Raw genomic sequence first — 56,651 nt, 5'->3', positions numbered from 1 at the left:
ATAGCGGTCGTAGCAATAGTTCGGGCCGTCGTCCTGATACTGCGCCTGCTGATAGGTGGGATACGCAGGCTGCTGGTACGCCGGCGCCTGGTAGTACGTCGGCGGCTGATAGGCCGGTGCCTGGTACACGGGCGCCTGATACGCGACGGGCGGATTCATCGCGGACGTCACGATCGCGCCCAGCACCGCGCCGCCGATCAAGGCGCCGATGACGGCGCCGCCGTCGCGGCCATGCGCGGACGCCGGGCCCGCGACGGCGAGCGAACCGGCGAGGACACACACTGCGGCAATCTTTTTCATGATGGACTCCCACGCGAAGTGGTACTGGATGCAATGCATTGTGGCGGCACGCGGCCGTAATAGATGCAGCAAGTGGTAACGCGCGATTACCGGCATCACGCCCACCGGAACGCCGTGCCGCCGTGCTACGATTTTCGGCATACAGGAGACGCCTTCATGCAGCCCGAAACCGCCCGCCGTTTCGATACCGAATTCGCGCCGCGCATCGCGCAGGCCATCGCCGCCTTCTTCGCCGAGCACGTGCTGACCGACGTCGTCCCGTACGGCGGCCACGGGCATCCGACGCGCGTGCAGATCCGCAGCGCGCCGCACGAACATGTGAGCGGCTTCGAGCATCCGCTGAATCTCGAGCTGACCTGGGACACCGACGAAATCGAGCGGCTGATGTCGCAGGACGGCCCGCAGCGCTTCGAGCACTACCTCGCCGCGCTGCCGAAGAAGCTGGGTGCATGGCAGGGCGCACGCGACATCGATCTCGCGTCGCGCACGCAGGCCGAACCGCTCGTGCGGCTCGGCGGTCTCGACTTCGAAGGCTGAGTGCGCGCGTCGGCGTCACGTCACGCGGCCCGGTGATACACTCGACCGGCCCCGATCCGGTGCAGCCGCGCCGGCCGGGCCGTTCATCGCCGCCTCCACCCTTTTCGCATGGTTGCGCACGCAACCGGCAAGCGGGCGCGCGGACAACCACGCTCTGGCTCCCGTCATGAACGCCGATACCGGCCTGCCGCTTCCGCAACGCTACTGGGCGATCGTCTGCGTCGCACTGGGCATCACGCTCGCCGTGCTCGACGGCGCGATCGCGAACGTCGCACTGCCGACGATCGCGCACGACCTGCATGCATCCGACGCCGCGTCGATCTGGATCGTCAACGCGTACCAGCTCGCAGTCACGATCACGCTGCTGCCGCTCGCGTCGCTCGGCGAGCGCATCGGCTATCGCCGCATCTACATCGCCGGGCTCGCGCTGTTCACCGCGGCCTCGCTCGGCTGCGCCCTTGCCGGCTCGCTGCCGATGCTGGCCGTGATGCGCGTGATCCAGGGGTTCGGCGCGGCCGGCATCATGAGCGTCAACGCGGCGCTCGTGCGGATGATCTATCCGTCGTCGATGCTCGGGCGCGGGCTATCGATCAATGCGATGGTCGTCGCGCTGTCGTCGGCGATCGGGCCGACGGTCGCGTCCGCGATCCTGTCGTTCGCATCGTGGCCGTGGCTGTTCGCGGTCAACGTGCCGATCGGCATCGCCGCGGTTCTCGGCAGCGTGCGCGCACTGCCGGCCAACCCGCTGCACGACGCGCCGTACGATTTCCCGAGCGCGCTGATGAACGCGTGCGTGTTCGGCCTGCTGATCACGGCCGTCGACGGGCTCGGCCACGGCGAGGGTCACGCGTACGTCGCGGCCGAGCTGGCGGTCGCGGTCGTCGTCGGCTACTTCTTCGTGAAGCGTCAATTGTCGCAGCCGGCGCCGCTCCTGCCCGTCGACCTGATGCGCATCCCGATGTTTGCGTTGTCGGTCTACACGTCGACGGCGTCGTTCACGTCGCAGATGCTCGCGTTCGTCGCGCTGCCGTTCTGGCTGCAGAATTCGCTCGGCTTCTCGCAGGTCGAGACGGGGCTCTACATGACGCCGTGGCCGCTCGTGATCGTGTTCGCCGCGCCGCTCGCGGGCGTGCTGTCGGACCGCTATTCGGCCGGCATCCTCGGCGGGATCGGGCTTGCGCTGTTTGCGGCCGGTCTGCTGTCGCTCGCGACGATCGGCCCGCATCCGGGTACCGTCGACATCGTGTGGCGGATGGCGCTGTGCGGTGCGGGCTTCGGGCTGTTCCAGTCGCCGAACAACCGCGCGATGCTGTCGTCGGCGCCGCGCGAGCGCAGCGGCGGCGCGGGCGGCATGCTGAGCACCGCGCGCCTGACCGGCCAGACGCTCGGCGCGGCACTGGTCGCCCTGATTTTCGGCCTGTCGCCCGATCGCGGGCCGACGATCGCGCTCTATGTCGCGACGGCATTCGCTGCGGTGGCGGCCGTCGTGAGCATGCTGCGCATCACGTCGCCACGGCCGGACGCGGCGACCTGACGCGGCCATGCGCCACGCACCGCACGCACGACGAGCGTCACGCGGCGTCGAGCGCGTCCATCACGAAGCGCACGCGCGCCTTTACGCCGACGCGCGGCAACTCGATCAGCCGGTAACCATATGACGTGTAGCAATCGACCATCGCGTCGTAGGTCCGCTCGGCTTCCGCGAAATCCTGCCGGCGCTCGGTGTCCTGCGCATAGATCTCGGGCCACGGCGGCGCGATGAACACGCGGCGGTGATAGCGGAAACGGCGGGCCGCCGCTTCCGCATGCGCGGGAACCGGCAGGCCAGTCAGCCGCAGGTAGCCGACCACGTCCGGCACGCCGCGATCGAAGAACACGGGCCCGCGCGCCTGCCGCGCGAGGTGATACGAACGCAACTCCCAGCTCAGCATCAATTCGGCGAACGCCGCCGGGTCGCGCCACGGCAGCGCGAGGCCGTCGATGGCCATCTGGTCGCGGATCACGCCGCGCCCGGCTTCCTGCGAGCGCGCAAAGCCGGCACGCTCCAGCGCATCGAGCAGCGTGCTCTTGCCCGAACCCGGGCCGCCCGTCACGACGAAGAAGCGGCCGACGGCAGCGTCCGTCGCCTCGTCCTCGGCACCGGCGCCCGGTGCGAACTCACGCATGCGCAACCCGCCGGCCCGCACGCTGCGTGACCGACGCAGCCGCCGCGACACTGCGCAGGTCGGCGACGAACGTGTCGCGCCAGACCGACAGGTCGTTGTCACGGAGCCGCGCGAGATTCTCCTCATGACGCGCCTGCCGCTCCGCGAGCGGCATCGACAGCGCACGTTCCAGCGCCTCGGCCATCTGCGACAGATCGTACGGATTGACGAGCAGCGCGCCGGTCAACTCGGCCGCCGCACCGGCGAACTCCGACAGCACGAGCACGCCCGGATCGGCCGGGTCCTGCGATGCGACGTACTCCTTCGCGACGAGATTCATCCCGTCGCGCAGCGGCGTCACGTAGCCGACCTGCGACATCCGGAAGAACGCCATCAGCAGGTTGCGCTCGTACTTGCGGTTCAGGTACTGGATCGGCGTCCAGTCGAGTTGCGAGAAACGGCCGTTGATGCGGCCGGCTTCGCCTTCGAGCGTCTCGCGAATGTCCTGGTAGGTCTGCACGTCGGAACGCGTCGGCGGCGCGATCTGCAACAGCGACACGCGCCCCTGCCAGCCCGGCGCGTTCGCGAGCATCCGCTCGAACGACTGGAAGCGCTCGACGAGCCCCTTCGAGTAGTCGAGACGGTCGACGCTCATCACGAGCTTGCGGCCGTCGAGCGCCTCGCGCAGCATCTTCACGGGTTTGCGCGTGCCGTACTGGACGGCCGCCTGCGCGATCGCGTCGGGATGCACGCCGATCGGATAAGCCGCGACCTTCACGACCCGGCCGTGCGCGTGCAGCATCCCGTCGTCGCTTGCCGCGCCGATCCCGCGCCGTTCGATGTAGTCGGTAAATGCCTGCTTGTCGGCCTCGGTCTGGAAGCCTGCGACGTCGTACGCGCACATGAACTTCACGAGTTCCTCGTGCGGCGGCACGAGGCGCAGCATGTCGGACGACGGAAAAGGGATGTGCAGGAAGAAACCGATCGGGTTCCTCACGCCGAGCTCGCGCAGGTAATGCGCGAACGGCAGCAAATGATAGTCGTGTACCCAGATCAGGTCGTCGGGCCGCAGCAGCGCGGCTAGCTGCTTCGCGAGCATCGCGTTCACGCGCAGATAACCGGCGTACTCCTGACGATCGAAGCGCGCGAGATCGCCGCGGTAGTGGAACACCGGCCACAGCGTCGCGTTCGAGAAACCGCGGTAGTACTGATCGTAATCGCGCCGGGTCAGCCCGACCGTCGCATACGTGACGTTGCCATCCCGCTGGATCGCGGGTTCGGCGTCGGGCGCACCGACGATCTCGCCGTTCCAGCCGAACCAGACGCCGCCGCTTTCCTTCAGCGCATCCATCACGCCGACGGCCAGGCCGCCCGCGCTCGGGCGCGTGTCCTCGCCGGCGGCGACACGGTTCGATACCACGATCAATCTGCTCATGCGGCTTCCCCTCCTCGATTCGATTGGCTGGCGCGCGACGCGCGCCCAAGCGGGCACGACTGCCCGAAGGCGGCCGTGCGGCGATTCAGTTCCGAGAAATGCAATGAAATACGGCGATGGAATGCGGCGACGACAGCATCAGGCGTCCTGCTCCTGGCCGAGATCGCGTTGGTAGTCGAGCCCTTCCGGGCGAGCGCCGCCCTGGTTGTGATCGCCGTCGGACGGCGTCTCGTCGGGCGCGCCGGCAGGCGGTGCCGACGGCGCGTCGGTCTGCGGACGCGGGCGGTCTGCCCCCGTGTCAGGTGGCCGGTGTGACAACCGTTTTGAACGACGCATGGCTGGGTGTCTCATGTGCGGCGCGGCTCGAAGCCGTCGTAGAAACATTCCATAACAAAACAGTCTAGGTCGGATCCTTGCACGCCAAGGTAACAATTACCTTCAATTTGTAACGTTTCGACCCCGGGCCAACCATCTATCCGACAATAGCGCCGCGCGTGCGCACGCGACATGCCGGCCGGCGATTTGTCAAAGCTTTGCAGTTTTCCTATGACAATTGCGAAACAATGATGCGGCATCAGGGCGTGCATGCGCCGCCGCTCACCCAGACAGGACTTGCACTCAGGGATGAACATTCGTTTCGAATCGTCGCGTCGGGCCATGCCGGCGCGCGTCGTGCTGGCCGTCATCGCCACGGCCGCACTGCTGTCGGGCTGCAACTCGCTGTACAGCGAAGGCGCGACAGCCGGCGCCGGTATCGCGGGCGCCGCGATCGCTTCCAAGGTCACGAACAACGCCGCCGTCGCGACGGGCATCGGCCTCGGCGCCGTGGCCGGCGCGCGGGCCGGCGTCCAGTACTCGCAGCGCGTCGCACACCGTTACACCCAGGAACAGATCGCGAAGGCGGCCGGGCCGCTCGACGTCGGCGGCGTCGCGCCGTGGTCGACGCACCACTCCTTCCCGATCGAGGACGACGAACAGGGCCGCGTGACGGTGAGCCGGATGATCAGCGTCGGCCCGCTCGACTGCAAGGAAATCGTGTTCGCAGTCGACACGCCCGCGAAACCCGACAAGCCCGCGCAATCCGCGTTCTACGTCGCGACCCTCTGCCGCGACGGCGCCGTATGGAAATGGGCCTCGGCCGAGCCGGCGACCGAACGCTGGGGTGCGCTGCAATGAGCGTCGCGATCCGTCTCGCGGCCATCGGCGCACTGTGCGCGGCGACGGCCGCGCTGTCGGGCTGCGGCTCGGTCGGCGCCGCGAGCGGCGCACTGGCCGGCGCGGCGACGGGCCTCGTCACCGCGAACCCGGCGGTCGGCGTCGGCGTCGGGATCGCCGTGCAGGCCGCGACCGACGAGGCCGTCAACCGCACGATGAAGCAGCTCCATCAGAACCAGCAGGATGCGATCGCGAAGGTGGCCGGCAGCCTGGCCGTCGGCGAGGTGAAGCCGTGGAAGGTGAAGAACACGCTGCCGCTGGAAAACGGCGAAGGCGAAGTGCGCGTCGCGCGCGCTTATTCGACGCCGCTCGCGCTGTGCAAGGAATTCACGTTCTCGGTGAAGGACGGCGACAAGGCCAGCTGGTATTTCGCGAATGCGTGCCAGCAAGGCACGCACTGGAAGTGGGCGTCGGCGGAACCGGCGGTCGACCGGTGGGGGAATTTGCAGTAACGGCGCGATGCGCGGCGCGCTCGCCTCGCCGGAAACCGCGGGGCCCCGCCTAGGCCCCGCCTATTTCAGGACTCGACGTCCTCGAGACTGAAGATCTCGGTCTGGTCGTTGTACGAGAAGATCTCGCCGTAACGGCCCCAGTCGATCACCGCGTCGAGCGTTTCCTCGGCCGCACCGTCGGACAGGAAATCCTCGAGCTCCTGCTCGAAGCGCACGCGCGGCGCGCGATGGCCCGGACGCTCGTTCAGCACCTTCTTGATCCGTGCAGCCAGCGGCACGTGCTTCAGCAGGTGATCCGCGAACATCAGCTTGCGCTCCTGCGTGCCGAATTCCGCGAACACGCGCCCCGGCGGCGTCAGGAATACGTCGCCTTCGCGCACGTCCGCGAAGCCGAGGTACTGCAGCACTTCGGCGATCGGGAACAGGTCGTCGACTTCCAGATGCAGCGTGCGCGCGATTTCCGGCATGTCCGCACGGCCGTGGTACGGCGCCATCGCGAGCGTTTCGATCAGGCCGGCCATCAGGTTGGTCGACACCTGCGGCAGCCAGCTGCCGAGTTCGAGCCCCTTCTTCGTCGCTTCGCCGGTCTGGCGCGCGGTCATCTTCGCGTAGATGTCGTCGACGAGCTTGCGGAACGCCGGGTCGAGCCGGTTGCGCGGATGCTTGAACGGCACCTTGATCTCGGCGATCACGCGGCCGGGGTTCGACGACAGCACGAGGATCCGGTCGCACATGAACACGGCTTCCTCGATGTTGTGCGTGACGATCAGTACCGACTTGATCGGCATGCGGCCCTGCGTCCACAGGTCGAGCAGGTCGGTACGCAGCGTCTCGGCGGTCAGCACGTCGAGCGCCGAGAACGGCTCGTCCATCAGCAGGATCGTCGGATCGACGACGAGCGCGCGCGCAAAGCCCACGCGCTGGCGCATGCCGCCCGACAGCTCGCGCGGGTACGCGTTCTCGAAACCGTCGAGGCCGATCAGGTCGATCGCGGCCAGCGCGCGCTCGCGCCGCTCGCGTGCGCCGACGCCGAGCGCCTCCAGCCCGGCTTCCACGTTCTGCAGCACGGTGAGCCACGGGAACAGCGCGAAGGTCTGGAACACCATCGCGACACCTTCGGCCGGGCCGCTCAGCGGCTTGCCGAGGTAGGTCACTTCGCCGCCGGTCGGCTCGATCAGGCCGGCGATGATGCGCAGCAGCGTCGACTTGCCCGAGCCGGACCGGCCGAGCAGCCCGACGATCTCGCCTTCACGCAGCGACAGGTTCGCGTCGTCGAGCACGAGCAGTTCGCCCTGCGTCTTGTTGAAGCCGCGGCAGACGTGATCGACCCGCAGGATTTCCTCACCGAGGCGCGGCGGCTGGGACGTCTGGACGGGGGCGTTTACAGCATTCGGATTGTGCATCGCGTTTCGCTCTCAATCGGACTCAGTCGAGCCGCAGCTTCGCTTCGGCGAAGGCATACAGCGGGCGCCACAGCAGGCGGTTGAACAGGGTGACGAACAGGGACATCACGGCGATGCCCAGGATGATCTTCGGGAAATCGCCGGCGGCCGTGGTCTGCGCGATGTACGCGCCGAGGCCATGCGCCTCGATCCTGGTGTTGCCCCACTGCACGGCTTCCGACACGATGCTCGCGTTCCACGCGCCGCCCGACGCGGTGATCGCGCCCGTCACGTAGTACGGGAAGATGCCGGGCAGGATCGCCTGCCGCCACCACTGCCAGCCACGGATGCGGAAGTTCGTCGCCGCTTCGCGATAGTCGTTCGGGTAGGAGGTTGCACCGGCGATCACGTTGAACAGGATATACCACTGCGTGCCGAGCACGATCAGCGGCGACAGCCAGATGTCGGCGTTCAGGTGGAAGCGCGCGATCACGATCACGAACACCGGGAACAGCAGGTTCGCCGGGAACGCGGCGAGGAACTGCGCGAGCGGCTGCAGCTTCTCGGCCAGCTTCGGACGCAGCCCGACCCACACGCCGATCGGCACCCAGATCAAGGAAGCAATCGTGATCAGCACGACCACGCGAAGCAGCGTGATGAGCCCGAGCACGATCACGTGGCCGACCTCGGCCATCGTCACGCCGGTCGACACGAAGCTGACGACGCGCCACACGATATAGGCCGTGCCGAGCAGCACGAGGATCGCCCACGTGATGTCGACGGTGCGCGACGCCTTCTTCTCGACTTTCGGCAGCGAGAAGCGCATCGCGCCCGACAGCGGCAGGCGCAGCGGAATCCGCGCGGCCTTCGCGAAGAACCAGCCGGCCGGCACGAGCAGTTGATGAATCAGGCGCGTGCGGCGCACGAGGTCGAGCAGCCAGGACTGCGGCGCATCGCCCGACGCGGTGTTCTCCATCCGGAACTTGTCGGCCCACGCGATGAGCGGGCGGAACAGGAACTGGTCATAGGCCAGGATCACGACCGTCATCGTGACGATCACCCAGCCGATCGCGCCGAGGTTCTTGTCCGAGATCGCCTGCGCGAGATACGCACCGATGCCCGGCAGCGTGATGGTCTGGTTGCCGACGGTGATCGCCTCCGACGCGACGACGAAGAACCAGCCGCCCGACATCGACATCATCATGTTCCAGATCAGGCCCGGCATCGAGAACGGCACCTCGAGCTTCCAGAAGCGCTGCCACGACGTCAGGTGGAAACTCCGCGCCACTTCGTCGAGGTCGCGCGGCACCGTGCGCAGCGACTGGTAGAAGCTGAACGTCATGTTCCACGCCTGGCTCGTGAAGATCGCGAAGATCGCCGCGAGCTCGGCGCCGAGCACGCGGCTCGGGAACAGCGCGAGGAAGAACGTGACGGTAAACGAGATGAAGCCGAGCACCGGCACCGACTGCAGGATGTCGAGGATCGGGATCAGGACCATGCCCGCGCGACGGCTCTTGGCCGCGAGCGTGCCGTAGACGAGCGTGAACGCGAGCGACGCGACCATCGCGGCGAGCATCCGCAGCGTGGTGCGCAACGCGTATTCGGGCAGGTTCGACGGATCGAGCGAGATCTTCTGCGTCTGCAGCGTCGCGATCGGCGCCATCGTTTCGTGGAAACCGACGACCGCCATCGCGATCAGGCAGATGATCAGCGGAAACGCGATGAAGTCCCACCGGTTCGGCAGCACGCGCCACGCGGACGCGTTGGCGGTCCGGTTCGGATTGAAGAATCCGACGTTCATCAGGCGCCCTCCCCGGTAAGGCCGAACGAAGCCGGCAGTCGATGTTGATTCATGGCAAAGCGCACGGGCGCGGTAATTCGATTGACTGACGATCTCGCGCACGCGCGATGCGCCGTGCGTGCAAGCTGCGCCCGCGATCCCGGGCGCGTCGGCCCGCGACGGCACGACACTACACCAACCTGTATTTCAGGTACAACCGTCCGGGGCCGGCGCACGGACCGTGCCCGACGTGCGGGCGGACGGCCGGTGCGCGGCATGGCGCAACCCGGCCTGAGACCTTCGGCCGGCAGCAGGCCCGAATTATGCCGTGATCCGGCCCGGTCGGGAACCCGCCAGCCGCACGCGGGCGCAAACCGTGTCGGGCGTCACGAGCCGGATGCAGCGAAGCGGGTATGATCGGGGCTAGCCCCCTTGGGGATCGATCGACGAGCGGGAGGAAAGGGAATGGCAGGAAACTTGGTGATCGTCTGCCGCGATCAGGATGCCGACGCGTTCTACGAACTGATGCAGGAGTACGGGTCGTTCCAGACGCGGCTGTCGTCGACGGCGTGGTACCTGAACATGAACGTCGTACCGGAATCGCTGCAGGAGGAAATCCTGGAGCGCCTCGGCCGGTATACGACCGTCTACATCTTCGAGGCCACGACCGTGACCTACAACACGATCGACAGCAACGCGGCCGAGACGCTCGGCACGCTGTTCGGCGAATGATGCCGCGCGGCGCCCGCCCGGCCGGGCAGGCGCCGCAGCCGCTTACGCGGCCTGTGCGTGGGGTTCGTCCTTCGGCACGGCCTCGAACGGGAACGTCATCGCGACGCGCAGGCCGCCTTCGGGGCGGTTGCCGATGTCGCATGCGCCGCCCAGCCTGAGCACCAGCCGCTCCACGATCGCAAGCCCGAGCCCGCTATGGCCGTTCCCGCCGCGCGCGGGGTCGAGCCGGACGAACGGCCGCGTGGCGGCCGCGAGGTCGCGCGGCGCAATCCCGCCGCCGCTGTCACTGACCGACAATACGTAGCCGGCCGGCGTGCGCGCCGTCTCGACGAGCACGGGCGGTGCGCCATACGCATGCGCGTTGTCCAGCAGGTTCGACAGGATCCGGTCGAGCGTCGCGGTCGGCAGCCGGAAGCCTGGATCGGCCTCCAACCGCGTCTGGACCGTGGGTGCGTTCGGCGCGACGGCGCGATAGCTGCGTGCGATCCGCTCGCATGCCTGATCGACCGGCACCGGTTCGCTGCGATCGGCCCCGCCGTGCGCAAACACCAGGAACTGATCGACGATGTGCGACATCGAGTCGACGTCGCGCACGACGCCGTCGCGCAACCGTGCGTCGTCCATCATTTCCGCCCGCAGGCGCATCCGCGCCAGCGGCGTGCGCAAGTCGTGCGCGACGCCCGCCAGCATCACCGCGCGATCGCTCTCGGCCTGCGACACCTGCTCCACCATCTGGTTGAAGCCGTGCGTGAGCTGGCGCAGCTCGCGCGGGCCGCGCTCGCGCAGCGGCGGCACCGGCTGCCCGCGGCCGAACCGCGCGACCGCGCGGGCGAGCGAACGCAGCGGCTGCTGCAGTTGCCAGGCCGCGAACAGCGCGGCGATCACGCCGGCCGAGAAAATCGTGCCGAGCCACAAAAGCATCCGGTCGAGCGAACGCGGCGGCCGCAGCGGCTGCACGGGCACGACGATCCAGTTGCGGTCGGCCGGCTCCTTCACCCACAGCACGGGCGGATGACCGGGTGTGCCGATCTCGACCTGGGTGCCGGGCGGCATGCGCTCGCTGACGTCGTCGCGAAACCGCTTGAGCGGCGGCGGCAGCCCCGCATTGCCGCCCTTCGGCACGTCGGCACTGTCCGGCGACACCAGCCGCACGCGCGACGGCAGCGGCTGGTCCGGCGTGCGCGCGACGTGCTGGCGCACGGCGTCGACGAGGAAGGCGGCCTCCTCGACCGCATAACGCGTCTGCATCTGGTTGCGCTCGAGCCGCATCGCGAAGAACCACGCGAAGTGCGACAGGAGCAGGACACCGATGACGAGCAGCGCCAGCCGCCCGAACAGTGAATCAATGGGTTTGCGCATGAGCCTCGCCGTCGGGCACGAACACGTAGCCGCGCCCGCGCACCGTCTGGATGAAGCGCGGCGTCGACGGATCCGTTTCGAGGATGCGGCGCAGGCGCCACACCTGGACATCGATGCCGCGGTCGGTACCGTCGTACTCGGGCCCGTGCAGCAGCTCGAGCAGGCGCTCGCGCGTGAGCGTGCGCAGCGCATGGTTCACGAAGATCTTCAGCAGCGCGAATTCGCTGCTCGACAGCGTGGCCGGCTTGCCGTCGACCGACAGCGTGCGCGCCTGGAAGTCGAGCAGGAAACGGCCGAACGCGAACGGCTCGCGCTGCTCGGGCGCGGCCGCCGACGGCGTCGCGCGGCGGCGGCGCAGCACGGCCTGCACGCGCGCGAGCAGCTCGCGCGGGTTGAACGGCTTGCCGAGGTAGTCGTCCGCGCCGAGCTCGAGCCCGACGATGCGGTCGACGTCGTCCGCGCGTGCCGTGAGCATGATCACGGGGATGTCGTCGCCGGCCGCGCGCAGCTGGCGCAGCGCGGTCAGGCCGTCCACGCCCGGCATCATCAGGTCCAGCACGATCAGGTCGGGCCGCTCGCGCTCGAGGCGCTTCTCGAGCGTCGCCGCGTCGTGCAGCACGGACACTTCCATCCCCTGGCGCACGAGATAGTCGCGCAGCAGGTCTCGGAGTTCTTGGTCGTCGTCGACGATGAGGATCTGGGTAGTCATGGCTCGAAGTTTACCGCGCGAGGGCGGAGTCGAAGAACGAAACAAAGGGACGAAAGGGTTACTGCGGGTTACCGCGCAAGGGAACTGTAATGCGCGGTAACCGGGCCGCCGCCCCACGTAACACCGGCCGGAGCCTGCATCGCTAACCTGCGTCTTACCGGATGCGGTACCTGGCTTTCCCGGCACCGCATCGCCGGACCCTTTGGATTCAAGGAGTTTCTGAAATGTATAAGAAGACTTCCCGCGTGGCCATTGCGGCCGCCACCGTGCTCGCTCTCGCATTCGGCACCGCGCACGCCGCGCAGCCCGACGACATGCCGCCTCCGGGCGGCCCCGGCATGCACCAGATGCACGGCGGGCACGAAGGCGGCCCGTTCGGCGCGATCATGAAACTGCACGACCAGCTGAAGCTCAACGCGTCGCAGGAACAGCAATGGCAGGCGGCCGTCAGCACGATGAAGCAGAACCATGACGCGATGCGCAAGAGCCACGAGCAGATGCGCGAGCAGTTCAAGGCGCAGCAGAACCAGCCGATCCTCGACCTGAGCGCGATGCATTCGGCGCGCCAGCAGGCGGAGGCGCAGAACGCGCAACTGCGCGAGCAGACGTCCGCCGCGTGGCTCACGTTCTACAACGGGCTGAACGACCAGCAGAAGACGATGGTCAGCACGGCGCTCAAGCAGCAGTTCGCGAAGATGGAGCAGCGCCACGAGAAGATGAAGGAGCGCTGGGAGCAGCATCGCGCCGCCAAGGGCGCATCGGCGCCGGCGCAGTAAGCCGGCAAGCCGCTTCCCGGAGCGGCACCGGAGGGGACGCGGGCACCGGCCCGCGTCCCCTGTTTCGTTTCAGGCGACGTCGAACAGCAGCACCTCGGCCGCCCGGCCGCGCGCGAACGCCACCGCGTCCACGCCGCCGATCCGCGCGCCGTCGCCGGCGGCCAGCGCACGGCCGTTGACCTCGACGTCGCCGCGCACCACGTGCACGTAGGTGCTGCGCCCGGCGCGCACGTCGAACGTCGCCGTCTCTTCGCCGTCGATCAGCCCCGCGAAGATGCGGGCGTCCGAGCGCATCGTCAGCGCACCGCCGCCGCCGTCCGGCGCCGCGACGAGCCGCAGCCGGCCGCGTTTCTCGTCGTCGGCGAAATGCCGTTCCTCGTAGCCCGGCCGCCCGCCCCGCTCGGCCGGCTGCAGCCAGATCTGCAGCAGATGCAGCGGACGGTCGCGCGACGCGTTGGTTTCGCTGTGCATGAGCCCCGTCCCGGCGCTCATCCGCTGGATACCACCGGCGCGGACGATCGCGCCGCAGCCGAGGCTGTCGCGGTGCGCGAGCGTGCCGTCCAGCACGCAGGTCACGATCTCCACGTCGCGCCGCGGCTGCATTCCGAAACCGCGCGTCGGCGCGATCAGGTCCTCGCTCAGCACGTGCAGCGCGCCGACCGGCGGATGCGCGTTCGCGGCGCGGCCGGCGGCCGAAAAGCTGTGACGCGATTCGAGCCAGCCTTGGCGCGTGTGGCAGCGGTCTTCGGCGCGGCGGATCTGGAACATGGCGCGGACACTCCGGGGGCAGATTACTTGTTCGGGTTTACCTCCACTGTAGGGGGACACCGAACGCACCACAATCCGCCGTCGGCGCACCGCATCGTTGCGCTTGCGCAACCAATCGCCAGAATATTCGTTGCGAATATCGCGATTGTCGCAACAGCCGAATCGAGGAATCGATCGAACGCGCCGGATTGCGGTTTTCCGGGTATCGCGTTCGGGTAAAATACCGCCCTTTTGGCGTTCGCCGCTGCGGCGACCGCCCATGCCCAAGCGCCGTTCGGCGAATTTTGGCCATCTAGAATACGCCGCGGCGCCCGATACGACCGGCCGCGAGCGTCCCCGGAAAGTCAGCAACAGAAGGATGGAAATGAAGAAGGCCGCCCTGTGCGCCGCCCTCGCCCTCGTGGCGGGCAGCGCCTTCGCGAAGGAGTGGAAGACCGTGCGGATCGGCGTCGACGCCAGCTACCCGCCGTTCGAGTCGACCGCGCCGAGCGGCGAGATCGTCGGTTTCGACGTCGATCTCACCAAGGAAATCTGCAAGCGGATCGACGTGAAATGCGTGTGGGTGGCGCAGGATCTCGACGGGATCATCCCGGCGCTGAAAGCGAAGAAGTACGACGTCATCGTGTCGTCGCTGACGGTCACGGACAAGCGCCGCGAGCAGATCGACTTCTCCGACAAGGTGTACGACGCGCCGGCGCGGATGATCGCGAAGACCGGCTCGCCGCTGCTGCCGACGGTCGCGTCGCTGAAGGGCAAGCGTGTCGGCGTCGAGCAGGGCTCGACGCAGGAAACCTACGCGAAGGCGTACTGGGAACCGCAGGGCGTGACGATCATTCCTTACCAGAACCAGGACCAGGTCTATACCGATCTCGGCTCGGGCCGCCTCGACGCGACGCTGCAGGACGAGTTGCAGGCCGACTACGGCTTCCTGCGCACGCCGCGCGGCAAGGGCTTCGCGTTCGCCGGGCCGGAAGTGAAGGATCCGAAGACGATCGGCGACGGCACCGCGATCGGCCTGCGCAAGGAAGATACGGACCTGAAGCTCAAGATCAACAAGGCACTGGCCGACATGCACAAGGACGGCACGTACGACCGGCTGTCGCACAAGTACTTCTCGTTCAGCGTCTATTCGGCTCCGGCCCGCTGAGCGCCGACCGGAAGAAGCAACGGATGCGGGGGCGGCCCCGTATCCGTGCAGTACAGGCAGTCAACCACGCGCCGCCCGCCCCCTTGCCCGCCGCTCGCGCGACGGGCTCGCCCGGCACCGTTGCCGGGGCGGACGGTCATGATACGCACGGGGCGTTCCGCGCAGCTTGGCGGACGCGTCTTTCGCGGCGCACGACGTGCGCCCTCAGGGACCACACCAGGGACCCCATATGTTTCTACAAGGCTACGGCCCGCTGATCCTCGCTGGCACCTGGCAAACCGTCAAACTGGCGGTGCTTTCGCTCGCGCTGTCGTTCCTGCTGGGGCTGCTCGGCGCCGGCGCGAAGCTGTCGCGCAACCGCGTGACGAACGGCGTCGGCACCGTCTACACGACGCTGATTCGCGGCGTACCCGACCTCGTGTTGATGCTGCTGCTGTTCTACAGCCTGCAGATCTGGCTGAACATCGCGACCGACGCGCTCGGCTGGGACCAGATCGACATCGACCCGTTCCTCGCCGGCGTGCTCGTGCTCGGCTTCATCTACGGCGCGTACTTCACCGAGACGTTCCGCGGCGCGTTCCTGTCGGTCCCGCGCGGCCAGCTCGAAGCCGGCAGCGCATACGGGATGACGAACTGGCAGGTGTTCACGCGGATCATGTTCCCGCAGATGATGCGCTTCGCGCTGCCGGGCATCGGCAACAACTGGCAGGTGCTCGTGAAGTCCACCGCGCTCGTGTCGATCATCGGCCTGGCCGACGTCGTGAAGGCCTCGCAGGATGCCGGCAAGGGCACGCTGCGGTTCTTCTTCTTCACGCTGATCGCCGGTGCGGTCTATCTCGCCATCACGACGATCTCGAACTTCGTGCTGATGTGGCTCGAAAAGCGCTACTCGACCGGTGTCCGCAAGGCTGACCTATGATCGAACTCATCCAAGAATACTGGCGCAACTATCTCTACACCGACGGCTATCGCATCACCGGTGTCGCGATCACGCTGTGGCTGCTCGTCGTGTCGATCGGCCTCGGCTTCTGCCTGTCGATACCGCTCGCCGTGGCGCGCGTGTCGAAGAAGAAGTGGCTGTCGAGCGCCGTGTGGCTGTACACGTACGTGTTCCGCGGCACGCCGCTCTACGTGCAGCTGCTGCTCTGCTACACGGGCCTCTACAGCCTGCAGGCCGTACGCGGCACGCCGATGCTCGATGCGTTCTTCCGCGACGGGATGCACTGCACGCTGCTCGCGTTCACGCTGAACACCTGCGCGTACACCACCGAGATCTTCGCCGGCGCGATCAAGGCGACGTCGTACGGCGAGATCGAAGCCGCGCGCGCGTACGGGATGTCCACGTTCACGATGTATCGCCGCGTGATCCTGCCGTCGGCGCTGCGCCGCGCGCTGCCGCTGTACAGCAACGAAGTGATCCTGATGCTGCATGCGACCACCGTCGCGTTCACCGCGACCGTGCCGGACATCCTGAAAATCGCGCGCGACGTCAACTCGGCGACCTACATGTCGTTCCACGCGTTCGGCATCGCCGCCCTGCTCTATCTCGTGATCTCGTTCACGCTCGTGTGGCTGTTCCGCCAGGCCGAGCGCCGCTGGCTCGCGTATCTGCGCCCGCAAGGCAAGTAAGTTTTCGCAGGAATATTGATGAATTCCCAGACCCAGAAGCTTTTCGTCGACGAACTCCACAAGCGGTACGGCGACAACGAGGTGCTCAAAGGCGTGTCGCTGAGGGCGAACTCGGGCGACGTGATCAGCGTGATCGGCTCGTCCGGCTCCGGCAAGAGCACGATGCTGCGCTGTATCAACTTCCTCGAGCAGCCGAACGCGGGCCGCATCTTCGTCGACGGCGAGGAAGTGCGCACCGCGCTCGACAAGACGGGCGCGCTGCGCGCGGCCGATACGAAACAGCTGCAGCGCGTGCGCACCAAGCTGTCGATGGTGTTCCAGCACTTCAACCTGTGGTCGCACATGAACGTGCTCGAGAACGTGATGGAAGCGCCCGTGAACGTGCTCGGCATCCCGAAGAAGGAAGCCGAGGATCGCGCGCGCGAGTATCTCGAGAAGGTCGGCCTCGCACCGCGCGTCGAGAAGCAGTATCCGTCGCATTTGTCCGGCGGCCAGCAGCAGCGCGTGGCGATCGCCCGCGCGCTCGCGATGCATCCGGACGTGATGCTGTTCGACGAGCCGACGTCGGCGCTCGACCCGGAACTCGTCGGCGAAGTGCTGAAGGTGATGCAGAAGCTCGCCGAGGAAGGCCGCACCATGATCGTCGTCACGCACGAGATGGGCTTCGCGCGCAACGTGTCGAACCACGTGATGTTCCTGCACCAGGGCCGCGTCGAGGAAGAAGGCGTGCCGTCCGAGGTGTTTGCCAACCCGAAGAGCGAACGCCTGCGCGGGTTCCTGTCCGGCAGCCTCAAGTAACCCGCACGAAACGCACGCCGTTCGAACGGGCGCCCCGCGGCGCCCGTTTTGCGTTTACGCGGCGCTCACCGGCGCGCCGTCGGCGAATGCGCGCAGTGCATCGCCCGCCAGCCGGTAACGCACCCATTCGCTCTGCGGCGCCGCGCCGACGCTCTCGTAGAAGCGGATCGCCGGTTCGTTCCAGTCGAGCACGCTCCATTCGAACCGGCCGCAGCCCGACTCGACCGCGATCCGCGCGAGCGTCTTCAACAGCCGCAGCCCGGCGCCCGCCCCGCGAAAACGCGGCGACACGTACAGATCCTCGAGATACAGGCCCTGCCGCGCGAGCCAGGTCGAATACGAGAAGAAATAGATGGCGAAGCCGGCCGGCTCGCCGTCGACCTCGCAGACCAGCGCACGCGCCGGCGAGCCTTCGCCGAACAGGCTGCGTTCGAGCGACGCGGGCGTCGCGATCACTTCATGCTCCGCCTTCTCGTAGACGGCCAGCTCGGTAATGAACCGCAGGATCAGCGGCACGTCGGCGACGGTGGCGGAACGGATATCGATTTGCACGGGTTGAGCCCTCCTCCGGCCCGGACTTGAAACGGAAAGCGACGCCATGCGCGTGCGCTGGCACCGATCGAACCGTCATGCTACGTTCATGCCATGCCTGCAGGAAGTGCAGTTTCTTCATCCTTACCTGAACATGATGCATCCTGAACTGCGCCGCCTCGACCTGAACCTGCTGCTCGTGTTCGACGCGCTGTACCGCCACCGGTCGGTCGCGGCGGCCGCGCACGAGCTCGCATTGAGCCCGTCCGCGTTGAGCCACGCGCTCGCGCGGCTGCGCGACGCGATCGGCGACGCGCTGTTCGTGCGCCTCGGCAACGAAATGCAGCCGACCGTGCGCGCCGACGACATCGCCACGTGGGCCGGCGACGCGCTCGACGCGATGTCGAAGGGGCTCGCCCGCGCGCGCCGCTTCGATCCCGCGCACAGCGACCGCACGTTCGTGTTCGCCGCGACCGACTACACCACGTTCGCGGTGCTGCCGGCATTCCTCGCGCGGATCCAGCACGTCGCACCGCACCTGCGGATCCGCGTCGTGCATTCCGACCGGAAGATATCCGTGGACGAGCTCGCGGCCGGCCGCATCGACTTCGCGCTCGGCTATCACGAGGAATCGGCGGCCGACGCGCCGGGCATCGAGGATTTCGACTGGTTCTCCGACGACTACGTCGTGATCGCGAGCGCCGCGCATCCGGCGATCCGCCGGCGGCTGACGCTCGATCAGTACCTGGCCGCCCGCCACGTCATCGTCACGCCGTGGAACGAATCGCGCGGCGTGGTCGACTACGTGCTCGACCGGCTCGGCCTCGCGCGGCACGTCGCCGTGCAGTTGCCGACGGTGCTGGCCGCGCCGTTCGTGATCGCGGAATCCGAACTGCTGATGACCGTGCCGAACCGCGCCGCGCAGGCGCTGCGGCACGCGGCGCCGATCCGCCTGTTTCCGGCGCCGTTCGAGATTCCGCGCTACACGGTGAAGGTCTACTCGCACGCGAAGCATGCACGCACCGATGCGCACCGCTGGATTCGCGCGCAGTTGCTCGCCGCGCGGCCGGGCCCGGACTGAGTGCCGCACGCCTTGCGCGGCGGGCGTTTCAGGCGCCACCCGGCGATCGCCGAAACTGCCCGAATCATTACGAAATACTTACCAATTTCGCGACTTTCGCGCTTACGCCCGCGCTTTCGCAACGTCAATAGTGGCAATCCTTGACCCCTATTCGCGGAATTCGTGTCTCCCTTGCAGGACAAGGGTTTTCCGGTAATCGCCAACCCCAGGTGCACCTGTTGCGCACCGTGTTGCATGGCAATTTGGCGACAGCGGTTAGTCAAACAACGATTTCCATCGCCACAAAATTGTATTTTTGCTAAATTAGTAACCAAAGTAGCAAAACGAAGTTCGTGAAATGTAGTTTAGCTTCACGACACAACAAGGAGACCCCGCAGGCCGACCCGGCTGCGCGGGACCGCTCAACGGTTTTCCGTCTGCTTGCCCGCGTGCCGCGCTTACCGGCCCTGCACGAGGTCTCCCTGGTTATCCCGCTTTTGCCCGGCGCTCGCGCTCCGGGCATCTCGTGCAGTCTGGGTTGACTTTTTGACAGGGTATGGAGGAGATGATGAAGAAAGCTTTGGTCGCGGCCGCGCTGATGGCTGCTGGGGTGGTGACGGCGCACGCGCAGAGCAGCGTCACGCTGTATGGTCGCCTGGATGCCGGCCTTGAGTACCTGAACGGCCTGCAAAACGGCCACCAAGTGCGCGCGGAAAGCGGCGACTGGGGCACGAGCCTGTGGGGCTTGAAGGGTAGCGAGGACATCGGCGGCGGCAACAAGGTCCTGTTCCACCTCGAAGGCGCGTTCAACACGATGACGGGCGGCTTCAGCGGCTCGATCTGGGATCGTTTCGCGACTGTCGGCATCTCCAACGACCGCTACGGTACGCTGCTGCTGGGTCGCGAACTCGCGATCGCCAACGGCGTGTGGGACTTCGACCCGTTCGGCCAGTCGGCCTGGTCGACGGCCTCGCTGGTGCGCGGCCGCAACTGGAACAAGACCAGCAACAACGTGTCGTACCAGTCGCCTTCGCTCTACGGCCTCGACTTCTACGGCCAGTTCTCGTTCTCGAACTCGACCAGCTTCAACGGCAACACGACGGCCGGCCAACCGGGCCGTGCAATGGGCGGTCAGGTCACCTATACGAACTCGCTGTTCCAGTTGCGCGGCATCTACGACGAAACGCGCGACAGCAACGGCCGCTTCTCGGACGTGTTCAACTACTCGCGTGAATACTTCGCGGGCGTGAACGTGTTCCTCGGCCAGTTCAAGGTTCAGGCGGCTTACCAGGCATCGCGCGCCGACGGCAGCGGCGGCCCGGCAGTGAACGCCGGCGTGACGGGCACCCAGCAGGTGTGGGGCGGCGTGACGTGGCAGGCCACGCCGGCAGCGGCGCTGATCGCAGCCGTGTATCACGTGAACGCGAACCACGGCGGCGGCAACGCGAACATCTACACGGTCGGCGGCTCGTACAACATCTCGAAGCGCACGCTGTTCGACCTGCAGGTCGCAACGGTGCGCAACAGCAAGAACGCCAACTTCGGCCTGAACGCGAACGGCGCCGGTACGGCCGTGTCGACGGGCAACCCGAATCCGGGCGGCAGCCAGACCGGCGTCTACGCCGGTATCCAGCACCTGTTCTGATCAGGCGCCGTCAAAGAACGATTCGACAACACTTTCCACGCTGCTGCGAGAGGCGCGTATCGGTGCGGTACCCAACCGGGTATCCGCACCGTTTTTTATTCGGCGGGACCGACTTGGTACGGCCCGGTGACGAACGCGGCGCTCAGACGGCCGCTTCGTTCTCTTCGCCGGTGCGGATGCGGATCACGCGCTCGACGTCCGACACGAAGATCTTGCCGTCGCCGATCTTGCCGGTACGCGCCGCGCCGATCACCGCGTCGATCACCTGGTCGACCTGCGCTTCCGCGACGACCACTTCGATCTTCATCTTCGGCAGGAAGTCGACGACGTATTCGGCGCCGCGATACAGCTCGGTATGGCCCTTCTGGCGGCCGAAGCCCTTCACTTCCGTCACGGTCAGGCCCGTGAGACCCACTTCGGCGAGCGCTTCGCGGACTTCGTCCAGCTTGAACGGCTTGATGATGGCGGTGATGCGTTTCATGATGGTTGTCCCTCAATGCTCGTTTGGATGAAAAATCGCGTTCCCGATTGTAAGCCGGCGAGCCGCATCCGGCCCAGCACGGCTCAATCGAGACGTTCGGTAAACCGCGACGTGATCGGGTAGCGCCAGTCGCGCCCGAATGCGCGGTGCGTGACGCGGATGCCGATCGGTGCCTGGCGGCGCTTGTATTCGTTGACCTTGATGAGCCGCGTCACGCGCTCGACGTCGGCCTGCGCGTAACCGGCCGCGACGATCTCGGCGAGCGGCCGGTCTTCTTCCATGTACATCCGCATGATCGCGTCGAGCACGTCGTACGGCGGCAGGCTGTCCTGGTCGGTCTGGTTCTCGCGCAGCTCGGCCGACGGCGCGCGCGTCAGGATCCGCTCGGGGATCACGTCGCGCAGCGGGTAGTCCGCCGTTTCGTTCCGATAGCGGCAGAGCCGGTACACGAGCGTCTTCGCGATGTCCTTGATCACCGCGAAACCGCCGGCCATGTCGCCGTACAGCGTGCAGTAGCCGACCGCCATCTCGCTCTTGTTGCCGGTCGTCAGCACGATCGAGCCGAACTTGTTCGACAGCGCCATCAGCAGCGTGCCGCGGATGCGCGCCTGGATGTTCTCCTCCGTCGCGTCTTCCGCGCGGCCCGCGAACTCGTCGGCGAGCGCCGCGCGGAACGCGTCGAACATCGGCGCGATCGCGATCTCGTCGTAGCGCACGCCGACGCGCCGCGCCATCTCCGCCGCATCGGTGGTCGAGATGTCGGCCGTGAAGCGCGACGGCATCATCACCGCGCGCACGCGTCCGGGCCCGAGCGCATCGCACGCGACGGCCAGCACCAGCGCCGAATCGACACCGCCCGACAACCCGATCAGCACGCCGGGAAAACCGTTCTTGCCGATGTAGTCGCGCACGCCGGTCACGAGCGCACGGTACACCTGCGCATCCGTCGACAGCTCGGGCGCGATCGCGCCCGGCAGCGGCCGCGCACCGTCGAATTCGACGATCGCATGGCCTTCGTCGAACTGCGGCATCTTCGCGACGAGCGCGCCCTCGCCGTCGAGCACGAACGAGCCGCCGTCGAACACGAGCTCGTCCTGGCCGCCGACGAGGTTCACGTACACCATCGGCAGCCCGGTCTCGCGGATCCGCGCGCGCAGGATGTCGACGCGCACCGCTTCCTTGTTCATGTGGTACGGCGAGCCGTTCGGGATCAGCAGCACCTGCGCGCCGGCCGCCTTCGCGATCTGCGCGGCCGAGGCATGCCATGCGTCCTCGCAGATGATCACGCCGTATTTCACGCCGTTCAGCTCGAACACGAGCGGCTCGGTGTCGGTCGCGAAGTAGCGTTTCTCGTCGAACACCTCGGCGTTCGGCAGATCCTGCTTGCGGTAGGTGCCGACGATCTCGCCGCCGACGATCAGCGACACGGCATTGAAGGTATCGGTGGGCGGCACGCCGCGCTCGATCGGGCGGTTTGCATTACCATCGACGGCTGGCGCGCGCGCATCGCCGCCCGGCCCCCTGCCCGGACCGCGCAACGGATGGCCGACCAGCACCGCGAGCCCGTCGAACGCCTTCAGCGCATCGGCCAGGGCATCGAGCGCGGCGGCCGCCGCCGCGTAGAACGCGGGCCGCAGCAGCAGGTCTTCCGGCGGATAGCCGGACAGCGCGAGTTCGGGCGCGACCATCAGCTGCGCACCATCGTTGTGCGCGGCGCGCGCGGCCGCGACGATCCGCGCGACGTTGCCGGCGAAGTCGCCGACGGTGACGTTGATCTGGGCAAGTGCGAGTCGGGTCTTCATGGCGGGATCGGCGCAGCCCGGCGGCGCGCCCTGAACGGCTGACGAAATCGGCCCGGACGCGCGCCATGGCGGCACGCATCCGGCAACATCCAACGGTACGGATTCACGCTTGAAACACGAACGCATCGATTATCGCACGGGCATCCTGTCGTCCCCCGCCGAGGTGCCGGCCGACGAATGGAACGCGCTGCTCGCACGCGACGCGCAGCCGACGCCGTTCCTGCGCCACGAATTCCTCGACGCGCTGCACGTCGCACGCTGCGCGGTCGACGATACCGGCTGGTCGCCGCACTTCGTCACGCTGACCGACGAGCGCACCGGCCGTCTCGCCGCCGCCGCGCCGGTTTACGCGAAACAGCATTCGTACGGCGAATACGTGTTCGACTGGGCGTGGGCCGACGCGTACCAGCGCAACGACCTGCCCTACTACCCGAAGCTGCTGTGCGCGGTGCCGTTCACGCCCGTGCAGGGCACGCGCCTGCTCGCGGCCGACGACGACGCGCGCCGCCGGCTCGCGGCCACGCTGCTCGCCTTCGCCGAGCAGAGCGACGTGTCGTCGCTGCACGTGCTGTTCCCGACCGGCGACGAAGCGCGGCTGCTCGAATCGATGGGGATGATGCTGCGCGAAGGCGTGCAGTTCCACTGGCTCAACGACGGCTACCGCCACTTCGACGATTTCCTCGGCACGCTCGAGCAGAAGAAGCGCAAGAACATCCGCGCGGAGCGGCGCAAGGTGCACGATGCGGGCGTAACGTTCCGGCGGCTGACCGGCGACCAGATTACCGACGCCGACTGGCGCTTCTTCTCGCGCTGCTACCGGCAGACCTACCGCGAGCACTTTTCGAGCCCGTACCTGAACCTCGATTTCTTCCGCACGATCGGCGCGACGATGCCCGAGAACCTGCTGCTCGTGATCGCGGAAGCCGACGGCCGGCCGATCGCGAGCGCGCTCGCCGTGTACCGGCGCGGCGAGCACGGCGGCGGCACGCTGTACGGCCGCTACTGGGGGGCGATCGAGCACGTGCCCTGCCTGCATTTCGAAACGGCCTACTACCAGTTGCTCGAATTCTGCATCGAGGCCGGGCTCGATACGTTCGAAGGCGGCGCGCAGGGCGAACACAAGCTCGCACGCGGTTTCCTGCCGACCGTCACGCGCTCCGCGCACTGGCTCGCGCACCCGGCGTTTTCCGACGCGGTCGCACGCTTTCTCGAACGCGAGACCGAGCATATCCACGCGTACGTCGACGAACTGCGCGAACACGATCCGTTCCGGCGCGGCAGCGCGTAGCATCGGCAAAGACGCAGCGAGGCCGCGACTGGCCTCGCCACATCACGCACGGCCGCCCCGGCTCAGTGCGCGGCGAGCGTCACCGCCTGCGACAGCGCCTGCGGATCGCGCGACGACGCGGCCGCCGACAGCGTGTAGCTGCCCGCGCCGATCCGCCACGCATGCGCATTCGCATCCCAGACCGCGAAGCGCTGCGCCGGCACAGCGACGCTGACCGTGCGGGCCTCGCCCGGCTGCAGCGCAACCTTGGTCCAGCCGACGAGCCGCTTCGGCGGCTCGCCGAGCGACGCCGGCAACGCCGCGTAGATCTGCACCGTCTGCGCGCCGGCCCGCGCGCCCGTGTTCGTCACCGTCACGCCGACCGTCACGTTGCCCGATGCGTCGGCCGTTGCCGACATCGCCGACAACCCGTACGTCGTGTACGACAGCCCGTAGCCGAACGGGAACAGCGGCTCGATCGCCTTCGCATCGAACCAGCGATAGCCGTATGCGAGGCCTTCCGCATAGACGGTCTGCGTGCGCGACGGATCGATCGTCGGCTGCGGCAGGTCGGCCTCCTGCTTCGGGAACGTCAGCGGCAACCGGCCCGACGGGTTCGCGTCGCCGAACAACAGGTCGGCGATCGCCTGGCCGCCTTGCGCACCCGGATACCACGCATCGAGCACGCCATGCACGTTCGCGAGCCACGGCATCAGCACGAGGCTGCCGTTCTCGAGCACGACGATCACGCGCTTCGCCTTCGCGGCGACGGCCGCGATCAGCGCGTTCTGGTCGTATTGCTGGTTGTACGGATCGGCCTTCGCATCGGGCAGCGACAGGCTCGCGAGGTCAAGCCCTTCCGTCTGCCACTGCGTCGCGAACACGATCGCGACATCGGCCTGCGCGGCCGCGCTCGCCGCGGCATTCGCGTCGGTGCCGTCGAGATAGCTGACCGATGCGTTCGGCGCCTTCGCGCGGATCGCCGCGAGCGGCGCGGACTTGTACCAGGTCGCGCAGCCGCCGAACAGCATGTCGGCCGGTTGCTGGCAGGTCGTCACCGCGTTGCCGTCGATCGCCGGCACCGCGCCCGAGCCGCCGCCCGACAGCACGCCCGCGTCCGCATGGCCGCCGATCACGACGACCGACTTGAGCGCGCCGGCCGCGAGCGGCAGCACGGGCTGCGCATCGCCCGGCGCGGCTGCGTTCTTCAGCAGCACGGCGGACTGCCGCGCGATCGCAAGCGCATCGGCGTTGCCGGCGGCCTCGTCGATCGCGCCGCCCGCCTTCGGCGGAGCGTCCATCACGCCGATGCGGATCAGCGTGCGCAGCTTGCGCTGCACCATGTCGTTCAGCCGCGCGGCCGACACGCTGCCGGCCTGCAGCGCCGCGCGCAGCTTCGCGTTGAAGTACGAGCCGAGCGGCGCGTTGCCGTCGTCGGCCGCGCCGGGCTGCTCCTCGTCGAGCCCGGCCTGCACGGCCGCGACGGTCGAATGCGTCGCGCCCCAGTCCGACTGCACGACGCCCTTGAAGCCCCATTCGTTCTTCAGCACGGTCGTCAGCAGAGTCGGGTTCTCGCACGCATACACGCCGTTGAGCTTGTTGTACGCGCACATCACGTTGCCCGGCTGGCCGTCCTTCACGCCGATCTCGAACGCGAGGAGTTCGGCCTCGCGCATGGTCCGCTCGTCGACGACCGAATCGATCGTCATCCGGTTGGTTTCCTGGTCGTTGAACGCGAAATGCTTGATCGTCGCGATCACCTTCTGCGCCTGCGTCGCCTGCGTGCGCGCGGCACTCAGCGTGCCCGCGAGCACCGGATCCTCGCCCATGTATTCGAACGTGCGGCCGTTGCGCGGCTCGCGCGCGAGGTTCACGCCGCCGCCGAGCCCTTCCGCGAAACCGAGCGCACGCAATTCGAGCGCGATGCGCGTGCCGTAGGTGTCCGCGAGCGCCGGGTCCCACGTCGCCGCGAGCGCGACCGGCGCCGGCAGCGCGGTCACGCGCGCGTTCTTCACGTTCACGCCGCCCGCCGAATCGGCGCTGCTGACCGCCGGAATGCCGAGCCGCGGCACGCCCGGGATGTAGCTCGCGCCGTTCAGCGCGCCGGCCGGGAACGGGCCGCCCAGGTCGAGTGCGGGCATGCCCGTGCCGTGCACGAGCTGCAGCTTCTCGTCGGTCGTCAGTTGCGCGACGAGCGCGGCCGCGCGCTGGTCGGCCGCCGCATCGGGGTCGGCCGGGGCGTGGATGTCGTCGCCGCCGCACGATGCGAGCAGCACCGTGAGCGCGCACGCGGACGCAATCGTCGAACACCGGAACAGCGAAGTTTTCATTGATCCTCCAGAATCGTTCTGTTGTACTTGTGGCTCGACTCCAGAGTCTAAAAATTGACCGGTCACCACGCTTGACCGGCAGGAGCATGCGTTGACCTCTCGCAGCGGGGACAAACCCGAACGGCATGACGACAGGGAGACAGACATGGAGTTGCAACAGAAATCGGTATCCGTCCGGATCTACCGCTGGCTGTGCGAAGACGCGCGCGCGAACGGCATCGATCCCGCACCGCTCTTCGACACGCTCGGCATCGGACCGGCCGAACTCGCCGACGACACGCGCCGCATCGCGGGCGACCGGCATGTGGCCGCCATGCAGCTGACGAGCGGCTGGCCGCTGTCGTGGCATCGGCCGCCGCCGCAGGTCGTGCCGTGGCTCGTGCCGTTCCCGGAACTCGCGGGCGTCACGTGCAATGCGGCGACGCTGCGCGACGCACTGCACGGCTACCTGCACTATCGCGAGCTGATCGGCAACGTCGACTGGGTGTTCGCGCACGAGAACGGCGACGCGATCGCGCTCGAATACGTGAACGAAGGCGACGGCCGGCACGCGGGCAGCGCATTCACGAACCTCGCGATCCTCGCGGCGCTCGCGCGCCTGTACGATCCGCACGCCCGCATCGACGACGCCGAATTCGCCGGCCGCGCGTTCGCGCCCGTTGCCGCGCTGCGCGACATGCTCGGCGCACCGGTATCGTTCGACGCCGCGCACAACCGCCTCGTGCTGCGCTCCGCGCACTTCGACACGCCGTTCGAGCGCTACAACGCGCCGCTCGCCGGCATCCAGCGTCACGCGGCCGACGCCGCTCGCGAGCGCGTGCGTGCGCGCTCGACGTTCGGCTCGTCGGTCGCGCAATGCGTGCGCGACTGGCTGCGCACGTCCGACGAGGTCGACGTGCCGACCGACACGCTGATGCAGCACGTGTGCACGCGCTTCGCGATGTCGCGCTGGACGCTGCGCCGGCGGCTGCATCGCGAGGCCGTCGGGTTTCATGCGCTCGTCGCGCAGGCGCGGCTCGGCGAAGCGCGCGACCTGCTGCTGAACACACAGCTGCCGATCGGCGAGATCGGCGTGCGCGTCGGCTTCCGGTCGACGAGCGCATTCACGCGCTTCTTCACCCGCGAACTCGGTGCGGCGCCGAGCCGCTTTCGCGACGGGCACGGCGACCGGTGGCGTTGACGGGCGCTTTTTCTGAGACACTGGCGGCTTCGCATCCCGCCGCCCTGCCATGTCCTGGTTTCTGTACCTGATCGAATGCGCCGACGACAGCGTCTACACGGGCATCACGACCGACGTTGCCGCGCGCTTCGACGAACACGCGTCCGGCAAGGGCGCGCGCTACACGCGCTCGCGCAAGCCGCGCGCGGTGCTCGCATCGTTTCCGTTGCCCGACCGGTCGAGTGCGTCGCGCGCCGAGTACTGGGTGAAGCAGCTCACGGCCGCGCAGAAGCGCGAGCTGGCGACCGGATTGCGGACGCTCGAATCGGTGTTGCCAGTCGTGGTGACGCTCGATGAAAGCGAACACGCGGCCGGGTTGAAGGCTGGCACGCGCAGACGGAAGAAGGTAAAGGCGGAAGCCGCCGACGATACGGCGCAGGCGGTTGCAACGGATCCGGTTGCCGGCAAAAACGCGACGACCGGGAAAGTCGCCAAGTCTGCGAAGCCTGCAAAAGGCACGCAAGCCCCGAAGGCCACGAAGGCCACGCCGGACACGAAACGTGAGAAAACCGGCGCCGACACAGTCGCAAAAAAGACCTCGCCGGGTAGCGCGTCGGTAAAGAAGACCAACACGTCCGGATCCGCGTCATCGAAAAGGAAAACCCCGGTCGCCGCCGGCAAACCCGTCGCGAACGGCCGCGAAGACGCCGCGCCCGCACCGGCTCGTCGCCGTTCGTCGGCCGCGAAAGCCGTGAAAGAGATCGCGCCCTCCGTTACCGCGCCCCGCGTAAAACGCACGAAGGGTTCACCGGTCGCCTCGCCCCCGCCGGCCCCCACACCCGCACGCAAGAAACCCGCGCGCACAAAACAAAACCGCGCGGCCTCCTGAGGAGACACGCGCGGTTTGCGTTCCGTACGAACCGGCCGCCGGCCGGTACGCCGCTTACTTCTTGTAGTTCGCGGCGCCGTCGGTGATTTCCTTGTGCGCGGCTTCGATGCCGGCCCAGCCTTCGACCTTCACCCACTTGCCCTTCTCGAGCGCCTTGTATTGCTCGAAGAAGTGCTTGATCTGGTCCTTCAGGTACTCGGGCACGTCGTCGATCGACTTCAGGTTCGCCGTCATCGGGCAGACCTTGTCGTGCGGCACGGCAACCAGCTTCGCGTCGACGCCCGACTCGTCGGTCATCTGCAGCATGCCGAGCACGCGCGAACGCACGATCGAGCCGGCCAGCAGCGGGAACGGCGTGATCACCAGCACGTCGACCGGATCGCCGTCACCCGACAGCGTCTGCGGAATGTAGCCGTAGTTCACCGGATAGCGCATGCCCGTGCCGATGAAGCGGTCGACGACGAGAAGGCCCAGTTCCTTGTCCGCCTCGTACTTCACCGGATCGCTTTGCGCGGGAATCTCGATGATCACGTTGAAATCTTGCGGCAGGTCCTTGCCGGCCGGAACATGATTGAAGCTCATGAGCACTCTCTGTAGGTCGATGGGAATTCGGTACAGGGCGCCGCGGCCGTTGCACCGCCGCGGGCGTCCCCCAAGGGAATGCGCCATTATAGCCAATCGACCGGTGGCGTCCGGATGACGATCGGCGCGATAATCGTTCCGGATGGTCGGCCATCGAATCACCGGCCGCGTCGCACGGGGCCTGCCTCGGCGCTGAAGCGCCGTCGCCGGTCGGCCGGCCGGCCGCAACGCATGGAAACCGAGTCAGCGCAGGACAGGAGCAGGCATGGAAGAGGCGAAGCACTTCATTGCGGGCGAATGGACGTTGCCCGCACAACTGGAAACCATCGCGGTCGTCGATCCGTCCGACGGCCAGCCGTTCGCGACGATCGCCCGCGGTACCGCACCCGACATCGAGCGCGCGGTCGCCGCGGCCCGCGACGCCTTCGCGGGCCCGTGGGGCGCCACGAGCGCAGCCGAGCGCGGCCGCGTGCTGATGCGGCTGTCGGCGCGCGTCGCCGATTCGATCGAGGAACTCGCCGCGATCGAGGCGCGCGACACCGGCAAGCCGCTGAAGCAGGCGCGCGCCGACGCGGCCGCGCTCGCGCGCTACTTCGAGTTCTACGCGGGCGCCGCCGACAAGCTGCACGGCGAAACCCTCCCCTACCAGGCCGGCTACACGGTGCTGACGGTGCGCGAGCCGCACGGCGTCACGGGCCACATCGTGCCGTGGAACTACCCGATGCAGATCTTCGGGCGCAGCGTCGGCGCGGCGCTCGCGGCCGGCAACGCCTGCGTCGTCAAGCCGGCCGAGGACGCGTGCCTGTCCGTGCTGCGCGTCGCCGAGCTCGCCGCCGAAGCCGGGCTGCCGGCCGGCGCGCTCAACATCGTCACCGGCTACGGCCATGAAGCCGGCGCCGCACTCGCGCGCCATCCTGGCATCGACCACATCTCGTTTACGGGTTCGCCGGCCACCGGCAAGCTGGTCGCGCAGATGGCGGCCGAGAACCACGTGCCCGTCACGCTCGAGCTCGGCGGCAAGTCGCCGCAGATCGTGTTCGCCGATGCCGATCTCGAAGCGGCGCTGCCCGTGCTCGTGTCGGCGATCGTGCAGAACGGCGGGCAGACCTGCTCGGCCGGCAGCCGCGTGCTGATCGAGCGCGCGGTGTACGAGCCGCTCGTCGAGCGCCTCGCCACCGCGTTCAACGGCCTGCGTGTCGGCCCGAGCCGAGCCGATCTCGACTGCGGCCCGCTGATCAACGCGAAGCAGCAACAGCGCGTGTGGGATTTCCTGTCCGACGCGCAGCACGACGGCATTCCGATGGCCGCGCACGGGCAGGTCGTCGCCGACGCACCCGAAAGCGGCTTCTACCAGGCCCCTGCGCTGTTGCGCGACGTACCGCCGTCGCACCGCCTCGCACAGGAAGAAGTGTTCGGCCCCGTGCTCGCCGCGATGCGTTTCGTCGACGAAGACGAAGCCGTCGCGCTCGCGAACGGCACGCCGTACGGCCTCGTCGCGGGCATCTGGACGCGCGACGGTGCGCGCCAGATGCGTCTTGCGCGGCGCCTGCGCGCGGGCCAGGTGTTCATCAACAACTATGGCGCGGGCGGCGGCGTCGAACTGCCGTTCGGCGGCGTCGGCCACTCGGGCCACGGCCGCGAAAAAGGCTTCGAGGCACTGTACGGCTTCACCGCGCTGAAGACGATCGCGATCCGCCACGGCTGAACGCGCGGCGCGCGATACGCGGCCGGCCGCATCGCGACACGCGACGACTCTCATAACCAGCACAGGAGACACACCATGCGGTTGAGCGGCAAGACGGCCATCGTCACGGGCGGCGGCTCGGGTTTCGGCGAAGGCATCGCGAAGACGTATGCGCGCGAAGGCGCGAACGTCGTCGTCAACGACCTGAACGGCGCGGCAGCCGAGCGCGTCGCGAGCGAGATCGCGCTCGCGGGCGGCAAGGCGATCGCGGTGGCCGGCGACGTGTCGAGGCAGGAAGACTGGCATGCGCTGCTGCAGGCCGCGCTCGACGATTTCCACGCGGTGCAGATCGTCGTGAACAACGCGGGCACCACGCACCGCAACAAGCCCGTGCTCGACGTGACGGAAGCCGAGTTCGACCGCGTATACGCGGTCAACATGAAGAGCCTGTTCTGGTGCGTGCAGACCCTCGTGCCGTACTTCCGTGCACAGGGCGGCGGCGTGTTCGTGAACGTCGCGTCGACGGCCGGCGTGCGGCCGCGCCCGGGCCTCGTCTGGTACAACAGCACGAAGGGCGCGATGATCACCGCGAGCAAGTCGCTCGCGGCCGAACTCGGTGCCGACCGCATCCGCGTGAACTGCATCAACCCCGTGCTCGGCGAGACGGCGCTGATGACCGAGTTCATGGGCTGCGAGGACACGCCGGAAAATCGCAGTCGCTTCCTCGCGACGATCCCGCTCGGCCGCTTCTCGACGCCGCAGGACATCGCGAACGCCGCGCTGTACCTTGCGTCCGACGAAGCCGAATTCATCACCGGCGTCTGCCTCGAAGTCGACGGCGGGCGCTGCATCTAGCTGTAACAGGCGGCACGATTACCCTTCTTGCTTCACACGAAACCGGATCGGACACGCCGCTGCGTCTGCTCCGGCCAACTACAAGGACAGCGGTACATGGAATCCAAGCAACCGCTAAAGCGCTAACTTGGATCGACCGCAAAGCATGGGATCCAAGTAACCGCTAAAGCGCTAACTTGGATCGACCGCGAAGCATGGGATCCAAGTAACCGCTAAAGCGCTAACTTGGATCGACAGGAGACAACATGGCAACATCGACGCAATCGCTGCCGGGCTCGTCCGGCGCATTCGAGGAAGCAACCTACCGAAAGGTATCGTGGCGGCTCGTGCCGCTCCTGCTGCTGTGCTACGTGGTCGCGTATCTCGACCGCGTGAACGTCGGGTTCGCGAAGCTGCAGATGGCGAGCGACCTGAACCTGAGCGACACCGTGTACGGGCTCGGCGCCGGAATCTTCTTCTTCGGCTATTTCCTGTTCGAAGTGCCGAGCAACATCATCCTGCACAAGGTCGGCGCGCGCGTATGGATCGCGCGCATCATGGCGACCTGGGGCGTGATCTCGATCCTGACGATGTTCGTCACGACGCCCGCGATGTTCTACGTGATGCGCTTCCTGCTCGGCGTCGCCGAAGCGGGCTTCTTCCCCGGCGTGATCCTCTACCTCACGTACTGGTATCCCGCGCACCGGCGCGGCCGGATGACGACGTTCTTCATGACGGCCGTCGCGCTGTCCGGCGTGATCGGCGGGCCGATCTCGGGCTTCATCCTGAAGGCGTTCGACGGCGTGAGCGGCTGGCACGGCTGGCAATGGCTGTTCCTGCTCGAAGGCATCCCGTCGGTGCTCGCCGGCGTGCTCGTGTTCTTCACGCTCGACGAGCGGATCGCGAAGGCAACGTGGCTCACCGACGAGGAAAAGGCGCTGCTCACCCGCAACGTCGACGCGGAAGAAGCCACCAAGGAAGACCTGCCGCTCGGCGCGGTGATGTCGAGCCCGCGCGTGTGGCTGATGGCGCTGATCTATTTCTCGTTCGTGATGGGACTCTACGGCGTCGGCTTCTGGCTGCCGACGATCATCAAGGCGACGGGCGTGACCGACACGATCATGATCGGCCTGCTGTCGGCGATTCCGTACGCGGCCGCGGTGGTCGCGATGATCCTGATCGCGCGCAGCGCGGACAAGCGCCGCGAACGCCGCTGGCACCTCGCGATTCCGGCCGCGATCGGCGCGCTCGGGCTCGTGTTGTCGGTGATCTGGGCGCACCAGACCGCACTCGCGATGCTCGGCCTCACGCTCGCGACGATCGGCATCCTGACGACGCTGCCGCTGTTCTGGAGCCTGCCGACCGCATTCCTCGGCGGCGCGGCCGCCGCGGCCGGCATCGCAATGATCAATTCGATCGGCAACCTCGCCGGTTTCCTGAGCCCGTACCTGATGGGCTGGCTCAAGCAGGCGACGGGCGCCAACGATGCGGGCATGTATATGCTCGCCGCGTTCCTCGTGCTCGGCGGATTGCTCGCGCTGTCGGTGCCGAAACGGCTGGTCGACAAGTGATGCGCGGCGCATAGCGTCTCACCGGACACGCCGGCCGACTGCCGGCCCCCGGCACGCCCCGGCAACCGGAATCCCTCCGGTCGCCGGGGCGTTTTCCATTCCGGGCAGGCGCGCCCCGGATCGGGCAGCTGCCACGCCGGCTGGATGATGGCACCTTATTCGCCAAATTACTCCCCTATACTCTTATTTATATGGAACAATAAAGAACATCAAGGGAATCAATTGCCGACCATGTTCCACACCGTCGAAGACACCGCCGCCCGCCTGCGCGTTCACCCGAAGACCGTCCTGCGGTTCATTCGCGACGGCAAGCTGCGCGCGACGCGGGTCGGCCGCGCATACCGCATCCTCGACACCGATCTCGCCGCGTTCGCGCCCACGACGCCGGCCGCGCCCGTGCCGCGTGCGGTGCGCGTCACCAGCATCGTCGACGTTCCGGACGCGTCGCAGTCGCTGCACCAGTACCTGTCGCGGTCGCTGCACGCGATGGCGTCCGGCCGCACGTCGTATGTCGACCCCGTGCGGATCGACGTCACGTTCGATCCCGCATCGAGCCTCGTCAAGGTCGTCGTCGCCGCGACGCCGGCCGACACGGCTGCGCTGATGTCGTCGCTCGACATGCTGCTGCAGAAAAGCGGCACATGAGCACGGTCTTCCGGTCGCCGCGCCACGCGCGCGCGATTCGCGCCGCTTACGCGGCCGCGCTGTCGCACTGGCCGGCCGGGCATCGGCGCATCACGGTGCAAACGCGCCACGGGCCGACGCACGTGATCGCCTGCGGGCCCGAACACGCGCCGCCGGTCGTGCTGATCCACGGTGCGCAGACGACGGCGGCAAGCTGGCAGCACGATGCGGCCGAATGGGCGACGCACTTCCGGCTCTACGCGATCGACGTGATCGGCGAAGCCGGACCGAGCGCGCCGTCACGGCCGCCGCTCGCGGGCGACGCGTACGCGCAGTGGCTCGACGACGTGCTGGACGGCCTGCAGGTGTCGCGCGTCGCGTTCGTCGGCATCTCGCTCGGCGCGCGAACGGCGCTCGATTTCGCGCTGCGGCGCCCCGCGCGCGTGACGCGGCTCGCGCTGCTCTGCCCGTCGGGGATCGGCCGGCAGAAGCCGTTTCTGTGGTGGGCGCTGCCGCTGCTGCTGCTCGGCGATGCCGGGCGCGCCTGCGTGCGGCGGCGCGTACTCGGCCGCCTGCCGCGGCCGTCCACGCCGGCGGCGCGTGACGCGCTCGCACTGATGCGCGCGATCGACCGCGGCTTCCGCCCGCGCCTCGAACCGATCCCGGTATTCGACGACGCGACGCTCCGCACGTTGTCCACGCCCGTACTGGCGATCGTCGGCGGCCGCGACGTGATGCTCGATTCACGCGACACGCGCGATCGCCTGACGCGCCTCGTGCCGCACGCGCAGGTCCTGTTTCTTCCGGAGCAGCCCCATTTCATCCGCGGGCAGCGCGACAACGTGCGCGCGTTTCTCGCATCGACGGAACCTACCCACATGCACCACCGAATCATTCAGGCAGCCGGCAGCCGTGTGCTGGTCCGCGATCCTTTCGCCGCCCTCGTGCATCGGGAAAGCGATGCGCTCGAGCTCGTCGCGCTCGCGCACGAGCACGAAGCCGACTGGATCGCGATCCCCGCCGACGCGCTGCACGATGATTTCTACCGGCTCGACAGCGGGCTGGCCGGCACCGTGCTGCAGAAACTCGTCAACTACGGCGTCCGGCTCGGTGTGGTCGGCGACATCGACCGCTGGCTCGCGCGCAGCGAAGCGCTGCGCGCGCTCGTTCGCGAATCCAATCGCGGACAGTCGGTCTGGTTCGTCGCGAACGAAGACGACCTGCTGCGCAGGCTCGGCGCATAACGGACGAAAAAAGGGACGAAAAGATGGGACGAAAAAAGGCCCCGAAGGCCGCTGGGCGTTCGGGGCTTTTACGCCGTGCAGTACAGCGCCGCTGTCAGACCACGGTGATCGCGAGCGCGCTTTCGCGGTAGTGCTTCGCGGCCTTGTCGGTTTCGCCGAGATGCTCGAACAGGCGCGCGAGCGCGCGATGCGCGCGCACCTTCAGCGCCTCGTTGTCGGCCAGTTTCAGCGCCGCTTCGAGGAACGACTGCGCCTTGCCCCACAGCTGCTGCTGCTGGCAGAGGCGGCCGAGCGCGAACAGCAGGTCGGCATCGTCCGGATGATCCTTCTTCCACCCTTCGGCCTTCTGGATCAGCGGCAGCGCATCGGCGCCGGCCGTGTCCGGGTAACGGCGCAGCAGACGGGCATCCCAGTTGTGCGCGAGCGCGTCCTCGACGATGCGACGCGCTTCGTTGCGACGCTCGAGCGGCACCAGCAGGTCGGCCGCGAGATCGGCCAGACGCGGCGACTGGCGCTCGACCGGCGACAGCGACTGCCACACTTCGAGCAGGGCATCGGGGTCGTGCCGGCGTTCGCGCAACAGGTTCTCTGCAGCCTGCTGGCGCAGCCGCACGGCCGCGGCCGGATGCAGCGCCTCGCGCTTTTCGAGCGCCTTCGCGAGCTTCAGCACCTCGGCCCAGTTCTTCAGTTGCTGCTGCGCGCGCAGCGCGACCTGCTGCGCATGAATGCGCTTGCCGCCGGCCTGCATGTCGGCCAGCGCGGCGAGCGCACCGTCGGCGTCACGCGCGTCCGCGCGCATGTCGGCCGCCGCGAGCAGCCGTGCGTCCTGCCATTCGGGCGCGTCGACCTTCGACAGCCAGTCGTCGCGGCGCGTGTACTCGTGCATCCGGTGCGCGGCGGTGGCCGCGACGAGACTCGCGGCGCCCAGGTTCGCATCGACCGTCAACGCTTCACGCGCGGCCTTCTCCGCGCGCGAGAAGCGGCCTGCGTACAGGTTCGAAATGGCGTCGCGCAGCGACGCCTGTGCCTTCTCGTTGCGCGAACGCGCACGATACGCGGCGACCCGCTGCGGCATGCGCCAGATGTTGCGCACGATGCGCAGCAGCGCGTACATGACGATGAACAGCACGACGATGGCGATCACGAACAGGTTCAGCGACACGTCGATCCGGTACGGCGGATAGACGAGCAGCACCTGCCCCGCGTCGAAACGGCCGACGGTGGCGAGCGCCGCGGCGATCGCGAACAGGACCGCGAGCCAGACGATTCCTCGAAGCGTCATCGTTACCCCCGGCTCTTGAACTGCTGAACGGCGTTCAGGCTCGTGTTCAGGTTCGGCACCGCAACCGTCAGCGATGCGCCGTCAACCTGCTTGAGCAGATCCTCGACGGTCTGCGTGTCCTTCGACGCCTGATCGAAATACTTCCCGAGCGACGCCTGCGCGGCGTGCAGGTCGGCCTTCATCGCGCTGTCGTTGCGCGCGAGCAGCGACAGCCGCGCGGTGAGCAGGCGCAGCTTCACGTTCTCGCGCACGAAGTAGCCCTGGTCGGGCGACGCGAGCATCGCGTCCGCGTTGTCGATCCGGCGCACCTGCACGAGGCTCTTCAGCTGCTGGCCGAGGCCGGCCGAGAAGTCGTGCCACCACACCTTCCAGCGCGGCTCGCCGGCCACGGCCGGCGATGCGGGCTCGGCCGGCGCAGCCTTCGGCTCCGCGTGCGGCACGATCGCCTCGCCGGACAGCGGCAGCGCGTCGATCTTCGCGATCGCGTCGTCGAGCTTGATCGCGAGGCCCGTGAGATCGGCGGCCGGCGCGGCCTTCAGCTTCTCGATGTCCAGCGCGAGCGCCTTGCGCACCGTGACGGCCTGCGCGCTCTGCGACGTCGCGAGACGCGCGTCGGCGTTCTGCAGCGCGATCAGCGCGAGCTGCGTGTTGCCGGTCAGCTGGAGCTGCTGGCTCGCGCTCGACAGCATCTGGTCGACTTCCTCGAGCATCCACGCGTCGCGGTTGCGCGACAGGTCCTGGTATTGCTGCTGCAGCGCCTGCTGCGCGCTCTGCGCGTCGGCGAGCTTGCCGTCGAGCTGCGCGAGCTGCGTGTCGACCTGGTGCGTGCTCGCGAGCGCCTGCTCGGTCTTCATGCGCGTTTCGGCCGCCTGCGCGTCGAGCGCCTTCTGGCGCGTGACGAACGTGCCGTCGAGGCGGTCGATCTTGCGGTTCAGCGCGTAGCCGCCGACACCGGCCGCGCAACCGAGCACGACGACGACGAACCACAGCACTGCGCTGCCGCCGCGGCGCGCGGGCGGCTCGGGCGCGCGATAAGGGGGACTGGACGGCGGCGCGGATGCAGCGGCCGGCTGGGAAGCGACGCTTTTGGAATCGTTGGTATCTGTCATGCGTTTAGTCACCGGTGCGGCTGTCGCCGGTTGGACGGCCTCGTCGGCCATCGTTCGAAACGCGCGGACGATGCGCTCATCGCCCGCGCCGGTCAGCGTAATCCTATCAAAACCCAATGCGCGAGCGGTCTGCTCGATCCGCGGGTGCGGCGTGACGACCGGCGCATGCTTCAGCGCGTCGATCTCGGCATCGTTCAGGTGCGCCCGCGCGAGTTCGTGCAGGTTGCGCACGCCTTCCGAGCTCGTGACGAGCCACGCATGCGGCTGGCCGTCGAGCAGCGCGTGCACGCGCTCCCACGCGCCGACGCGCGGCTCCGGCACGACGCGCCGGTAGGCGGCGACGAGCGTGACGTCCGCGCCGGCCTCGCGCAGGCGCTCGGCGAGCCATTCGCGCCCGCCGTCGCCGCGCACGATCAGCACGCGCTTGGACGCCAGCGCCTGCACGCCGCCGAACGCGGCCTCGATGCACGCGAACAGGCTCTCGGAATCGTAATGGGGGACGCCGCCGTCGGCCGGCGCCTGCGGCGCGATCACGCGATGCGCGGGTGCCGCGATGCCGTGACGCTCGAGCGCCGCGACGCTGCCGGGCCCGACCACGCCGACCGGCAGCGCGTTCGGCCAGATCGCGCCGTACTGCGCGAGCGCGCGGTCGATCGCGTTCGGCGACACGAAAATCACCAGCGCGTAGTCGGCAAGCGCCGCGAACGCGGCGTCGAGCGGTGCCGGATCGTCGACCGGCGCAATGTCGATCAGCGGAAATTCGAGCACGTCGCAACCGGCATCGGCGAGTTGCGACGCGAGCGCATCGGACTGGCCGTCCGGACGCGTCAGGACAGCGGTGAACGCGCGCGCGCCGCCCGCCATCAGGCGTCGCCCTTGCCCGCGGCCTGCGAGCCGGCGAGCAGTGCCTGGACGATGTCGAGCGCGCCTTGCGCCTCGAGCTCGTCGGATACCGCGCGGCCGAGCGCGAGCGCATCGGCGACGGTCATCACGGCGCCGCACTCCTCGGCCGTCAGCACGCGCTTGCCGTCGGTCGTCGACACGCGGCCCGTCAGGTACAGTTCGCCCGCGCGCCACACCGCGTGCGCGGCAAGCGGCACCTCGCAGCTGCCGCCGAGCGCGCGCGACACCATCCGCTCGGCCTCGACCGCGAGCGCGGTCTGCGGGTCGTGCAGCGGCGCGAGCCACGCGGCGACGTCGTCGCGGTGCGCGGCGATCTCGATGCCGAGCGCACCCTGGCCGGCCGCGGGCGGGCTGGCCTCGACGTCGAGCAGCGTGCGAATGCGCGCTTCGAGGCCGAGGCGTTTCAGGCCGGCGGCCGCGAGGATGATCGCCGCGTAGTCGCCGCGGTCGAGCTTCGCGAGACGCGTGTCGAGGTTGCCGCGCAGCGGCAGGACTTCCAGATGCGGATAGCGCGAACGCAGCATCGCTTCACGGCGCAGGCTCGAGGTGCCGACGACCGCGCCGGCCGGCAGTGCGTCGAGCGACGCGAAGTCGTTCGACACGAATGCATCGCGCGGGTCTTCGCGCTCCATGATCGCGGCGAGCGTGAAGCCGTCGGGCAGCGCCATCGGCACATCCTTCAGCGAATGCACGGCGAGATCGGCGCGGCCGTCGGCCAGCGCGCTTTCCAGTTCCTTCACGAACAGGCCCTTGCCGCCGACCTTCGACAGCGTGCGATCGAGAATCTGATCGCCGCGGGTCGTCATCCCGAGGATTTTCACGTCACAAGCTGGATATAATTTGCGCAGCGCATCACGCACATGTTCGGCTTGCCACATCGCCAGGCGGCTCTCTCGCGAAGCAATCGTCAACGTCGCGGGCGGCTGTGCCTGTTGCGGCCCGGCCGCAGGGGTCTCGGAATTCATTGCTGGAACATCGAAGGACGGGATTGAAGATCGAACAATGGTAGCACGCACGCCCCGGCCCGCCCGGGCCCGGAGCCTGCGCCCGGCCTGCCCCTGTGCGGGTCGCGGCGCCGATGCGCGGATGTGCCGCACGTAGCTGGTTGCTTGACCGCAGTTCCCGCAGTTTCCGCAGTTCCTTTTGACTCGAGCTTTCCCAAGGAAACCCATCGTGAAGTCTTCCGGATCGGCGCGTACGGCGCGCCGCAATGCTGCCCTGTCCTCCTCCGACGCCTCGACGGACATCGTCGCCACCGCCGCGAACGGCCGTGCGAAAACGGCAACGAAACCGAAAGACCCGATACGTCAGACGAAACGCGCGGCCAAAGCCGCCGGCCCCGCTGCCCGCAAGGCCGCCGCGCCGAAGGCCGGCACGCGCACGCGCGACGACAAGGACCGTCCGCTGTTCGAGGACATCCGCTTCCTCGGCCGCCTGCTTGGCGACGTCGTGCGCGAACAGGAAGGCGATACGGTATTCGACGTCGTCGAGACGATCCGCCAGACCGCGGTCAAGTTCCGCCGCGAGGACGACAGCGAAGCCGCACAGACGCTCGAGAAGAAGCTGCGCAAGCTGACGCCGGAGCAGACGGTGAGCGTCGTGCGCGCGTTCAGCTATTTCTCGCACCTGGCGAACATCGCGGAAGACCGCCACCACAACCGCCGCCGCCGCATCCACGCGCTGGCCGGCTCGGCAGCGCAACCGGGCACGGTCGCGTACGCGCTCGAACAGCTGAAGACGACCGGCAACGCGTCGAAGCGCCTGCTGCAGCGCTTCTTCGACGACGCGCTGATCGTGCCCGTGCTGACCGCGCACCCGACCGAAGTACAGCGCAAGAGCATCCTCGACGCGCAACACGACATCGCGCGCCTGCTCGCCGAGCGCGACCAGGAACTGACCGCGCGCGAGCGCCAGTACAACGAAGCGATGCTGCGTGCGCGCGTGACCGCGCTGTGGCAGACGCGCATGCTGCGCGACTCGCGCCTGACGGTCGGCGACGAGATCGAGAACGCGCTGTCGTACTACCGCGCGACGTTCCTCGACGAACTGCCCGCGCTGTACGGCGACATCGAGGCCGCGCTCGCCGAGCACGGCCTGTCCGCCCGCGTGCCCGCGTTCTTCCAGATGGGCAGCTGGATCGGCGGCGACCGCGACGGCAACCCGAACGTGACCGCGCCGACGCTCGACGAAGCGATCAACCGCCAGGCCGCGGTGATCCTCGAGCACTACCTGGAACAGGTGCACAAGCTCGGCGCCGAGCTGTCGGTATCGAACCTGCTCGTCGGCGCGAACGACGCCGTGAAGGCGCTCGCGGCCGCCTCGCCCGACCAGTCGCCGCACCGCGTCGACGAACCGTATCGCCGTGCGCTGATCGGCATCTACACGCGGCTCGCGGCGAGCGCGCGCGTGCGCGTCGGCGAAGGCACGGTGCCCGTGCGCAGCGCGGGCCGCGGCGCCCCGCCCGTGCGCGCGATCCCGTATCCGGATTCCGAAGCGTTCGTCGCCGACCTGAAGGTGCTGACCGCGTCGCTCGACGAGCACCACGGCACGTCGCTCGCCGCGCCGCGCCTCGCGCCGCTCGTGCGCGCGGCCGAAGTGTTCGGCTTCCATCTCGCGAGCATCGACCTGCGCCAGAGCTCCGACATCCACGAAGCGGTGGTCGCCGAGCTGTTCGCGCGCGCGGGCGTCGAAGCCGACTACGCGGCGCTCGCCGAGGAAGACAAGCTGCGCGTGCTGCTGGCCGCGCTGGCCGACCCGCGTCCGCTGCGCTCGCCGTACTTCGAATACTCGGCGCTCGCGCAGAGCGAGCTCGGCGTGTTCGAGAAGGCGCGCGAAGTCCGTGCGCAATTCGGCGCGCGCGCGGTGCGCAACTACATCATTTCGCATACGGAAACCGTCAGCGACCTCGTCGAAGTCCTGCTGCTGCAGAAGGAGACGGGCCTGCTCGAAGGCACGCTCGGCGTGCCGGGCGGCGACGCGCGCAACAGCCTGATGGTGATCCCGCTGTTCGAGACGATTCCCGACCTGCGCGACGCCGCGCGCATCATGCGCGAATACTTCGCACTGCCGGGCATCGACGCGCTGATCGCGCACCAGGGCGCCGAGCAGGAAGTGATGCTCGGCTACTCGGACAGCAACAAGGACGGCGGCTTCCTCACGTCGAACTGGGAGCTGTATCGCGCGGAACTCGCGCTCGTCGACCTGTTCCGCGACCGCAAGATCACGCTGCGGCTGTTCCACGGCCGCGGCGGCACGGTCGGCCGCGGCGGCGGCCCGACCTACCAGGCGATCCTGTCGCAGCCGCCGGGCACCGTGAACGGCCAGATCCGCCTGACCGAACAGGGCGAGGTGATCGCGAGCAAGTTCGCGAACCCCGAGATCGGCCGGCGCAACCTCGAGACGGTCGTCGCCGCGACGCTCGAAGCCTCGCTGCTGCCGCAGTCGAACGCGCCGGCGCAGCTGCCCGCGTTCGAAGCCGCGATGCAGACGCTGTCCGACTCGGCGATGGCCGCGTACCGCGCGCTCGTCTATGAAACCCCGGGCTTCACCGACTACTTCTTCTCGTCGACGCCGATCACCGAGATCGCCGAGCTGAACATCGGCAGCCGCCCGGCGTCGCGCAAGCTGCAGGATCCGAAGCAGCGCAAGATCGAGGACCTGCGCGCGATTCCGTGGGGCTTCTCGTGGGGCCAGTGCCGGCTGCTGCTGACCGGCTGGTACGGCTTCGGCAGCGCGGTGAGCGCGTATCTCGACAGCGCGCAGGACGACGCCGAGCGCACGAAGCGCGTCGCGCTGCTGAAGAAGATGAACAAGACCTGGCCGTTCTTCTCGAACCTGATGTCGAACATGGACATGGTGCTCGCGAAGACCGATCTCGCGGTCGCGTCGCGCTACGCGCAGCTCGTGTCCGACCGCAAGCTGCGCAAGCACGTGTTCGAGCGGATCGTCGCGGAATGGGAGCGCACGTCGCAGGCGCTCGCGGAAATCACCGGGCACGAAGGCCGCCTTGCGACCAACCCGCTGCTCGCACGCTCGATCAAGAACCGCTTCCCGTATCTCGATCCGCTGAACCACCTGCAGGTCGAGCTGATCAAGCGTCACCGCGCGGGCGACACGAACGCGCGGCTGCGTCGCGGGATTCACCTGACGATCAACGGGATCGCGGCCGGCCTGCGCAACACGGGCTGATCCGCGTGCGGCGCGCACGCGTTGCGCGCCGGCCTGCATCGTGAAAGCCGCGAGACGCGATCATGCGTATCGCGGCTTTTTTCATGCCACGGCGCGCCGCCCGTCAATGCGCGTCGATCAGCAGCCCGTCGTGCTCGAACGAACCGTCGGGCTGCACCGCGTAGTAGGCGCGCACTTCGTCGGGGGCATGCGCCCACAGCGCGCGAATGCCCGTCACGCTGTCGGCCGGCGTGCGAATCCGCGCGACCCACGTGTCGAAATCGATCGGCAGCCGCCAGCGGCTGTGCACCTGCGCGTCGAAGCCGGCCTCGCGGAACATCGCGAGCCATTCGTCGGCACGGTAGTCGCGCACGTGCGACGCGTCGCGCAGCACTTCCGCGGCCTGCAGGTACGTGTCGAGGAGCGGATGGTCGTTGCCGGCGATGTCGATCATCAGCACGCGGCCGCCCGGCTTCAGCACGCGGCGCACCTCGGCGAGCGCCGCGCGCATGTCGTGCCAGTGATGCGCGCTCATGCGGCTCACGACCCAGTCGAACGTCGCCGTGTCGAACGGCAGCCGCTCGGCCGGCCCCTGCTGCGTGCGGATGTTCGCGAGCCCGCGCTCGCGCGCGGCCGCGTCGACGGTCGCGAGCATCGGCGCGGCGAGATCGTAGGCGACCACGGCGCGCACGTGCGGCGCGACCGCGAAGCTCGCGTGGCCGGCGCCGCAACCGAGATCGAGCACCGTCGCATCGGGCGTCGCGCTCACCGCATCGGCGAGCGCCTGCAGGTCGGCGCCCGTCGCATGAACCGTGCTCGTCAGATAGGCGGCGGCCGTCGTGCCGAATGCGTCGGCGACCTGGTCGTGGTGTTTCATCGTTCGCTCCTTTCCTTGATGCAGCGGCCGGCATGGGCGCTTCCGCGCGTGTTCCGGCCCCGTGCAACGCGTTGTGGGGGACGCCCGCTGCCCTGCCAGCGCGCGAGACGCTACAATAGGCCCGCGCCTGTACCAGTACAAGTTAAGCAGTTATTCTGGTATTCGATCCACCTGTCTGAACCTTGCCGCGTCCCCGCGGCCCTTTCGCCGTTTCCGCATGAACCAGCCGTCCTCCTCCGTCCCGCCGCTCGACGCCACGCCCGCCCGCGCGCTCGGCGAATTCATCCGCGCCCACCGCGAGCGGCTGTCGCCGCAGGCCGTCGGCCTGCCGCCCGGCCCGCGCCGCCGCACGCCGGGGTTGCGGCGCGAGGAAGTCGCGCAGCTGTGCGGCGTCAGCCCGACCTGGTACACGTGGATCGAACAGGGCCGCCCGGTGTCGGCGTCGGCCGACGCGCTCGCGCGTATTGCCGTCGCGCTGCAGCTGTCGAAGGCCGAGCGCGCGTACCTGTTCGAGCTGGCCGCGCAGCGCGACCCGGCCGAACCCGACGTCGCCGGCGGCGACCTGCCGCCGACGCTCGCCGCGACCGTCGCGGCAATCGCCACACCGGCGTACGTGCTCGACCGGCAATGGAACGCGCTCGCGTGGAACGCGCCGGCCGCCGCGCTATTTTCCGGCTGGCTCGACGGCGAGCACGACCGCAACCTGCTGCGCTTCACGTTCATGTCGCCGGCCGCGCGCACGCTGATTGTCGACTGGGAAACCCGCGCCCGGCGGCTCGCGGCCGAATTCCGCGCCGATTCGATCCGCCACCTGGCCGACGCGCCGACGCGCGCGCTGATCGACGCGCTGACCGCCGGCAGCGACGCGTTCGCGCAGTACTGGGCGTCGCAGGACGTGTTCGAACGCGAAGGCGGGCTGCGCGAATTCGACCATCCGGCCGACGGCCGCCTCGTGTACCAGCAGATCACGCTGAAACCCGCGCACCGCGAGGACCTGAAGCTCGTCGTGCTGGTGCGCGACTGAGCGGACCGACCCGTGCGGGCCACGGCCGGCAGGCCCGCGAATGCTAGAATTGCAGGATTCCCTCGGCGGCGCACGCCGCCCAACTCCCCTTCGAAGAATCGCCATGACGTCCCAACTGCACAAAAAGGGCGAGGCCTGGTCGGCCCGCTTCTCGGAACCGATGTCGGAACTGGTCAAGCGCTACACGTCGTCGGTGTTTTTCGACAAGCGCCTCGCGCTCGTCGACATCGCCGGCTCGCTCGCGCACGCGAACATGCTCGCCGCGCAGAAGATCATCAGCGCCGACGACCTGGCCGCGATCGAACGCGGGATGGCGCAGATCAAGGGCGAGATCGAGCGCGGCGAATTCGAATGGCAGCTCGACCTGGAAGACGTGCACCTGAACATCGAGGCGCGCCTGACCGCACTGATCGGCGATGCCGGCAAGCGCCTGCACACGGGCCGCTCGCGCAACGACCAGGTCGCGACCGACATCCGCCTTTGGCTGCGCGGCGAGATCGACCGCATCGGCGGCCTGCTGAACGACCTGCGCGGCGCGCTGCTCGACCTCGCGGAACAGAATGCCGACACGATCATGCCGGGCTTCACGCACCTGCAGGTCGCGCAACCCGTCACGTTCGGCCACCACCTGCTCGCGTACGTCGAGATGTTCACGCGCGACGCGGAACGCATGCGCGACTGCCGTACGCGCGTGAACCGCCTGCCGCTCGGCGCGGCCGCGCTCGCGGGCACGAGCTACCCGATCGACCGTCATGCAGTAGCGAAGACGCTCGGCTTCGACGGCATCTGCGCGAACTCGCTCGACGCCGTGTCCGATCGCGATTTCGCGATCGAATTCACGGCGGCGTCCGCTCTGGTGATGACGCACGTGTCGCGCTTCTCCGAAGAACTCGTGCTGTGGATGAGCCCGCGCGTCGGCTTCATCGACATCGCCGACCGCTTCTGCACCGGCAGCTCGATCATGCCGCAGAAGAAGAACCCGGACGTGCCCGAGCTCGCGCGCGGCAAGACGGGCCGCGTGAACGGCCACCTGATGGCGCTGCTGACGCTGATGAAGGGCCAGCCGCTCGCGTACAACAAGGACAACCAGGAAGACAAGGAGCCGCTGTTCGACACGGTCGACACCGTTGCCGACACGCTGCGGATCTTCGCCGAGATGGTCGCGGGCATCACCGTGAAGCCGGACGCGATGCGCGCGGCCGCGCTGCAGGGCTTCTCGACCGCCACCGACCTCGCCGACTACCTCGTGAAGCGCGGCTTGCCGTTCCGCGATGCGCACGAAGCCGTCGCGCACGCGGTGAAGATCTGCGACGACCGCGGCATCGATCTCGCCGACCTGACGCTCGACGAGATGAAGCAGGAACTGCCGAACGTCGCGCACCTGATCGGCGACGACGTGTTCGGCTACCTGACGCTCGAGGGTTCGGTCGCCAGCCGCAACCATCCGGGCGGCACCGCGCCCGACCAGGTGCGCGCGGCCGTCAAGGCAGCCCGCGCCGCACTGGGCGAGTAACAGCCTGCTGTCATGGACGGACGCCTTCGGCGTCCGTTTTTCATTCGGGCGGCCGTTGCGCCGTCCATCGCCTGCCCTGCTTCCCGGATGCCGCCGATGATCTTTTCCGCCGCGCTCTTCGACATGGACGGCCTGCTCGTCGATTCAGAGCGGACCATCATGAACACGTGGATCGACGTGTCGAACGCGCACGGTGTCGCGCTGACCGTCACCGACTACCTGCAGATCGTCGGCCGCTCGTTCGCCGAAGGCCAGGTCATCCTGGCGCGGCTGATCGGCCATCCCGATACGTTCGACGCGGTACGCACCCGCGTGCGCGAACAGCTCGCGGCGCCGGAGCCGCATCCGAAGTTTCCGCTGAAACCCGGCGCGCTCGCGCTGCTCGAAGCACTCGCGCAGGCCGGCATTCCGTGCGCGGTCGCGTCGTCGTCCGCGGGCGACGTGATCCGCGCGCGGCTCGATGCGGTCGGCGTGCTGCCGTTCTTCCGCGCGATCGCGGGCGGCGACGAAGTCGCGCGCGGCAAGCCCGACCCGGCCGTCTACCGGCTCGCGGCCGAACGCCTCGGCGTGCCGGCGCACCGGTGCGTGGCATTCGAGGACAGCGACTTCGGCGCGCAGTCGGCCGCCGGCGCCGGCGCATCGGTCATCACCGTGCCCGACCTGAAGGCGCCGACACCCGAGATCATCGCGCTGAGCCTGCACGTGCTCGCGTCGCTCGACGAGGCGGTCGCGCTCGTGCCGTCGTGGTTCGGCCTGCAGCACACGTCGCAGCGTATGTAGGCATCAGCACACGCCGCACAAAGCAAAACGGGCACCGCTGGTGAACTGAACCCCAAGAGTTGGACATAGATCCGACCCTTGGGGTTTTTTCATGACGAAATACGACGAGCGGTTCAAGCTTGAAGTGGTGCAGTGGTATCTGTCTGGCGACAAAGGGTACAAAGCGCTTGCGAGAGAGTTTGGGGTGGGCAGCACACAGGTGGAGCAATGGGTTGCCAGCTACAAGCGCCATGGTGCCGATGGATTACGGCGCCAAGGGCACGTGAAGTACAGCGCACAGTTCAAGCTGGAGGCGCTGGAACACTTGTATAACGGCGAAATCATCGCCTGGCACAGTGCTACCCGAGCGAGCTTCGATTTGATCAGCAGCATGCTCAAGAAGGCCTTCTCAAGGCTGACGCGCGGCGAACGTCCGTTGCTGCATTCCGATCAGGGCTGGCAGTATCAGATGCCAGCCTATCGTCGCTTGCTGGATCAGCGCGCCGTTCGCCAGAGCATGTCACGCAAAGGCAACTGCCTGGACAACGCCGCCATAGAGAGCTTCTTTGGTACCCTCAAGGCCGAGTTCTTCCACCTGAACGAGTTCGACAGCGTCGAACAATTGCAGGCCGGTATCCAGCAGTACATCCATTACTACAACCACGAACGTATCCGGCTGAAGCTAAAAGGGCTGAGTCCTGTTCAATACAGAACCCAGCCCCGGCTGGCCTAGCATTCCTGAACCGTCCAACTTCTGGGGTTCAGTTCACTGGGTGCCCGTTTCGTTTCATCGCCGCACGATCGCAGCCGTCGACGGTCGTTACTTGTTGCCGGCCGTCTCCGACAGCCGCTTCATCGTCGCGATGCGCGCGCCGATCAGGTCGACGCGCCCGTCCTCGCCGACGAGCGGCGCCGTCGCATCGCGGAACCCGACCCACGCGCGCTGCGCGCGGACGAGCGTCGCGGCCGAATGCGCCGGCATCTTGCGACGCAGCTTCTGGTAATAGCGGTTCAGGTCGAACAGCGCGTGCTCGCACGCGGCGTCCTGTTCGCACGGCCGCACGCGGCGCACGGCCGGATCGCGCGGCGCGTTCGCCGCCGGCTTGGCATTCGACGTGGCCGCCGCCTGGACCGTGCTCGTGCCGCCCTGCGCGCCGCTCACGGCCGCGACCGGGGCCGCCGCGGGCGGCGGCGCATAGCGATCCGCCGCGCCGCGCAGCGCCAGCGCGCGATCGCGCACGGGCTGCAGCTGAAGGTCGGCGCTCGACATCGCATACGACGTGCCGCGCGTCGTGTCGTACACGGCCTTCAGCAAAAGCACTTCGTCCTTGCGCCACGTGAGCCAATGGCGCTGGCTGTCCTGCCAGCCGCGCTTCGCATCGGCCGGCGCATCCTTCAACAGGCGCTGGTACGCGCCGTCCATCACTGCCTGCCACTGCTGCTGCGCTTCGCCCATGCACTGGATCTGGCCGGCCGGCGACGACCGGTCGCGCCGTGCAAGGCATTGCCGCATCGCGACGTCGATCGGGTCGGCCGCCGCGACTTCCGCGTGCGCGACGCCCGACCCTGCCAGCCCCGCCGCGCCTGCCGCCCAGACGACGAGCGCGGCCAGCGCCGCGCGCATCGCCCGGATTCGTCCATGCGTCGCCATCAGTCGCGCACGCAGTCGACGAAGTACTCGACGCGGCCGTTCACCTCTTCCGCGACGAGGCCGTGGATGTCGGTGTGGAAGCCCGGGAAACGCTCGTTGAAGTCGCGCGCGAACCGCAGGTAGTTCACGATCGTCTTGTTGAAGCGCTCGCCCGGGATCAGCAACGGAATGCCCGGCGGGTACGGCGTCAGCAGGATGCTCGTCACGCGGCCTTCGAGCTCGTCGAGCGGCACGCGGTCGATCTTGCGGTGCGCGAGCTTCGCGAACGCGTCCGACGGCTTCATCGCCGGCTCCATGTCCGACAGGTACATCTCCGTCGTCAGGCGCGCGATGTCGTTCGCGCGGTACACGTCGTGGATCTGCGTGCACAGGTCGCGCAGGCCGACGCGCTCGTAGCGCGGATGCTGCGCGACGAATTCCGGCAGCACGCGCCACAGCGGCTGGTTGTTGTCGTAGTCGTCCTTGAACTGCTGCAGCTCGGTCACCATCGAGTTCCAGCGGCCCTTCGTGATGCCGATCGTGAACATGATGAAGAACGAGTACAGGCCGGTCTTCTCGACGATGATCCCGTGCTCGGCCAGGTACTTCGTGACGATCGCGGCCGGAATGCCCGTCTCGCCGAACTCGCCGTCGACGTCGAGCCCCGGCGTGATGATCGTCGCCTTGATCGGGTCGAGCATGTTGAAGCCTTCCGCGAGCGGGCCGAAGCCGTGCCAGTGGTCGTTCGGCTTCAGCATCCAGTCTTCGCGCGAACCGATGCCTTCCTCGGACAGGCTGTCCGGGCCCCATACGCTGAAGAACCAGTCGTCGCCGTATTCGGCGTCGACCTTGCGCATCGCGCGGCGGAAGTCGATCGCCTCGGCGATCGATTCCTCGACGAGCGCGGTGCCGCCCGGCGGCTCCATCATCGCGGCCGCGACGTCGCACGACGCGATGATCGCGTACTGCGGGCTCGTCGACGTGTGCATCAGGTACGCCTCGTTGAAGCGGTGCTTGTCGAACGTGCGGTTCTCCGAATCCTGCACGACGATCTGCGACGCCTGCGAGATGCCTGCGAGCAGCTTGTGCGTCGAGTGCGTCGCGAACACGAGCGCGCCCGTGCGCGGACGGCCGTCGCCGATCGCGTGCATGTCGCGGTAGAAATCGTGGAACGTCGCGTGCGGCAGCCACGCTTCGTCGAAGTGCAGCGTGTCGAGCAGGTCGCCGAGCAGGTCCTTGATCATCTCGACGTTGTAGACGACGCCGTCGTACGTGCTCTGCGTGATCGTCAGAATCCGCGGCTTCATGTCCGGGTTCGCACGCATCGCTTCGCGCGCGAACGGGTTCGCCTCGATCTTCTTGCGGATGTTCTCCGGCTTGAATTCGTCGCGCGGGATCGGCCCGATGATGCCGAAATGGTTGCGCGTCGGCGTCAGGAACACGGGGATCGCGCCCGTCATCGTGATCGCATGCAGGATCGACTTGTGGCAGTTGCGGTCGACCAGCACGATGTCGCCCGGCGCGACGGTCGCGTGCCAGACGATCTTGTTCGACGTCGACGTGCCGTTGGTCACGAAGAACAGGTGGTCGGCGCTGAAGATGCGCGCCGCATTGCGCTCGGATGCCGCGACCGGGCCGGTGTGGTCGAGCAGCTGGCCGAGTTCGTCCACCGCGTTGCAGACGTCCGCGCGCAGCATGTTCTCGCCGAAGAACTGGTGGAACATCTGGCCGAGCGGGTTCTTCAGGAACGCGACGCCGCCCGAGTGGCCCGGGCAGTGCCACGAGTACGAGCCTTCGTCGGCGTACTTGACGAGTTCCTTGAAGAACGGCGGCGCGAGCGAGTCGAGATAGACCTTCGCTTCACGGATGATGTGGCGCGCGACGAACTCCGGCGTGTCCTCGAACATGTGGATGAAGCCGTGCAGTTCGCGCAGGATGTCGTTCGGCAGATGGCGCGACGTGCGCGTTTCGCCGTACAGGAAGATCGGGATGTCCGCGTTGCGGCGGCGCACTTCGGTGACGAACGCGCGCAGCTCGATGATCGCGGTCGCGAGCTCGGGCAGTTCGCCGTCCTGGCCGGTCTCGCCGAGCATGAGTTCGTCGTCGTCGATCGACAGGATGAAGCACGACGCGCGGCTCGACTGCTGCGCGAACGACGTCAGATCGCCGTAGCTCGTCAGGCCGAGGACTTCGACGCCCTCCTTCTCGATCGCTTCGGCCAACGCCCGGATGCCGGAGCCCGAGATGTTCTCGGAGCGGAAATCTTCGTCGATGATGACGACGGGGAAACGAAACTTCATGGGCGATTCTCCAAAAAGAACGACCGCGGCGCGTCACGCGCAGCGGTCACCCGGAAACTGGTGAGACGTTATGCAACCAGATCAGGTTTTCGGCAGCGTGACACCACGCTGCCCCTGATACTTGCCGCCGCGATCGGCGTACGACACGTCGCACACTTCGTCGCTTTCGAAGAAGAGCACCTGCGCGACGCCTTCGTTCGCGTAGATCTTCGCGGGCAGCGGCGTGGTGTTCGAGAATTCCAGCGTGACGTAGCCTTCCCACTCGGGTTCGAACGGCGTCACGTTGACGATGATCCCGCAGCGCGCATAGGTCGACTTGCCGAGGCAGACCGTCAGCACGGTGCGCGGGATGCGGAAATATTCGACGGTGCGGGCCAGCGCGAACGAATTCGGCGGGATGATGCACACGTCGCCCTTGAAATCGACAAACGAACCTTCGTCGAAGTTCTTCGGATCGACGATCGTCGAGTTGATGTTCGTGAAGATCTTGAATTCGTCCGCGCAGCGGATGTCGTAGCCGTAGCTCGACGTGCCGTAGCTGACGATCCGGCGGCCGTCCTCGGACGCGCGAACCTGATCGGGCACGAACGGCTCGATCATCTTGTGCTCTTCGGCCATGCGCCGAATCCATTTGTCGGACTTGATACTCATATCGGGGCGCCAGGAAACGCTGCGTAGCTCTCAGGGAGGGCCGCTCGCGCGAGGCGGCGGCCGGGAAAGGCGCACATTTTACGCGATCATCGGCCGGCGCACGCGGCGGCCGTCAGCGGATCACGCCGCAGGCCAGCGCGGGCCCCGCGCCATGCTGCGGAAACGCGGGATCGCTCGGGTCGCGGTGCACCAGCGCCGCCCGGTTCATCGCCGAGCGCACGCCGTCGAGGGCCAGATCGGGCGCGACGATGAAACCGGCCGCGACGCCGTTCGCGTCCGCATGGATGTTGCCGAGATCGCCGGCGACGCGCGCACCGGCGCGCAGGCGGTCGGCGGCCGGTGCGAACACCTGGCCGGCGCTCGAGCCGTCGCCCGCGTTGCAGTCGCCGCGTTCGTGCACCTGCAGCGCATGATCGCTGTTTGGCGGCAGGCCGGCCAGGTTGTAGGTGACCTGGACGCCGTCCGGGCGCTCGACGAACGTCACCGCGCCGCGCGCCTGCGCGCCGACCGTCGGCTGCAGTTGTGCGTCGGCCCGTTTTTCGTGCGACGAGGAAAAGGAGGTACAGCCGGCCAGCAGGCCCAGCGCGGCGGCGGCCAGCAGCGCGCGCTGCGCGCGGCCGGCGCGCACGCCGTGATGTCGTTGTTTCATTCGATCCTCATGCCGGCTGGCGGCCGCTTGACACGACGGCCGCGCCGGGCGGGAAAAGGGACCCGGGAAAAGTCGCCATGATACCGCGCCTCGCGGCGCCGTAAACAGCGTGAGGCCCCGCCCCGCAAGGGTTTTACGTATTTTGAACAACGATCGACGGGAACTTCGACGTCATGTCGCGCGATCGCTCGGCAATCGCCAGCGCGACGCCGCGCGCGATATCGCGGTAGCGGCGCGCCAGCGCGCCTTCGGAATCGGCCGCCACCGTCGGCGTGCCGCTGTCGGCGCGCTCGCGGATCGCGATGTCGAGCGGCAGGCTGCCGAGCACGTTCACGTCGTAATCCTTCGCCATCCGCTCCGCGCCGCCGGCGCCGAAGATGTGCTCTTCGTGGCCGCAGTTCGAGCAGATGTGGATGCTCATGTTCTCGACGATGCCGAGAATCGGGATCCCGACCTTCTCGAACATCTTCAGCCCCTTCTTCGCGTCGAGCAGCGCGATGTCCTGCGGCGTCGTGACGATCACCGCGCCCGTGACGGGCACGCGCTGCGCGAGCGTGAGCTGGATGTCGCCGGTGCCGGGCGGCATGTCGACGATCAGGTAGTCGAGGTCGCGCCAGTTGGTCTGGCGCAGCAGCTGTTCGAGCGCGGAGGTCGCCATCGGGCCGCGCCACACCATCGGGTTGTCTTCCTCGATCAGGAAGCCGATCGAGTTCGCCTGCAGCCCGTGGCCGACGAGCGGGTTCATCGACTGGTTGTCCGGCGACTCGGGGCGCTGGCCGTGGATGCCGAGCATCGTCGGCAGCGACGGGCCGTAGATGTCGGCGTCGAGGATGCCGACCGACGCGCCTTCCGCGGCGAGCGCGAGCGCGAGGTTCACGGCCGTCGTGCTCTTGCCGACGCCGCCCTTGCCCGACGCGACCGCGACGATGTTCTTCACGTTCGGCAACAGCTTCACGCCGCGCTGCACCGTGTGCGCGACGATCTCCTGCGACACGGCGACGCGTGCGTCGCGAACGCCCGGCACGCCCTGGAGCGCCGCGACGACGCGTGCACGCACGTCGTCGTGCTGGCTGCGCGCGGGGTACCCGAGCACCACGTCGAGCGTCACGACATCGCCGTCGATCGCGACATTGCGCACGCCCTTGTTCGCCGCATACGGGCGGCCGGTATTGGGGTCGACGACTGCCGCCAGTGCGGCGTCGACTTGTGCCCGGTCAATGCTCATCGAAACTCCGTGAAAACGTTTTTCTCGCGTGTAATCGTCAAAAAATATCAAATTACGCTGCGAAAAGCGGGAAAAGTGAAAGAATCTGTTGCACGCCATTGCGCGAACGCGCGACCCGGCGCAATCTTCGCGTGCGGCATGCTATGGGGCCAAATCGGCCACCTACCGCCTATATTGTAGAGGCTGACGCGTCGCACTGCCCGAACAGCCACGCTGATGGACAGGGCATGCGGCCACCTCGGCGGCTGCCGCGAGCGCAGGGCTGCCCTCCTTTTTCGGGCGGCCCGCGCAGGGAGCCGTAACTGTTGTTGTCGTCGTTGTCGACTCGTTCAACCAAGAGAGGAATCCAAGATGAACATGAAAATCGCGACCCGCTTGTCCGTCTTCGCATTGGCCGGCGCACTGCTGGCAGGCTGCGCCACGCAGCAAGGCAACAACACCGCTGTCGGTACCGGCACGGGTGCGGCGCTGGGCGCGGGCATCGGCGCGCTGGCGGGCGGCGGCAAGGGTGCGGCGATCGGCGCAGGCGTCGGCGCACTGGTCGGCGGCGTGACGGGCTACAACTGGCAGGCGATCAAGAACAAGCTCGCACCGTCGGCAGCGAAGACGGGCACGCAGGTCACCGAACAGCCGGACGGCTCGCTGAAGCTGAACGTGCCGAGCTCGGTCACGTTCGCGACGAACCAGTACGCGATCACGCCGGCCTTCACGCCGCTGCTGAACGACCTGGCCACGACGCTGAACCAGAACCCGCAAGTGACGGCTTCGGTCGTCGGCTATACGGACAGCACGGGTTCGCAGCAGCTGAACCAGACGCTGTCGCAGAACCGTGCGCAGAGCGTCGTCAACGCGCTGGTGCAGCGCGGCGTCGCCGGCGGCCGCCTGGCGGCACAGGGCATGGGCCCGTCGAACCCGATCGCGGACAATGCGACCGAAGCAGGCCGCGCACAAAACCGTCGCGTCGAAATCTACCTGCGCGCCGCGCAGCAGTAAGCATCGCCACGAGAGGAGCGGGGCTGCACGTGGCGTGCAGCCCCGCCGGACAAGGCTTCCGGCGGGTCCGGTAACAAATCGAAAAAATTTTCGAACTTCTGTCGCAGGCCGCGGTCAGTATTTACGGTACGCGGCTGGCGCTGCCGGCGCGTCACCATTCTCCTCTTGTCGTTGTTGCTCCGGGGCCGTATCCGCCCCGGTTTTTTTTGCCCGCAGAATTTATGCTGCATCGCAGCATAAGACCATCGGGCACGCCGCTTGCGCGGCCTCGCCCGCTTCGGCGCCCGGTCTGCGGCGCCCGCCCGCCGCGCTGGCGCGCGCCCCTGCTAGAATCGCACTTTCCCGTTGTTTTTCCGCTGTTCCTCTACCGACCCTATGTCCGCATCCGACCTCACTTCCGTGCAGGCTGCGGCGCCGCAAGGCAGCCGCCAGATCCTCGTCACGTCCGCACTGCCCTATGCCAACGGGCAGATCCACATCGGCCACCTGGTCGAGTACATCCAGACCGACATCTGGGTGCGGACGCTGCGAATGCATGGCCATGAGGTCTACTACATCGGTGCCGACGACACGCACGGCACGCCGATCATGCTGCGTGCGGAGAAGGAAGGCCTGACCCCGAAGCAGCTGATCGACCGCGTGTGGACCGAACACAAGCGCGACTTCGACAGCTTCGGCGTGTCGTTCGACAACTTCTACTCGACCGATTCGGACGAGAACCGCGTGCTGAGCGAGAAGATCTACCTCGCGCTGCAGGACGCCGGCCTGATCGCCGAGCGCGAGATCGAGCAGGCGTACGACCCGGTCAAGGAAATGTTCCTGCCGGACCGCTTCATCAAGGGCGAATGCCCGAAGTGCCATGCGAAGGATCAATACGGCGACAACTGCGAAGTGTGCGGCTCGACCTACCTGCCGACCGAACTGCTGAACCCGTATTCGGTCGTGTCGGGCGCGACGCCGGTGCGCAAGACGTCGAAGCACTACTTCTTCCGCCTGTCCGACCCGCGCTGCGAGTCGTTCCTGCGCGAATGGGTGAGCGGCCTCGCGCAGCCCGAAGCGACCAACAAGATGCGCGAATGGCTCGGCGACGCCGGCGAAGCCAAGCTCGCCGACTGGGACATCTCGCGCGACGCGCCGTACTTCGGCTTCGAGATCCCGGGCGCGCCCGGCAAGTACTTCTACGTGTGGCTCGACGCGCCGGTCGGCTACTACGCGAGCTTCAAGAACCTGTGCGACCGCAACGGCATCGACTTCGATGCATGGATCCGTCCGGGCACGAAGGCCGAGCAGTACCACTTCATCGGCAAGGACATCCTGTACTTCCACACGCTGTTCTGGCCCGCGATGCTCGAGTTCTCGGGCCACCGCACGCCGACCAACGTGTTCGCGCACGGCTTCCTGACGGTCGACGGCGCGAAGATGTCGAAGTCGCGCGGCACGTTCATCACCGCGCAGAGCTACATCGACACGGGCCTGAACCCCGAGTGGCTGCGCTACTACTTCGCCGCGAAGCTGAATGCGACGATGGAAGACATCGACCTGAACCTCGACGACTTCCAGGCGCGCGTGAACAGCGACCTCGTCGGCAAGTACGTGAACATCGCGAGCCGCGCGGCCGGCTTCCTGATCAAGCGTTTCGACGGCCGCGTGCAGGACAGCGCGATGAACCACCCGCTCGTCGCGAAGCTGCGCGATGCGATTCCGCAGATCGCCGCGCACTACGAAGCACGCGAATACGGCCGCGCGCTGCGCCACACGATGGAGCTCGCGGACGAAGTGAACGCGTACGTCGACGGCGCGAAGCCGTGGGATCTCGCGAAGGATCCGGCCAACGCGGTCGCGCTGCATGAAACCTGCAGCGTGAGCCTCGAGTCGTTCCGCCTGCTGTCGCTCGCGCTGAAGCCGGTGATGCCGCGTGTCGCCGAAGCCGTCGAGGCGTTCTTCGGCATTGCGCCGCTCGCGTGGGCCGATGCCGCGAAGCCGCTGTCGTCGGAGCAGCCGATCAAGGCGTACCAGCACCTGATGACGCGCGTCGATCCGAAGCAGATCGAGGCGCTGCTCGCCGCGAACCGCGATTCGCTGCAGGCCGAGGCCACCGGAGCCGCCGCCGCGAGCGCTAACGCCGCGAAGGACGCGAAGAACAACGCGAAGGCGAACGCGAAGCCGGCCGTCGTGAACGGCGCCGACGACGCACCGATCTCGATCGACGATTTCGCGAAGATCGACCTGCGCATCGCGAAGATCGTCGCGTGCCAGGCCGTCGAAGGCTCGGACAAGCTGCTGCAGCTCACGCTCGACGTCGGCGAGGAAAAGACCCGCAACGTGTTCTCGGGCATCAAGTCCGCGTACCAGCCGGAGCAACTCGTCGGCAAGCTGACGGTGATGGTCGCGAACCTCGCGCCGCGCAAGATGAAGTTCGGCCTGTCCGAAGGGATGGTGCTCGCCGCGTCGGCCACCGACGAGAAGGCGGAACCGGGTCTCTACATCCTCGAGCCGCACAGCGGCGCGAAGCCCGGCATGCGCGTGAAGTAAGGCAAACGCGCTGCCGCTTGCGCGAAAAAAAGGTTCATCGCGGGAAACCGTGGAAGCTTTCGTTGCAGTTGGTAACCTGACGCCAATGGGAATGGGCGTTGGAGGCCAAATTGCTGGATCGCAAAGCACTACAGGCGCTGGGCTGCTGGACGGGCTACCGGATTGAGCGAG

General features: G+C 67.8%; 49 protein-coding genes and 2 pseudogenes (1 of these 51 running past the window's edge). 28 read left to right on the top strand and 23 right to left on the bottom strand.

All coding sequences use genetic code 11. The features are described from left to right. Positions 1–300: the 5' portion of a hypothetical protein gene (locus tag DIE03_RS18710; RefSeq protein ID WP_124452875.1), read on the bottom strand. Its footprint begins 63 nt before the window's first position; 300 of the gene's 363 nt are visible here — the first part of the coding sequence; it begins with the start codon at positions 298–300; its stop codon lies beyond the left edge, outside the window. 156 nt (positions 301–456) lie between these two features. On the opposite strand from DIE03_RS18710, the gene DIE03_RS18705 reads away from it, so the two are divergent. Both DIE03_RS18705 and DIE03_RS18700 read left to right on the top strand, forming a co-directional pair. Beyond that, complete coding sequence (locus DIE03_RS18705) at positions 457–837, top strand: DUF5594 family protein (protein WP_124452873.1); 381 nt, start codon at positions 457–459, stop codon at positions 835–837. A 166-nt stretch (positions 838–1,003) separates the two neighbouring features. Then, positions 1,004–2,371 (top strand): MFS transporter, encoded by a 1,368-nt coding sequence (locus tag DIE03_RS18700; protein ID WP_124452871.1) that lies wholly within the window; start codon positions 1,004–1,006, stop codon positions 2,369–2,371. Between the two features lie 37 nt (positions 2,372–2,408). Here DIE03_RS18700 and DIE03_RS18695 read toward each other — a convergent pair whose 3' ends face one another. The 3 genes from DIE03_RS18695 to DIE03_RS18685 form a co-directional block, all read right to left on the bottom strand. Then, complete coding sequence (locus tag DIE03_RS18695) at positions 2,409–3,002, bottom strand: AAA family ATPase (protein WP_124452869.1); 594 nt, start codon at positions 3,000–3,002, stop codon at positions 2,409–2,411. Continuing rightward, on the bottom strand, positions 2,995–4,416 hold the full coding sequence (otsA, locus tag DIE03_RS18690; RefSeq protein ID WP_124452867.1) for an alpha,alpha-trehalose-phosphate synthase (UDP-forming): 1,422 nt from the start codon (positions 4,414–4,416) through the stop codon (positions 2,995–2,997). Before otsA ends, DIE03_RS18695 begins: the two co-directional genes overlap by 8 nt. Before the next feature lie 138 nt (positions 4,417–4,554). After that, positions 4,555–4,752 carry a hypothetical protein gene (locus DIE03_RS18685; protein WP_124452865.1) on the bottom strand — a complete coding sequence of 66 codons (198 nt, stop codon included), beginning with the start codon at positions 4,750–4,752 and terminating at the stop codon, positions 4,555–4,557. A gap of 288 nt (positions 4,753–5,040) precedes the next feature. Here DIE03_RS18685 and DIE03_RS18680 point away from each other — a divergent pair, with 288 nt between their 5' ends. Continuing rightward, complete coding sequence (locus tag DIE03_RS18680; RefSeq protein WP_124452863.1) at positions 5,041–5,592, top strand: hypothetical protein; 552 nt, start codon at positions 5,041–5,043, stop codon at positions 5,590–5,592. Beyond that, complete coding sequence (locus DIE03_RS18675) at positions 5,589–6,083, top strand: hypothetical protein (protein ID WP_124452861.1); 495 nt, start codon at positions 5,589–5,591, stop codon at positions 6,081–6,083. Before DIE03_RS18680 ends, DIE03_RS18675 begins: the two co-directional genes overlap by 4 nt. Before the next feature lie 65 nt (positions 6,084–6,148). Here DIE03_RS18675 and DIE03_RS18670 read toward each other — a convergent pair whose 3' ends face one another. After that, a complete protein-coding gene (locus DIE03_RS18670) occupies positions 6,149–7,486 on the bottom strand; it encodes an AAA-associated domain-containing protein (RefSeq protein ID WP_124452859.1) in 1,338 nt (445 codons plus the stop codon). 22 nt (positions 7,487–7,508) lie between these two features. After that, entirely contained in the window at positions 7,509–9,266 is a 1,758-nt protein-coding gene (locus DIE03_RS18665; RefSeq protein ID WP_124452858.1) for an ABC transporter permease subunit, read from the bottom strand. A 444-nt stretch (positions 9,267–9,710) separates the two neighbouring features. Here DIE03_RS18665 and DIE03_RS18660 point away from each other — a divergent pair, with 444 nt between their 5' ends. Continuing rightward, on the top strand, positions 9,711–9,977 hold the full coding sequence (locus DIE03_RS18660) for a hypothetical protein (RefSeq protein WP_011545926.1): 267 nt from the start codon (positions 9,711–9,713) through the stop codon (positions 9,975–9,977). A 42-nt stretch (positions 9,978–10,019) separates the two neighbouring features. Here DIE03_RS18660 and DIE03_RS18655 read toward each other — a convergent pair whose 3' ends face one another. Both DIE03_RS18655 and DIE03_RS18650 read right to left on the bottom strand, forming a co-directional pair. After that, positions 10,020–11,336 (bottom strand): ATP-binding protein, encoded by a 1,317-nt coding sequence (locus DIE03_RS18655; protein ID WP_124452857.1) that lies wholly within the window; start codon positions 11,334–11,336, stop codon positions 10,020–10,022. Next, entirely contained in the window at positions 11,320–12,045 is a 726-nt protein-coding gene (locus DIE03_RS18650; RefSeq protein WP_006493394.1) for a response regulator, read from the bottom strand. The genes DIE03_RS18655 and DIE03_RS18650 overlap by 17 nt, the downstream gene beginning before the upstream one ends. Positions 12,046–12,269: 224 nt before the next feature. Between DIE03_RS18650 and DIE03_RS18645 the strand changes: the two genes are divergently transcribed. Continuing rightward, entirely contained in the window at positions 12,270–12,821 is a 552-nt protein-coding gene (locus DIE03_RS18645; protein WP_124452856.1) for a periplasmic heavy metal sensor, read from the top strand. 69 nt (positions 12,822–12,890) lie between these two features. Here the strand turns inward: DIE03_RS18645 and DIE03_RS18640 are convergent, their stop codons facing one another. Beyond that, positions 12,891–13,589 carry a pirin family protein gene (locus DIE03_RS18640; protein ID WP_124453120.1) on the bottom strand — a complete coding sequence of 233 codons (699 nt, stop codon included), beginning with the start codon at positions 13,587–13,589 and terminating at the stop codon, positions 12,891–12,893. 364 nt (positions 13,590–13,953) lie between these two features. On the opposite strand from DIE03_RS18640, the gene DIE03_RS18635 reads away from it, so the two are divergent. From DIE03_RS18635 to DIE03_RS18620, 4 genes are all read left to right on the top strand, one after another. After that, on the top strand, positions 13,954–14,736 hold the full coding sequence (locus tag DIE03_RS18635) for an ABC transporter substrate-binding protein (RefSeq protein ID WP_148092902.1): 783 nt from the start codon (positions 13,954–13,956) through the stop codon (positions 14,734–14,736). Between the two features lie 229 nt (positions 14,737–14,965). Then, a complete protein-coding gene (locus DIE03_RS18630) occupies positions 14,966–15,655 on the top strand; it encodes an ABC transporter permease (protein ID WP_124452854.1) in 690 nt (229 codons plus the stop codon). Beyond that, entirely contained in the window at positions 15,652–16,365 is a 714-nt protein-coding gene (locus DIE03_RS18625) for an ABC transporter permease (RefSeq protein ID WP_059233487.1), read from the top strand. The genes DIE03_RS18630 and DIE03_RS18625 overlap by 4 nt, the downstream gene beginning before the upstream one ends. 18 nt (positions 16,366–16,383) lie before the next feature. After that, a complete protein-coding gene (locus DIE03_RS18620; protein ID WP_124452853.1) occupies positions 16,384–17,163 on the top strand; it encodes an ABC transporter ATP-binding protein in 780 nt (259 codons plus the stop codon). Between the two features lie 54 nt (positions 17,164–17,217). On the opposite strand, the gene DIE03_RS18615 is transcribed toward DIE03_RS18620, so the two are convergent. Further along, positions 17,218–17,715 (bottom strand): GNAT family N-acetyltransferase, encoded by a 498-nt coding sequence (locus tag DIE03_RS18615; protein WP_124452852.1) that lies wholly within the window; start codon positions 17,713–17,715, stop codon positions 17,218–17,220. A 133-nt stretch (positions 17,716–17,848) separates the two neighbouring features. On the opposite strand from DIE03_RS18615, the gene DIE03_RS18610 reads away from it, so the two are divergent. Both DIE03_RS18610 and DIE03_RS18605 read left to right on the top strand, forming a co-directional pair. Next, a complete protein-coding gene (locus tag DIE03_RS18610; protein WP_124453118.1) occupies positions 17,849–18,775 on the top strand; it encodes a LysR family transcriptional regulator in 927 nt (308 codons plus the stop codon). A 544-nt stretch (positions 18,776–19,319) separates the two neighbouring features. Beyond that, on the top strand, positions 19,320–20,399 hold the full coding sequence (locus DIE03_RS18605; protein WP_124452851.1) for a porin: 1,080 nt from the start codon (positions 19,320–19,322) through the stop codon (positions 20,397–20,399). A 142-nt stretch (positions 20,400–20,541) separates the two neighbouring features. On the opposite strand, the gene DIE03_RS18600 is transcribed toward DIE03_RS18605, so the two are convergent. Then, positions 20,542–20,880, bottom strand: coding sequence for a P-II family nitrogen regulator (locus tag DIE03_RS18600; protein ID WP_006398637.1), 339 nt, complete (start codon positions 20,878–20,880; stop codon positions 20,542–20,544). 83 nt (positions 20,881–20,963) lie between these two features. Continuing rightward, positions 20,964–22,682 carry an NAD+ synthase gene (locus tag DIE03_RS18595; RefSeq protein ID WP_124452850.1) on the bottom strand — a complete coding sequence of 573 codons (1,719 nt, stop codon included), beginning with the start codon at positions 22,680–22,682 and terminating at the stop codon, positions 20,964–20,966. A gap of 109 nt (positions 22,683–22,791) precedes the next feature. Between DIE03_RS18595 and DIE03_RS18590 the strand changes: the two genes are divergently transcribed. Further along, entirely contained in the window at positions 22,792–23,970 is a 1,179-nt protein-coding gene (locus DIE03_RS18590; protein ID WP_124452848.1) for a GNAT family N-acetyltransferase, read from the top strand. 62 nt (positions 23,971–24,032) lie between these two features. On the opposite strand, the gene DIE03_RS18585 is transcribed toward DIE03_RS18590, so the two are convergent. Then, the gene (locus DIE03_RS18585) at positions 24,033–26,279 is read right to left on the bottom strand and encodes a glycoside hydrolase family 3 C-terminal domain-containing protein (protein ID WP_124452846.1); all 2,247 of its coding nucleotides are present in this window, start codon (positions 26,277–26,279) and stop codon (positions 24,033–24,035) included. 145 nt (positions 26,280–26,424) lie between these two features. Here DIE03_RS18585 and DIE03_RS18580 point away from each other — a divergent pair, with 145 nt between their 5' ends. Both DIE03_RS18580 and DIE03_RS18575 read left to right on the top strand, forming a co-directional pair. Then, positions 26,425–27,459: an AraC family transcriptional regulator gene (locus DIE03_RS18580; protein ID WP_124452844.1), complete on the top strand. Its 1,035-nt coding sequence runs from the start codon at positions 26,425–26,427 to the stop codon at positions 27,457–27,459. A 49-nt stretch (positions 27,460–27,508) separates the two neighbouring features. Continuing rightward, positions 27,509–28,327 (top strand): GIY-YIG nuclease family protein, encoded by an 819-nt coding sequence (locus DIE03_RS18575; RefSeq protein ID WP_124452842.1) that lies wholly within the window; start codon positions 27,509–27,511, stop codon positions 28,325–28,327. A 54-nt stretch (positions 28,328–28,381) separates the two neighbouring features. Here the strand turns inward: DIE03_RS18575 and ppa are convergent, their stop codons facing one another. Further along, positions 28,382–28,909, bottom strand: a complete 528-nt coding sequence (gene ppa / locus DIE03_RS18570; RefSeq protein WP_011352863.1) for an inorganic diphosphatase — start codon at positions 28,907–28,909, stop codon at positions 28,382–28,384. Positions 28,910–29,174: 265 nt separating this feature from the next. Between ppa and DIE03_RS18565 the strand changes: the two genes are divergently transcribed. The 5 genes from DIE03_RS18565 to DIE03_RS18545 all read left to right on the top strand — a co-directional run bounded on the left by DIE03_RS18565 (position 29,175) and on the right by DIE03_RS18545 (position 34,866). Beyond that, positions 29,175–30,614 carry an aldehyde dehydrogenase family protein gene (locus tag DIE03_RS18565; protein WP_124452840.1) on the top strand — a complete coding sequence of 480 codons (1,440 nt, stop codon included), beginning with the start codon at positions 29,175–29,177 and terminating at the stop codon, positions 30,612–30,614. 75 nt (positions 30,615–30,689) lie between these two features. Continuing rightward, on the top strand, positions 30,690–31,448 hold the full coding sequence (locus DIE03_RS18560) for an SDR family oxidoreductase (protein ID WP_124452838.1): 759 nt from the start codon (positions 30,690–30,692) through the stop codon (positions 31,446–31,448). A gap of 245 nt (positions 31,449–31,693) precedes the next feature. Then, positions 31,694–32,998, top strand: coding sequence for an MFS transporter (locus DIE03_RS18555; RefSeq protein ID WP_124452836.1), 1,305 nt, complete (start codon positions 31,694–31,696; stop codon positions 32,996–32,998). 231 nt (positions 32,999–33,229) lie between these two features. After that, on the top strand, positions 33,230–33,643 hold the full coding sequence (locus DIE03_RS18550) for a helix-turn-helix domain-containing protein (RefSeq protein ID WP_124452834.1): 414 nt from the start codon (positions 33,230–33,232) through the stop codon (positions 33,641–33,643). Beyond that, entirely contained in the window at positions 33,640–34,866 is a 1,227-nt protein-coding gene (locus DIE03_RS18545; protein ID WP_124452832.1) for an alpha/beta fold hydrolase, read from the top strand. The genes DIE03_RS18550 and DIE03_RS18545 overlap by 4 nt, the downstream gene beginning before the upstream one ends. A gap of 94 nt (positions 34,867–34,960) precedes the next feature. Here DIE03_RS18545 and DIE03_RS18540 read toward each other — a convergent pair whose 3' ends face one another. The 3 genes from DIE03_RS18540 to hemC are packed head-to-tail and all read right to left on the bottom strand — an operon-like array spanning position 34,961 to position 39,125. Continuing rightward, complete coding sequence (locus DIE03_RS18540; protein WP_124452830.1) at positions 34,961–36,148, bottom strand: heme biosynthesis protein HemY; 1,188 nt, start codon at positions 36,146–36,148, stop codon at positions 34,961–34,963. A gap of 2 nt (positions 36,149–36,150) precedes the next feature. After that, positions 36,151–38,121 (bottom strand): fused uroporphyrinogen-III synthase HemD/membrane protein HemX, encoded by a 1,971-nt coding sequence (hemDX, locus tag DIE03_RS18535; RefSeq protein WP_124452828.1) that lies wholly within the window; start codon positions 38,119–38,121, stop codon positions 36,151–36,153. Further along, positions 38,121–39,125: a hydroxymethylbilane synthase gene (gene hemC / locus DIE03_RS18530; protein ID WP_124452826.1), complete on the bottom strand. Its 1,005-nt coding sequence runs from the start codon at positions 39,123–39,125 to the stop codon at positions 38,121–38,123. Before hemC ends, hemDX begins: the two co-directional genes overlap by 1 nt. A gap of 208 nt (positions 39,126–39,333) precedes the next feature. On the opposite strand from hemC, the gene ppc reads away from it, so the two are divergent. Continuing rightward, a complete protein-coding gene (gene ppc / locus DIE03_RS18525) occupies positions 39,334–42,348 on the top strand; it encodes a phosphoenolpyruvate carboxylase (protein WP_124452824.1) in 3,015 nt (1,004 codons plus the stop codon). 103 nt (positions 42,349–42,451) lie between these two features. Here ppc and DIE03_RS18520 read toward each other — a convergent pair whose 3' ends face one another. Beyond that, entirely contained in the window at positions 42,452–43,204 is a 753-nt protein-coding gene (locus DIE03_RS18520) for a class I SAM-dependent methyltransferase (protein ID WP_124452822.1), read from the bottom strand. 217 nt (positions 43,205–43,421) lie between these two features. Between DIE03_RS18520 and DIE03_RS18515 the strand changes: the two genes are divergently transcribed. The 5 genes and pseudogenes from DIE03_RS18515 to DIE03_RS18500 all read left to right on the top strand — a co-directional run. Next, entirely contained in the window at positions 43,422–44,228 is an 807-nt protein-coding gene (locus tag DIE03_RS18515) for a helix-turn-helix transcriptional regulator (protein WP_124452820.1), read from the top strand. Positions 44,229–44,331: 103 nt separating this feature from the next. Further along, a complete protein-coding gene (gene argH / locus DIE03_RS18510; RefSeq protein WP_124452818.1) occupies positions 44,332–45,741 on the top strand; it encodes an argininosuccinate lyase in 1,410 nt (469 codons plus the stop codon). A gap of 96 nt (positions 45,742–45,837) precedes the next feature. Further along, complete coding sequence (locus tag DIE03_RS18505) at positions 45,838–46,521, top strand: HAD family phosphatase (RefSeq protein ID WP_124452817.1); 684 nt, start codon at positions 45,838–45,840, stop codon at positions 46,519–46,521. Positions 46,522–46,612: 91 nt separating this feature from the next. Further along, positions 46,613–46,762, top strand: a pseudogene (locus tag DIE03_RS38780) (transposase); the annotation flags it as partial. A 60-nt stretch (positions 46,763–46,822) separates the two neighbouring features. Then, positions 46,823–47,233, top strand: a pseudogene (locus tag DIE03_RS18500) (IS3 family transposase); the annotation flags it as partial. 87 nt (positions 47,234–47,320) lie between these two features. Here the strand turns inward: DIE03_RS18500 and DIE03_RS18495 are convergent. The 5 genes from DIE03_RS18495 to apbC all read right to left on the bottom strand — a co-directional run bounded on the left by DIE03_RS18495 (position 47,321) and on the right by apbC (position 52,955). After that, positions 47,321–48,151 carry a lysozyme inhibitor LprI family protein gene (locus DIE03_RS18495; protein WP_124452813.1) on the bottom strand — a complete coding sequence of 277 codons (831 nt, stop codon included), beginning with the start codon at positions 48,149–48,151 and terminating at the stop codon, positions 47,321–47,323. Then, a complete protein-coding gene (locus DIE03_RS18490) occupies positions 48,151–50,430 on the bottom strand; it encodes an arginine/lysine/ornithine decarboxylase (RefSeq protein ID WP_124452811.1) in 2,280 nt (759 codons plus the stop codon). The genes DIE03_RS18495 and DIE03_RS18490 overlap by 1 nt, the downstream gene beginning before the upstream one ends. 81 nt (positions 50,431–50,511) lie before the next feature. Continuing rightward, positions 50,512–51,081: a dCTP deaminase gene (gene dcd / locus DIE03_RS18485; RefSeq protein WP_006398615.1), complete on the bottom strand. Its 570-nt coding sequence runs from the start codon at positions 51,079–51,081 to the stop codon at positions 50,512–50,514. 112 nt (positions 51,082–51,193) lie between these two features. Continuing rightward, entirely contained in the window at positions 51,194–51,730 is a 537-nt protein-coding gene (sodC, locus tag DIE03_RS18480; RefSeq protein WP_124452809.1) for a superoxide dismutase [Cu-Zn], read from the bottom strand. Positions 51,731–51,863: 133 nt separating this feature from the next. Beyond that, entirely contained in the window at positions 51,864–52,955 is a 1,092-nt protein-coding gene (apbC, locus tag DIE03_RS18475; RefSeq protein WP_124452807.1) for an iron-sulfur cluster carrier protein ApbC, read from the bottom strand. Positions 52,956–53,306: 351 nt separating this feature from the next. Here apbC and DIE03_RS18470 point away from each other — a divergent pair, with 351 nt between their 5' ends. Both DIE03_RS18470 and metG read left to right on the top strand, forming a co-directional pair. Further along, complete coding sequence (locus DIE03_RS18470; protein ID WP_044847722.1) at positions 53,307–53,948, top strand: OmpA family protein; 642 nt, start codon at positions 53,307–53,309, stop codon at positions 53,946–53,948. Positions 53,949–54,323: 375 nt separating this feature from the next. After that, positions 54,324–56,480 (top strand): methionine--tRNA ligase, encoded by a 2,157-nt coding sequence (metG, locus tag DIE03_RS18460; protein ID WP_124452805.1) that lies wholly within the window; start codon positions 54,324–54,326, stop codon positions 56,478–56,480. Positions 56,481–56,651: the final 171 nt, after the last annotated feature.

The sequence above is a fragment of the Burkholderia sp. Bp8992 genome, assembly GCF_003853705.1.
In the GTDB taxonomy this organism is placed as follows: Bacteria; Pseudomonadota; Gammaproteobacteria; order Burkholderiales; family Burkholderiaceae; genus Burkholderia.
Note: the sequence above shows the minus strand (reverse complement) of the source record. Positions and strands in the feature narration are given on the sequence as shown.

Bases quoted from the DNA above. Each gene is read 5' to 3' on its own strand.
- DIE03_RS18705 (WP_124452873.1), top strand. From the start codon at position 457: ATGCAGCCCGAAACCGCCCGCCGTTTCGATACCGAATTCGCGCCGCGC.
- DIE03_RS18700 (WP_124452871.1), top strand. From the start codon at position 1,004: ATGAACGCCGATACCGGCCTGCCGCTTCCGCAACGCTACTGGGCGATC.
- DIE03_RS18695 (WP_124452869.1), bottom strand. From the start codon at position 3,002: ATGCGTGAGTTCGCACCGGGCGCCGGTGCCGAGGACGAGGCGACGGAC.
- otsA (WP_124452867.1), bottom strand. From the start codon at position 4,416: ATGAGCAGATTGATCGTGGTATCGAACCGTGTCGCCGCCGGCGAGGAC.
- DIE03_RS18685 (WP_124452865.1), bottom strand. From the start codon at position 4,752: ATGCGTCGTTCAAAACGGTTGTCACACCGGCCACCTGACACGGGGGCA.
- DIE03_RS18680 (WP_124452863.1), top strand. From the start codon at position 5,041: ATGAACATTCGTTTCGAATCGTCGCGTCGGGCCATGCCGGCGCGCGTC.
- DIE03_RS18675 (WP_124452861.1), top strand. From the start codon at position 5,589: ATGAGCGTCGCGATCCGTCTCGCGGCCATCGGCGCACTGTGCGCGGCG.
- DIE03_RS18670 (WP_124452859.1), bottom strand. From the start codon at position 7,486: ATGCACAATCCGAATGCTGTAAACGCCCCCGTCCAGACGTCCCAGCCG.
- DIE03_RS18665 (WP_124452858.1), bottom strand. From the start codon at position 9,266: ATGAACGTCGGATTCTTCAATCCGAACCGGACCGCCAACGCGTCCGCG.
- DIE03_RS18660 (WP_011545926.1), top strand. From the start codon at position 9,711: ATGGCAGGAAACTTGGTGATCGTCTGCCGCGATCAGGATGCCGACGCG.
- DIE03_RS18655 (WP_124452857.1), bottom strand. From the start codon at position 11,336: ATGCGCAAACCCATTGATTCACTGTTCGGGCGGCTGGCGCTGCTCGTC.
- DIE03_RS18650 (WP_006493394.1), bottom strand. From the start codon at position 12,045: ATGACTACCCAGATCCTCATCGTCGACGACGACCAAGAACTCCGAGAC.
- DIE03_RS18645 (WP_124452856.1), top strand. From the start codon at position 12,270: ATGTATAAGAAGACTTCCCGCGTGGCCATTGCGGCCGCCACCGTGCTC.
- DIE03_RS18640 (WP_124453120.1), bottom strand. From the start codon at position 13,589: ATGTTCCAGATCCGCCGCGCCGAAGACCGCTGCCACACGCGCCAAGGC.
- DIE03_RS18635 (WP_148092902.1), top strand. From the start codon at position 13,954: ATGAAGAAGGCCGCCCTGTGCGCCGCCCTCGCCCTCGTGGCGGGCAGC.
- DIE03_RS18630 (WP_124452854.1), top strand. From the start codon at position 14,966: ATGTTTCTACAAGGCTACGGCCCGCTGATCCTCGCTGGCACCTGGCAA.
- DIE03_RS18625 (WP_059233487.1), top strand. From the start codon at position 15,652: ATGATCGAACTCATCCAAGAATACTGGCGCAACTATCTCTACACCGAC.
- DIE03_RS18620 (WP_124452853.1), top strand. From the start codon at position 16,384: ATGAATTCCCAGACCCAGAAGCTTTTCGTCGACGAACTCCACAAGCGG.
- DIE03_RS18610 (WP_124453118.1), top strand. From the start codon at position 17,849: ATGATGCATCCTGAACTGCGCCGCCTCGACCTGAACCTGCTGCTCGTG.
- DIE03_RS18605 (WP_124452851.1), top strand. From the start codon at position 19,320: ATGATGAAGAAAGCTTTGGTCGCGGCCGCGCTGATGGCTGCTGGGGTG.
- DIE03_RS18600 (WP_006398637.1), bottom strand. From the start codon at position 20,880: ATGAAACGCATCACCGCCATCATCAAGCCGTTCAAGCTGGACGAAGTC.
- DIE03_RS18595 (WP_124452850.1), bottom strand. From the start codon at position 22,682: ATGAAGACCCGACTCGCACTTGCCCAGATCAACGTCACCGTCGGCGAC.
- DIE03_RS18585 (WP_124452846.1), bottom strand. From the start codon at position 26,279: ATGAAAACTTCGCTGTTCCGGTGTTCGACGATTGCGTCCGCGTGCGCG.
- DIE03_RS18580 (WP_124452844.1), top strand. From the start codon at position 26,425: ATGGAGTTGCAACAGAAATCGGTATCCGTCCGGATCTACCGCTGGCTG.
- DIE03_RS18575 (WP_124452842.1), top strand. From the start codon at position 27,509: ATGTCCTGGTTTCTGTACCTGATCGAATGCGCCGACGACAGCGTCTAC.
- ppa (WP_011352863.1), bottom strand. From the start codon at position 28,909: ATGAGCTTCAATCATGTTCCGGCCGGCAAGGACCTGCCGCAAGATTTC.
- DIE03_RS18565 (WP_124452840.1), top strand. From the start codon at position 29,175: ATGGAAGAGGCGAAGCACTTCATTGCGGGCGAATGGACGTTGCCCGCA.
- DIE03_RS18560 (WP_124452838.1), top strand. From the start codon at position 30,690: ATGCGGTTGAGCGGCAAGACGGCCATCGTCACGGGCGGCGGCTCGGGT.
- DIE03_RS18555 (WP_124452836.1), top strand. From the start codon at position 31,694: ATGGCAACATCGACGCAATCGCTGCCGGGCTCGTCCGGCGCATTCGAG.
- DIE03_RS18550 (WP_124452834.1), top strand. From the start codon at position 33,230: ATGTTCCACACCGTCGAAGACACCGCCGCCCGCCTGCGCGTTCACCCG.
- DIE03_RS18545 (WP_124452832.1), top strand. From the start codon at position 33,640: ATGAGCACGGTCTTCCGGTCGCCGCGCCACGCGCGCGCGATTCGCGCC.
- DIE03_RS18540 (WP_124452830.1), bottom strand. From the start codon at position 36,148: ATGACGCTTCGAGGAATCGTCTGGCTCGCGGTCCTGTTCGCGATCGCC.
- hemDX (WP_124452828.1), bottom strand. From the start codon at position 38,121: ATGGCGGGCGGCGCGCGCGCGTTCACCGCTGTCCTGACGCGTCCGGAC.
- hemC (WP_124452826.1), bottom strand. From the start codon at position 39,125: ATGAATTCCGAGACCCCTGCGGCCGGGCCGCAACAGGCACAGCCGCCC.
- DIE03_RS18520 (WP_124452822.1), bottom strand. From the start codon at position 43,204: ATGAAACACCACGACCAGGTCGCCGACGCATTCGGCACGACGGCCGCC.
- DIE03_RS18515 (WP_124452820.1), top strand. From the start codon at position 43,422: ATGAACCAGCCGTCCTCCTCCGTCCCGCCGCTCGACGCCACGCCCGCC.
- argH (WP_124452818.1), top strand. From the start codon at position 44,332: ATGACGTCCCAACTGCACAAAAAGGGCGAGGCCTGGTCGGCCCGCTTC.
- DIE03_RS18505 (WP_124452817.1), top strand. From the start codon at position 45,838: ATGATCTTTTCCGCCGCGCTCTTCGACATGGACGGCCTGCTCGTCGAT.
- DIE03_RS18495 (WP_124452813.1), bottom strand. From the start codon at position 48,151: ATGGCGACGCATGGACGAATCCGGGCGATGCGCGCGGCGCTGGCCGCG.
- DIE03_RS18490 (WP_124452811.1), bottom strand. From the start codon at position 50,430: ATGAAGTTTCGTTTCCCCGTCGTCATCATCGACGAAGATTTCCGCTCC.
- dcd (WP_006398615.1), bottom strand. From the start codon at position 51,081: ATGAGTATCAAGTCCGACAAATGGATTCGGCGCATGGCCGAAGAGCAC.
- sodC (WP_124452809.1), bottom strand. From the start codon at position 51,730: ATGAAACAACGACATCACGGCGTGCGCGCCGGCCGCGCGCAGCGCGCG.
- apbC (WP_124452807.1), bottom strand. From the start codon at position 52,955: ATGAGCATTGACCGGGCACAAGTCGACGCCGCACTGGCGGCAGTCGTC.
- DIE03_RS18470 (WP_044847722.1), top strand. From the start codon at position 53,307: ATGAACATGAAAATCGCGACCCGCTTGTCCGTCTTCGCATTGGCCGGC.
- metG (WP_124452805.1), top strand. From the start codon at position 54,324: ATGTCCGCATCCGACCTCACTTCCGTGCAGGCTGCGGCGCCGCAAGGC.